Genomic DNA, 45,393 nt, shown 5'->3' on the forward strand with positions numbered 1-45,393 from the left:
CTGACACGCAACGATCACCTTGAGCCAGGGCCGCAACCCAGGCCGCCAACCGGCAGCCGGACATGTCAACCTTGCGGCCCTGGCTCAAGGTGATATGCACAAACCGGAAGGCGACGGGATGACCACCCAGCGACCCACTGCATGAGGTGGGACGAGGCACCCAACCCCTGGTCATCCCGGAGCCTGCCCGTCCGGCGAGGACTCTTTTGATCTTTTTCCTGCGCTTCGCGCAGGGGCGCCTCACGGCGCTCGGAAGGTCACCTTACGACCACCCCCGCCCCCGATGCCTGATTGTGTTTCAGCCGCCGAGCAGCCGTGTCAAGGCGGGAAAGAGTACCTTGACACGCCTGATCGGCGACTAAAAGCAGGCTGTGGATCGGGGGCGGGGGAGGTCTGGTTGGGGTAGTCGGTGGCGTTGCGTTGCCGGGTGGCGGTTTGTTAGTGCTGGGCGTGGTCCACTGGGAGGTCTTTGCCCCACGTGGTGTTCGGTGTTGCGCCGACCGTCACGGTGATCGAGCCGCCTCCGTTGATCACCTGCTCGGGTAGCCAGGACCTGTCGGTCGCCTTGCCGTTCACCGACACCGACTGCACGTAGATGTTCGTCGCCGACGCTCGTGGGGCGCTCACCGTGATCGTCGGACCGTCGTCGCGTTTGACCCACGCCTTTTCGAACATCGGGCTGGACAACAGCATCTCCGCGCGGCTCGGGGTCTGCGGGTACATGCCCAGCGCGGCGAACACGTACCAGGCCGACATGGTGCCCAGGTCATCGTTCCCGGGCAGGCCGCTCGGGCCCGTCCGGTACACCAACGATGCCATCGCCCGGACCGTCTCCTGCGTCTTCCACGGCTGCCCCAGCCCGTTGTACAACCACGGCGTGTGGATGCCGGGCTCGTTCGTCGGGTCGTAGCGGAAACCGTCGCCGCCCGTGGCCCATGAACCGTCGGGGCGGTGGAAGAACGCGTCGAGCCGTGTCGCGGCCACCGACGGGCCGCCCATCGCCGCCGCCAGGCCGGACACGTCGTGCTGCACCATCCACGTGTACGTCGCACTGGTGCCCTGCGCGAAACCCACATCGGACGTCGTCGAGAACGGCTGCACCCAGTTGCCGTTCGCGAGCCGGGCCTGCTGGTAACCGCCCTCGGGGGTGGCCGCCGGGTTGAACGTGTTGCGCCACCAGCTCGCCCGCGGCATCAGCTCGCGGTACTCGGCGCCGCGCCCCAGCCGCGACGCCCAGTCCGCCAACGCGAAATCAGCGGTCGCGTCCTCCAGGGTCTCCGCCGCGCCGCCCCAGCAGTGGCAGGTGTCCTGCGGCGCGTACCCGAGCCGCTCGTACTCCGCCAGGTTCGGCCGCTGCCCCTCGCACTGCCCGGGGCAACCCGCGTCCGACAAGCCGGACGGGTGCGGCACCGTCGCCTGGCGCACCAGCGAGTCGAACGCGCCACGCACGTCGAAGTTCCGCACACCCATCGCGTAGAACCCGGCCAGCGTCGGCGCCGACGGGTCACCGGTCATGACGTGCGTGGGACCGTTGACGTGCACCCACCGGTCCCACACGCCGCCGTTCTGCTGAGCCAGGTTGTACAGGGACTGCGCGAAATCCCCCGCCACCCCGGGTTCCAGCAGCGCGAGCAGCTGCGTGTGCGCCCGGTACTGGTCCCAGCCGGAGAAGTTGCCGTACTGCGCCCGCTGCCCGCGCGCGAGCCGGTGCACCGCGAAGTCGCTGCCCAGGTAGGTGCCGTCGACGTCGCTGGCGATGTTCGGCTGCAGGAACGAGTGGTAGAGCGCGGTGTAGAACGTGGTGCGCTGGTCCTCGGTGCCGCCGGCGATCTCGATCGAGCGCAGCTGCTTCGACCACGCCTCCCGCGCGTCCGCGGCCACCGACTCGACGTCGTCCTTCGGCTTGACCTCGGCGGACAGGTTCTTCCGCGCCGCGTCGAGGCTCGTGTACGAGATGCCGACCTTCATCGTGACGTTGGTGTCCGCGAAACTGACGTAACCACCCGATCCCCGGCCCGCGCGGTCGGCGCCGGTCGCGTAGCCCTCGCCGCCGCTCGCGGTCGTGGTGCCCGGCCGCAGCTGGTCGTTCACCCACGTGCCGGTGCCGGAAAACGCCTTGTCGAACGACGCCACGAAGTACAGGCGGTAGTAGCTCTTGCGGTTGTTGATCCCGCCGTTGGCGCGGCGGCCGCAGAACGCGCCGGTCAGCACGGAACCGGTGACCGTGCGGGTCGCCGGGTCGATGGTGATCTCGGCGTCCTCGCTGCCGTTGAGCGAGTTGGACACCCGGAACAGCAGGTTCGCGGTCTTGCCCGCGGGGAAGGTGAACTCCCCGACACCGGCCCGGGTGGTGACGGCCAGATCGGCGGTGGCGCCCGAGTCCAGGCCGACGCGGTAGTGCCCGGGTTCGGCGAGCTCGTTGTCGTGGCTGAAGTTGCTCGCGTAGATCTCGTCGCGGGTGTCGGCGGTCGGCGAGGACGTGACGTCACCGGCGAACGGCATGATCGGCACGTCACCGGCGGCGCCGGGGTGGCAGCCCGCGCCGTTGACGTGGGTCAGCGCGAAACCCCGCACGCGCGGCGTGTTGTAGGCGTAACCGTTGGCGCCCGCGGCGTTCGTCTGGTCGCCCGCCGTGGTGGTCGGGCTCCACGAGATCATCCCGAAGGGCCGCACCGCCCCGGGATAGGTGTTGCCGCCGCCCGCGGAACCGATGAGCGGGTCGACGTAGCGGGCGGGGTCGGTGACCTTGGCGGGCGCCGCGTCAGCGGGCGGCGCGACGAGGAGGGAGCCGGCCATCGCGGCGGCCAGGAGGGTGCGGATCACACGAGGATCTCACCCGCTGGTGCTGTCCAGGACGTGAACGATCTTCGTCCTAGGGGTGATCCCTTCGGTACGCGGCGGGGGTGGTGCCCAGCCGGCCGCGCATCACCCGGGTCAGGTGCTCCTGGTGGGAGAACCCGCACCGCACGGCGACTTCGGGGATCGGCAGCGTGCTGCCACGCAGCAGCCGGCAGGCGTGCTCGACGCGCAGGCGCATCAGGTACCGGTGCGGGGTTTCGCCGGTCGCGGCCTTGAACCGGCGGGTGAACTGGCTGACGCTCAGCGCCGCGACGGCCGCGAGCTCCGCCAGTGGCAGTGGTTCCGCGAGCCGCTGCTCCATGAGCTCCCGCACCGCGGCGAGCTGCGTCCGGGACAGCGCGGCCGACTCCGGCTCCACGGTCGTCCCGTAGCGGTACGCGAGGTGCGCGGCGAGCAGCCCGGCGAGGTGGTCGACGTAAGTCCGGGCCGTCGGCGTCCACTGCCGCAGCACGCCGTCCAGGCCCAGCATCACCTGCTCGGCCAGCGGATCGGCGACCACGACCTCCTCGCCGAGGCCGACCGGGCCACCGGCGGCGTCGCGCAGCACCGAGTCGGGCAGGTAGGCGTGCACGGTGCGCAGCTTCCCGCCGAGTTCCACGGTGAGATCGCGGCCGGCCGGGTGGAGGAACAGCCCGCCGGCGGGGATGTGCGCCACCTGGTGCCGCCCGCGGCGCACGGTCACCGGGCCGTCGAGGTGCAGGATCACCAGGTGGGTGCCCGCCGCGTCGAAGCTCGCGCGGTAGGGCGCTTCGGCCTGCGTCGAGACGTAGAGCCGGTCCCACCCGAGGCCCGCGCTGGAGCGGGCCGGGTGGATCCACGGCTGGCGCAGGATGCCGTTGGTGTCGGCCAGGCTCAGCTCGGGCACGCGTCCTCCTCGGCGTCGAGGTCGTGCCCAGTCTAGGTCGCCGTCAGGCGCGCGAAAGGTGGTGACGAGTCCGCGGAGCCGGAGCGGTCCGGATCTCCGGACGCGCGGCCTCCAGCCGGCGGGCGGCCACCTCGCCACGGATCCGGAGCGCGTCGCGGTCCTCGATGTCGAAGCTGCCGGACATCCGGGACGGCGCCTGGCGGCGGTGGTTGCGGTTGAGGCCCCACACGATCAGGGCGATGAGCAGGAGGAACATCAGCAATTCGGTCATGGCAGAAATTATTCGCTCCGCCAGAACCTGCCACGAGTGGCAGAACGGTCCTTGTCCGGCAAAATTCTGCCAGTTACTCTGACGGCATGCTCCGCACCGTGGCCGCCGTGCTGGTCGATCGTGCCGCCGTCTTCGAGTTCGGCGTCGTCTGCGAGGTCTTCGGCATCGACCGGACCGAGGACGGCGTGCCGCCCATCGAGTTCCGCGTGTGCGGCGAACGGCCAGGCGAACCCCTGCGGTCCGGCGTCGGCGTGCAGTTCATCCCCGAGCACGGCCTCGACGGGCTGGACGGCGCCGACCTGGTCGCCATCCCGGCGGCCGCCGTTCGCGACGATTACCCGCCCGCGGTGCTCGACGCCATCCGGCGGGCCCACGCGAACGGCGCCACACTCCTGACCGTCTGCAGCGGCGCGTTCCTGCTCGCCGCCACCGGCCTGCTCAACGGCCGCCCGTGCACCACGCACTGGAAGCACATCGACGAGTTCAAGCAGCGGTTCCCCGAGGCGATCCTCGATCCGGACGTGCTGTTCGTCGACGACGGCGACATCATCACCAGCGCGGGCACCGCGGCCGGGATCGACGCGAGCCTGCACTTCGTGCGCCGCGAACTGGGCTCGGCGGTGGCCACCGCGATCGCTCGCCGGATGGTCGTGCCCCCGCAGCGCGACGGCGGCCAGCGGCAGTTCGTCGAACTGCCCATGCCGGAGTCCACTGCGGACAGTCTGGAACCGGTGCTGACGTGGATGGTCGAGAACCTCGCCGAGGAGCACACGGTCCCGGCGCTGGCCCGGCGCGCCCAGATGTCGGAGCGGACCTTCGCCCGCCGGTTCGCCGCGGAAACCGGCACCACGCCGGTGAAGTGGCTGACCACGCAACGCGTCCTGCACGCCCGCACGCTGCTGGAGACCACCCGGCTGAGCGTCGAGGAGATCGCGCGCGAGTGCGGGTTCAGCACGGGCGCCCTGCTCCGGCACCACTTCCACCGGGTGATCGGGGTGTCCCCGCACGACTACCGGCGCACGTTCGCCGGTTCGTGAGGCATGCTGGGCCGCGTGGCCTATGACGTAACCGCAGTACGCAAGCACTTCCCGGCGCTCGACGAGGGCGCCGCGCACTTCGACGGCCCCGGCGGCTCGCAGGTGCCGGACGTGGTCGGCGAGGCCGTCGCCAGGACGTTGTGCGCCGCGATCGCCAACCGCGGCTCGGTCACCGCGGCCGAGCGTCGCGCCGACGCGATCGTCGCCGAGGCGCGCCAGGCCGCCGCCGACCTGCTCGGCGCCCAGCCCGGCGGTGTCGTGTTCGGGCGCAGCATGACCCAGCTGACCTACGACTTCTCCCGCGCGCTGGCCAAGACCTGGCAGCCTGGCGACGAGGTCGTGGTGACCCGCCTCGACCACGACGCCAACATCCGGCCGTGGGTGCAGGCGGCGGAGGCGCGCGGGGTTGCGGTGCGGTGGGCGGACTTCGACCCGGCGACCGGTGAGCTGCCGGTCGAGGCCGTGACCGGGTTGCTGTCGGACCGCACCCGGCTGGTCGCGGTGACCGCGGCGTCCAACCTGCTCGGCACGCGCCCGGACATCCCGGCGATCGCCGCGGCGGTGCACGAAACCCCGGCGCTGCTCTACGTCGACGGTGTGCACCTCACGCCACACGCGCCGGTCGACGTCACGGCGCTGGGCGCTGACTTCTACGGCTGCTCGCCGTACAAGTTCCTCGGCCCGCACCTCGGGCTGGTCGCGGCAGCGCCCGAGCTGCTGGAGACCCTGCACCCGGACAAGCTGGCGCCGTCCACGAACGCGGTGCCGGAGCGGTTCGAGCTGGGCACGCTGCCGTACGAGCTGCTCGCCGGGACCACCGCGGCGATCGACTTCCTGGCGGACCTGGTGCCCGGCGACGGCACCCGGCGGCAGCGGCTGCTGCGGTCGCTGACCGAGCTGGAGGAGCACGAGCAGGCCCTGCTCGACCGGCTCGACGCGGGCCTCGCCGACATCCCCGGCGTGACCCGGTACGGCTCCCCCACCCGGCGCCGCACGCCCACCGTCCTGTTCTCGGTCGAGGGTGTGCCGTCGCAGGTGGCCTACGAGCGGCTCGGCGCGCAGGGCGTGAACGCGCCCGCGGGCAGCTTCTACGCGCTGGAATGCTCCCGCCACCTGGGGCTCGGCGACACCGGAGCGGTCCGGGCCGGCATCGCGCCCTACACGACGGCCGCCGAGGTCGACCGGCTTCTCGACGGGGTCCGGAGCCTCTGACCGGGCGAGGTGCACAGGCGTGACGGCGAGCCTGTGCACCTCGCACAGTGACCGGGGCGTTGGCGCTGTTTACGGTGCTGGGAACCGTTTCCTCTCCGGATAAGGAGGTCGGCATGGCCTCGTCAGTCGGTGTCGACGACTACGCCCTCACCAGAGTCCCGGACAGCGCCCGTTACTCGTGGTGGTCCGTCGCGATCCAACGGTTCGGCCAGGTGTCCGCGCTGTCGCAGTTCCTGCTCGGCGCTACCGTCGGCTTCGGGATGGGCTTCTGGCAGGCGTTCCTCGCGTTCACCCTGGGCTCGGTCATCCTCGAGCTCATCACGATCCTCGTCGGCGTGATCGGCATGCGCGAAGGCCTGTCGACCTCGATGATCGCCCGCTGGACCGGCTTCGGCCGCGGCGGGTCGGCGCTGATCGGGCTCGCGATCGGGATCAGCCTCATCGGCTGGTTCGGCATCCAGTCCGCGGTGTCGGCTCAGGGTCTCGTCTCGCTCATCGGCGGCCTGCCGGAGTGGGCGTGGGCGCTGGTGTTCGGCCTGGTCGTGACCGCGATCGTGGTGCGCGGCTTCCACTCGATGGCGTGGACGGCGTACCTGACCGTGCCCGCGTTCCTGATCCTGGTCGGCTGGTCGATCATCTCCGAGCTGTCCAGCCACGACGTCGGCGCGCTGGTGTCGTCGGCGCCGCCAGGTCCGCAGCTCAGCCTGTTGGAGGGCACGACGCTCGTCGCAGGCGGGTTCATCGTCGGGGCGGTGATCACGCCGGACATGACGCGGTTCAACCGCACCACCGGCGACGTCGTCAAGCAGACCCTGGTCGGCATCACGCTCGGCGAGTACGTGATCGGCATGGCCGGTGTGCTCCTGGCGCACGCGGTGAAGTCGGCCGAGATCACCACCATCGTCACGTCGTCGGTCGGCTGGGTCGGCCTGCTGATCGTGATCGCCGGGACCATCAAGATCAACGACTGGAACCTGTACTCGTCCGGGCTCGGCGTCGTGAACTTCATCGGCACCGTGTCCGGCCGCAAGGCCCACCGCGGCCTGATCACCGCGGTGCTCGGCATCGTCGGCAGCGTCCTCGCGGCGGCCGGGATCCTCGGGGCGTTCAGCGACTTCCTCACCCTGCTCGGCGTCGCGTTCCCGCCGATCGCCGGGATCATGGTGGCCGAGTACTTCGTGGTCAAGAAGTGGCGCGGCGAGCTGGAAGCCGCGCGCGCCAAGGGAACCGTGCCCGAGGACGCCCCCGTGTGGGTGCCGGCCACCATCGTGGTCTGGGTCGCCTCCGCGTTGATCGGCAAGTTCGTCGAGTGGGGCCTGCCCAGCATCAACTCGCTCGTCGTGGCGTTCGTGCTCTACGTGATCGCCGGGAAGCTCGGCCTGGTGCGCGGTATCGGCCGCAGCCGCACCGCCGACGCCGACCCGGTTCCCGCCGTCTAAGAAAGGAAATCCCAGTGCGCATCGGCATCGACGTCGGCGGCACCAACACCGACGCGGTCCTGCTGGACGGGCGGCAGGTGCTCGCCTCGATCAAGACCAGCACCACCGAGGACGTCACCTCCGGCATCGTCGCCGCGATCAACGGCCTGCAGCAGCAGCGCGCGTTCGACCCGGCCGCGGTGCAGGCGGTGATGATCGGCACCACGCACTTCATCAACGCGCTCGTCGAGGCGCACCGGCTCGCGCCGACCGCCGCGGTGCGGCTCAGCCTGCCCGCCGGCGCGTCGCTGCCGCCGATGGTGGACTGGCCGCAGCGGCTGGTCGACGCCGTGTCCGGGCGCAGCTACCTGGTGCACGGCGGGCACGAGTTCGACGGCCGCCACATCGCCGAGCTCGACGAGTCCGAGCTGCGCAAGGCGGCCGAGGACATGGGCGCCAACGGGGTGCGCAGCGTCGCGATCACCTCGGTCTTCTCCCCCGTGAACGCCGAGTTCGAGGCGCGCGCGGCGGAGATCATCGCCGCCCAGCTGCCGGACGTGGCGATCTCGCTGTCCCACGAGATCGGCCGCATCGGGCTGCTGGAGCGGGAGAACGCGACCGTCATCAACGCCGCGCTGCGGGAACTCGCCGCGCACATCGTGGACGGCCTGGCCGCGTCGGTGTCCGGCGCGGGCATCACCGCGCCGCTGTACCTGAGCCAGAACGACGGCACGCTGATGGACGTCGACTTCGCCCGCCGCTACCCGGTGGCGACGTTCGCGTCCGGCCCGACCAACTCGATGCGCGGCGCCGCCGTGCTGTCCGGTTTGGACACCTGCGCGGTGGTCGACGTCGGCGGCACGACCAGCGATGTCGGCGTGTTGCGGCAGGGCTTCCCGCGCGAGGCGACCACGGACGTCAGCGTTGCCGGGATCCGCACCAACTTCCGCATGCCGGACGTGCTGTCGATCGGCATCGGCGGCGGCAGCCGGGTCCGCGGCGGCGCGGGTGACGTCACGGTCGGGCCGGACTCGGTGGGCTACGAGCTGACCTCGAAGGCCCTGGTCTTCGGCGGGGACACGCTCACCGCGACCGACATCGCGGTGGCCGCGGGCCGCGCCGAGATCGGCGACCCGAGCCTGGTCGCCCACCTCGACCGCGACCTGGTGCGGGCCGCGCTGGAGAAGATCGCGGCGGACGTCTCCGACGTCGTCGAGCGGATGCGCACCTCGGCCGAGCCGCTGCCGGTGGTCGCGGTCGGCGGTGGGTCGGTGCTGCTGCCGGACGAGCTTGCCGATGCGGGCAAGGTGCACCGGCCGGAGAACTACGCGGTCGCGAACGCGATCGGCGCGGCCATCGCGCAGATCGGCGGCGAGGTCGACCGGGTGTACGCGATCGAGCCCGGCCGCCGCGAAGCCGTGGTGGAGGAGGCGAAGCAGGAAGCCGTGGACCGCGCCATCGCCGCGGGGGCCAGCCCGGCCTCGGTCGGGATCGTCGACTTCGACGAGGTGCCCATCCCCTACCTGCCCGGCAACGCCACCCGCATCCGGGTCAAGGCCGTCGGCGACCTGCAGCTGGGAGCGTGACGATGCGCGAGATCACGATCGACCACCTCGACGACATCGCCCGCGGCGCCGCGATCCTCGGCACCGGCGGCGGTGGCGACCCCTACATCGGGCGCCTGCTGGCGTCCTCCGCGGTCCGCGACCACGGCCCGGTCGAGCTGGTGCCGCTGGAGGAGGTCGGCGACGACGCCGTGGTCCTGCCCGTCGCGATGATGGGCGCGCCCACGGTGATGGTCGAGAAGCTGCCCTCGGCCGAGCAGGTCGGGCTGGCCGCCCGCACCCTGGCCACCTACCTGGGCAAGGAGCTGACGCACATCGCGTGCGCCGAGGCCGGCGGGGTCAACTCGCTGATCCCGGTGGTCGCGGCGGCGCAGCTGGGCCTACCCCTGGTGGACGCCGACGGCATGGGCCGGGCGTTCCCCGAGCTGCAGATGGTGCTGCCCACGCTGTACGGCATCCGCGCGACGCCGATGTCGATCGCCGACGAGAAGGGCAACCGCGGCGTCCTGGACACGGTGGACAACCACTGGGCGGAGCGGCTGGCGCGGTCGGCGACGATCGACATGGGCTGCTCGGCGATGATCAGCAACTACGCGATGTCCGGTGCGCAGGCCCGCGAATCGCTGGTGCCCGGCACCCTCAGCCTGTGCGCCGAGCTGGGCGTCGCGGTGCGGCAGGCGCGAGCCGAGCACGCCGATCCCGTCGCCCGTGTGGTCGAGCGGCTGGGCGGCCGGAAGTTGTTCACCGGCAAGGTCGTCGACGTCGCCCGGCGGACCGTCACCGGCTTCGCCCGCGGCGAGGCGAGGCTGTCCGGAATGGACGGTGACGCGGGCAGCGAGATGGTGCTGAAGTTCCAGAACGAGCACCTGGTCGCCGAGCGGGACGGCGTCGCGCAGGCGTCCGTGCCGGACCTGATCTGCTGCCTCGACCGCGAATCGGGCGAGGCCGTGACGACCGAGGGCCTGCGGTACGGCCAGCGGGTCACGGTCATCGCCGCGCCCGCGGACCCGCGCTGGCACACGCCAGAGGGCATCGAGCTGGCGGGGCCGCGGTACTTCGGCTACGACCTCGACCCGGTCGGGGTGCCCGCGTGAGCTGGACACTGACCGAGGACCACCTCGAAGATCTCGCGCGCGGCGCGGCCGTGCTCGGCACCGGGGGCGGTGGCGACCCGTACGTGGGCAGGCTGCTGGTGCGGCAGGCCATCCGCGAGCACGGGCCGATCACGATCCTCGACCCGTCCGAGGTCGGCGACCACGAACTGGTCGTGCCGACCGCGCAGATGGGCGCCCCGACCGTCGTGCACGAGAAGCTGCCCAGCGGCGCGGAACCCGTGCTGGCACTGCGCACGCTGGAGAAGCACCTGGGCAAGCGGGCGAGCGCGACGATGCCGATCGAGTGCGGCGGCATCAACTCGATGATCCCGCTGGTCGTCGGCGCACGGCTGGGCCTGCCGGTGGTGGACGCGGACGGGATGGGCCGCGCGTTCCCCGAGCTGCAGATGGAGACCTTCGGCGTCTACGGCGTGCCCGGGTCGCCGATGGCGATCGGCGGTGAGCGCGGCGAGACGACGGTGATCGACACCGGGACCGACAACAAGCGGATGGAGTGGCTGGCGCGCGGCGTCACGATCCGGCTCGGCGGGGTCGCGCACATCGCCGAGTACGCGATGAGCGGCGCGGAGGTCAAGCGCACCGCGGTGCCGCGCACGTTGTCGCTGGCGCTGACGGTGGGCCGCATGATCCGCGAGGCGCGGGAACGCAACCTGGACCCGATCGCGGCCCTGTCCGAGGCGTTGCGCGACACGCTGTACCGGAACCTGCGGGTGCTGTTCCGCGGCAAGGTGTCCGATGTGGAGCGCCGCACCGAGGCGGGGTTCGCGCGCGGGCGGGCGCAGGCGGTGTCGTTCGACGGCGAGCACAAACTGGAGCTGCTGTTCCAGAACGAGCACCTGCTGGCGCTGGTCGACGACGAGGTGCGGTGCCTGGTACCGGACCTGATCTGCGTGCTGGAGTCCGAGTCGGCCGAGCCGATCACGACCGAGACGCTGCGCTACGGCCAGCGGGTCGTGGTGGTCGGCATCTCGACGCCGGACCTGATGCGCACGCCGGAGGCGCTGGCCACGTTCGGGCCGGCCGCGTTCGGGTTGTCCTACGAGTTCACGCCGGTGGAGGAGTTGGTATGAGCTTGGCGGACCGGGTCGTGGTGATCATCGGCGGCGGTTCGGGCATCGGGTTCGAGGTGGGGCGGCGGGCGGCCGACGCGGGAGCTCAGGTGTTCCTGGGCGGCCGCACCGCGTCCACGCTGGAGGCAGCAGCGGCGAAGATCGGCGCGCAGTGGCACGTCGTGGACAACACGGACTCCGACTCGCTGGCCGAGTTCTTCGGCGCCGTGCCACGCGTGGACCACCTGTTCACGCCCGGCGCGTCGTACCGGACCGGGCCGATGCGCGAGTTGTCCGACGAGGACGCGGCGAGCCCGTTCGTGACGAAGTTCTGGGGCCAGTACCACGCGGTCAAGCACGCGGCGCCGAAGCTGTCGCGCGACGGTTCGGTGGTGCTGATGTCCGGGGCGGCGAGCGTGCGGCCACCCGGACCCGCGCCCGCCTACGTCGCGTGCAACGCCGCGATCGAGGGGCTCGGCCGCGGGCTGGCGGTGGAGCTGGCGCCGGTGCGGGTCAACGTGGTCGCGCCCGGCACGATCGACGGGAACCTGTGGTCGCAGCGGCCCGCCGACGTGCGTGAGGCGAGCTTCGCGCAGTACCGCTCGGACACGGTGCTGCACCGCGTCGGCAACGAGTCCGAAGTGGCCGACGCGGTGCTTTACCTGTTCGGCGCCACCTTCACGACGGGCTCGACGCTCTACCCGGACGGCGGCTACTCGTTCCGGTAGGGCCATTGGTCGGGTGATTTTCGGCCGCCCGTGAGGTTGACTCTCCCGGATGAAAGCAGCACTCGCATCGGCCGCCGCCGTCGCCGCGATCCTGGTGACGGCGGCCCCGGCCTCGGCCATCAACTCCTACAACGCGACCCCGGCGCCCGAGCGCACCGAGGTCGGCGCGCTCGTCGCGACCTGGGACAACGACGCGAACCCGGCCACACCGGACCGGGTGGACTGGGTGTGCTCGGGCACCATGGTCGACCGCGACACCTTCCTCACCGCGGCGCACTGCACCAGCGACTGGCCCGCCGGCGTGCGGTTCTACGTCTCGCTCGACCAGGACGTGCAGTCCGGTCTCGACGCCGCCGCCCAGCAGCACCCTGGCGATCCCGCGGCGGTGGCACGCGCGGTCGCGGTGGAAGGCGTGGCGCACACCGACCCGGCCTACCCGGGCAACTCGGCGGACGCGCACGACATCGCGGTCATCCAGCTGCCCGCGCAGCAGGTCGCCGCCCGGTGGTCGTTCACCCCGGCGCGGTTGCCCACCGCCGGGCAGCTGGACCAGCTCGGTCCGCGCGGCCTGAACAGCACGCCGTTCGTCGTCGCCGGCTACGGGACGCAGGAGGCGGTCAACGGCCCCGGCGGGCAGACCCACCCGGGCGGCGGCGTCCGGATGAAGGCGCCGGTCACCTTCGACGCGCTCAACAAGACCTGGGTGCGCCTGGCGATGACCGCGCCGCAGGGCAACGGCGGCGCCTGCTACGGCGACTCCGGCGGGCCGAACTTCGCCACGATCGGCGGCACCCGGACCCTGGTGTCCACCACGATCACCGGTGACGCGCCCTGCTACGCCACCAACGTGACCTACCGCCTGGACACCCCGTCCGCGCGCACGTTCCTGGCGCCGTTCACCGCGCTGCCGTAGGCACCCGGTATTCGCTGTCCCTGCGGTCGGTGATGAACATGTGCCCCGGCGAGTGGGTGATCGCGAACGGCGGCTTCGACGCCATCAGCGCCGCCTGCGGGGTGACCCCGCACGCCCAGAACACCGGCACGTCACCGGGTTCCGCCTCGACCGGGTCGCCGAAGTCGGGGCGGGCCAGGTCGGCGATCCCGAGCCCGGCGGGGTCGCCGACGTGCACCGGCGCGCCGTGCACCGCGGGCATCGCACCGCTGATCGCGATCGCCTCGTCGACCCGGCCGGCCGGGATCGGGCGCATCGACACGACCATCGGGCCGTGCAGCCGCCCGGCAGGCCGGCATTCGCGGTTCGTCACGTACATCGACACGTTGCGGCCCTGCTCCAGGTGCCGCAGCGGGATCCCGGCCGCGAGCAGCCCGGTCTCGAACGTGAAGCTGCACCCGATCGAGAACGCGACCAGGTTCTCCTGCCACAGGCCGCTGACGTCGTCGACCTCCTCGGCCAGCTCGCCGTGCCGCCACACCCGGTACCGCGGCAGGTCGCGGCTCAGATCGGCGCCGGGGGCGAGCGTGGTCGCGGTGCTGCCCGGGTCGGTGACGTCGAGCACCGGGCACGGCTGCGGGTTGCGCTGGCAGAACAACAGCACGTCGTAGGCCCAGTCGCGCGGCACCGCGATCAGGTTGGTCTGCGTGAAGCCGGTCGCCCACCCGGACGTCGGCGCCACGGTTCCGGCGCGGAACGCCGCGCGCGCCTGTTCCGGGGTCATGGTGGCTGGATCGTCTACCCTGGTCATACCTCCAGCTCAGCACATGAAGGCAAGCATGCGCATCACCGCGGCGGACGTGCCCGCACTCGAACGGGGAGCCGCGTTGCTCGGGTCGGGCGGTGGCGGCGACACGATGACGGCCGCGGCGCTGCTGCGCCAGCTCGTCACCCACGGGCGTGAACCCGACATCTCCGGCGCGCTGGATCCGTCCACGCTGGTGATGCCGGTGGGAATCGTCGGCGCGACCGCCGCCTTCACCGAGAAACTGCCCAGCGGGGCGGAGTTCGCGACCGCGGTGTCGGCGATCGAACGCTGGACCGGCGCCCGCGCCGACGCGCTGGTGTCGATCGAGATCGGCGGGCTCAACGGGCTGATGCCGCTGGTGGCCGCCGTCGAGCTTGGCCTGCCGTGCGCCGACGCCGACCTGTCCGGACGCGGGCTGCCCCGGCTGGACCAGCTCTCCATCGCGGCGACCGGCCGCGGGCTGGCGCCTGCCGCGCTCGCCGAGCCGGGCGGTCAGGTGCTGGTGCTGGCCGCCGGTTCGGACGAGTCGGTCGAGCGCGGCGCCCGCGCGTTCGTGGCCGGTTCCGGTGGCTGGGCGGCGATGGCGTTCGCCCCGGTTCCCGCGGGCGAACTACCGCAGTGCGCGGTGCTGGGCAGCGTCACCGGCGCGCTGGAACTGGGCAGGCGGATGCTCGGGGCCGGGGAGAGCCCGGAGCCGGACCGGCTCGCCGAGGCCTCCGGCGGGCGGGTGCTCGCGATGGGCCGCGTGCTGGAGGTGTCCCGGCACCCCGGTCCCGGGCAGCACGGTCGCGCGGGCTTCGGCCGCGGCAGCGCGACGCTGACCGACCACCGCACCGGCGCGCTGCTCCGGCTGGAGATGGAGAACGAGTACCTGCTGGCGTTGCGGGACGGTCATCCCGTGGCGTCCACCCCGGACGTGCTGGCCGTGGTCGACCACCGCACCGGCGTTCCGGTGCCGTGCGACGGGATCCGCGCCGGGATCGAGGTCGACGTGCTGCAGCTCGCCGCGGCGCCGTTCTGGACCGACCCGCGACGGCTGCCGGTGCTGCAGCCACGCGCGTACGGCATCGACTCGGACCCGGTGCTCGCATGATCCTGCGCCGCCTGCTGGCCCTGCCGTCGTGGGCCGGTGTCCGGGTCGCCGCGGGCGAATCCGGGTTGGACCGTCCACTGGAGACCGTGCGGGCCACCCTCGACGCCGGGGACAGCCCCGGTCCGGGCGAGCTTCTGGTGCTGGCCCGGGAGCTGCGTGGCACGGACTGGCAGATCGACGCCCTGCTGCGGCGCGGGGCGGACAGCGGCGCGGCGGGCCTGCTCCTGCCGGAGGTCGAACCGCTGACCGCGACCCGCCTGCTGGCCGACCGGCTCGCGATGCCGCTGCTGGTGACGGCGGCCCGGCCGCTGGACCTGCTCGTCGACGCCCGCCTGATGCTCGCCGCGCCGGAACTGGACCGCGCGAACCTCGTGCTGGCGACGCACCGGGCGCTCGGCGAACGGCTGCGCTCGCCGGAGGAGGTGGTCACCGCGCTGCGCGGGCTGCTGCGGTCGCCGGTCGCGTTGCTCGACGACCGGGGCGAGCCGGTGGCCGGGGAACTGGCGTCGGCCGGGCGGATCCGCGTCGGCGAGCCGGTGCCGCAGCGGGTGGACCTCGACGACGGCGTGCTGCTGGCGCACCCCGCGCTGCTGGCCGGCCCGGTGCTGTGGGTGGCGGCCGAGCTGACCGGCGCGGAGGCGGCGCGGGCGGACGTGGTGCCGCCTGCGCTGGCGGTCGCGGCCGGCGCGGTGCAGCGGTGGCTGCTGGCGAACCGGCTGGAGCTGGAACGGGACGCCCGGTCGCGCACCGCGCTGCTCGGCGACCTGCTGCGGCTGGACGCCGAGCCCGGCGCGGACCTGCGCCGCCGGGCGGCCGACGCCGGGTGGCGGCTGGGCGGCTGGCACGTCGGGCTGCGCATCGGCGTCGCGTCCAGTGTGGACACTGTGGCGCGGACGACCGAGGTGGTGCGCGCGCTGCGGGCCGAGCAGATCGCCGCGGTGGTGGTCGAGCACGGCGACGGCTGGACCGGGTGGGTGACGTTCGACCAGGAGCCGACGGCCGAGCGGGTCCGCACGCTGGCCGCCGGGCTGCGGAAGGCGCACAAGGCGCTGCGGCGGACGCTCGGCGCGCACCTCGGGGTCGGCCGCCCGCACCCGCGCCCGGACGGCCTGGCCGCGACGATCGCCGAGGCCACTGACGCCGCGCGCCTGGCCGCGACCCGCCCGGAGTCGGGGCACTTCCTGCACGTCGACCAGCTGGGCATGGCGCAACTGCTGCTGGAGTGGACGCGGACGGACACCTTCGAGCCGGCGGCCCGCGCGCTGGTCGCCCCGCTGCGCAACGCGCCCGGTGACCTGGTGCGCACGCTGGCGGTGTACCTGGACGCGGAGTCCTCGATCGCGGAAACCGCGGCGGTGCTCGGCGTGCACCGCAACACGGTCACCGCGCGCGTCGCCCGGATCGAACAGCTGCTGGGGGTGGACCTGTCCCGCCCGGACGACCGGCTGGCCCTGCACCTGGCCTCCCGGGCCATCACCCTGGCCGACTGAGCGGGACCGGTCAGCCGTCCGCGTCGAGTTTGGCCAGCAGGCGGTCCAGCTGCGCCAGTTCGTCGGCGTCGAGCGCGGCGAAGAACGGGGGCGGCTCGCTCAGGATGCGGTTCGCCGCGGCCGCCATCTCGGCGCCCGCGGCCGTCACCGTCACCAGCTTGCGGCGGCGGTCCTCCGGGTGCACCGTCCGCGACACCAGCCCGCGCTGCTCCAGGTCGTCCACCACGACCGTCGTGTAGGGACGGTCGGTGTCCAGGAGCTCGGCGAGCTCACCCAGGGTCAGCGGGCCGGGCACGAGCCGCCGCAGGGCCTTGGCCTTGAAGAAGCTCAGCCCGAGCGTGTCGGCGACCAGCCTGCGCCGGTCGTGCCGGTGCAGCACCAGGTCCTGCATCCGTTCCCAGACCCGCTCCGCGGCGGTCACGTCCGCGCCCCGGCCGGCTCGTCGAACAGCACCGTCGCCCGCCGGGCCGTCCCCATCGCCCACGGGGACGTCGTCAGCACGCCCAGTGCCATCACCACCACGCCGCATCCGGCCATGATCCACCACGCGATGTGGCTCGCCGCGGGAAAGCCCGTCGTGAACCCGCCGGTGATGTGCGTCGTGACCACCGCGCCGAGCACCGCGACCCCGAGTGACGCCCCGACCTGCCTGCTCGTCGACGCCACCGCCGCGGCCACCCCGGCCTGCGCGCGCGGCATGCCGGACACCGCGGTGTTGGTGATCGGCGGGTTGAGCATCCCGAACCCGGCGCCGAACACGACGTAGGCCGCCACCAGCCACCCGATCCCGGTCTCTGCGTCCAGCCGGGTCAGCAGCACGCCGCTCACCGCGAGCCCCAGTCCCCCGGCCACCAGCGGGATCCGCGAGCCGCGCGCGGCGACCAGCCGCCCGGACAGCGGCGCGAGCGCGAAGATCGCCAGCGCGCTGGGCAGCGTCAGCAACCCGGCGTGCAGCGGCGTGAACCCGCGGACGCTCTGCAGGTACAGCGCGTTGAGGAACAGGAACCCGCTCAGCCCGGCGAACCCGCACACCGCGATCACCGTCGCCCCGGAGAACGGCGCGCTCGCGAAGAACCGCGGGTCCAGCAACGGCTCCGCCCGCCGCCGCTCGTAGACGACGAGCCCGGCCGCGGCGGCGGCCGCCACCACGAAGCACGCCACGGTCAGCCCGGACAGCCAGCCGTGGTGCGGCGCTTCGATGATCCCGTACGTCAAGCTCGCCAGCGCCACCACGACCAGCAGCTGCCCGACCGGGTCCAGCCGCCGCGCCCGTGGCGCCTTCGACTCCGGCACGAACAACGCGGTCAGCACGAGCGCGGCGACCCCGACCGGGATGTTGATCCAGAAGATCGACCGCCACCCGACGGCGTCCACCAGCAGCCCGCCGACCACCGGGCCCAGCGCCATGCTCAGCCCGACGACCGCGCCCCAGATCCCGATCGCACGCGCTCGTTCCCGCGCGTCGGTGAAGGTGTTGGTGATGATCGACATCGCGACCGGGTTCAGCATGCTGCCGCCGACCGCCTGCACCATCCGGAAGGCGATGAGCAGCCCGATGTTCGGCGCGACGCTGCACAGCAGGGAGCCGAGCGTGAACAGCACCAGCCCGGCCTGGAACGTGCGCCGTCGCCCGATCCGGTCGGCGGTCGAGCCGGACAGCATCAGCAGGCTGGCCAGCACCAGCGTGTAGGCGTCGATCGTCCACTGCAGACTCGACACGCCGGCGGAGAAGTCGCGCTCGATCGACGGCAGCGCGAGGTTGACGATCGTGGTGTCCATCGAGACGACGAACAGGCTCAGGCAGCAGATCGCCAGCACCAGGAGCCGACGTCGCTGGGACAGTTCCGGCACACGCACCCCAAACGTTGTACTTCTATAACAGTTTTGACTGTACAACTTTCTGGCCAGCGGAACCACTGTGACTTCCGACGCCCCTGGACTTGAATCATCGAATGATTTAACGTTCGGAGCGCACGTACTCGACGGAGAGGAACAGGCTCGTGACGGGGCAGAGGCGCAGCGCGGCGTGGTTCGGGGCGACCGGCCGCGCGGGGATGATCTACCGGTCCTGGATGCGCAACCAGGGCTTCGGGGCCGAGGTGTTCGACGGCAGGCCGGTCATCGGCATCGCGACCAGCGCGTCGGAACTGGCGCCGTGCAACGCGCACCTGACCCGCGTGGCGGAGGCGGTCAAGCGCGGGGTGTGGCAGGCGGGCGGGTTCCCGCTGGAGTTCCCGACGATGGCCACCGGCGAGACGCTGATGCGCCCGACCGCGATGCTCTACCGCAACCTGATGGCGATGGAGGTCGAGGAGCTGATCCGCGCCAACCCGCTCGACGGCGTGGTGCTGCTCTCCGGCTGCGACAAGACGACCCCGGCGATGCTGATGGCCGCCGCGAGCGTCGACCTGCCCGCCGTGATGGTCACCGGCGGCCCGATGCTCAACGGCAAGTACCGCGGCGCGGACGTCGGCTCCGGCACGCACGTCTGGAAGTTCGAGGAGGAGCTCAAGGCCGGGCGCATGACCCAGGAGGAGTGCTTCTTCGCCGAGGGCTGCATGGCGCGCTCGAACGGGCACTGCATGACGATGGGCACCGCGTCGACGATGGCGTGCATGGCCGAGGCGCTGGGCATGCAGTTGCCCGGCTCGGCGACCTGGCCCGCGGTCGACGCGCGGCGGTTCGAGATCGGGCAGGCCGCCGGGCAGCGGATCGTGGATATGGTCGAGGAGGACCTGCGCCCGTCGCACATCCTCACGCGCGAGGCGTTCGAGAACGCGATCCGGGTCAACGCCGCGATCGGCGGGTCGACGAACGCGATCATCCACCTGCTCGCGATCGCCGGGCGCGCCGAGGTGGACCTCACGCTCGACGACTTCGACACGCTCATCCGCGAGGTCCCGACGCTGGTGAACCTGATGCCGTCGGGCAAGTACCTGATGGAGGACTTCTGCTACGCCGGCGGCCTGCCGGTGGTGATGCGGCAGCTCGCCGAAGCCGGTCTGCTGCACACCGGCAGCGTTTCGGTGACCGGCAAGCCGGTCGGTGAGAACGTGGCCGGGGCGGAGAACTTCAACACCGACGTGATCACGACCGTCGAGGAGCCGTTCCAGCCGGCCGGCAACGGCACCGCGGTCCTGCGCGGCAACCTGTGCCCGGGTGGCGCGGTGATCAAGCAGTCGGCCGCGTCCCCGCACCTGCTCAAGCACCAGGGGCGGGCACTGGTGTTCGACACGGTCGAGGACTACCACGCCGTCGCCGACGACCCTGACCTCGACGTGGACGAGACGAGCATCCTGGTGATCCGCGGCGCCGGGCCGAAGGGCTACCCGGGCATGCCGGAGGTCTCGAACGTCGCGCTGCCCGCCAAGCTGCTGAAGGCGGGCGTGACGGACATGATCCGGATCTGCGACGGGCGGATGAGCGGCACCGGGTACGGCACGGTCGTGCTGCACGTGACACCGGAGTCCGCGGCGGGCGGGCCGCTCGCGCTGGTGCGCACCGGTGATCTGATCACGCTGGATGTGGCGGCGCGGACGCTGAACGTCGAGGTGTCCGACGAGGAGCTGGCCGCGCGGCGGGCGTCCTGGCAGGCGCCGGAATCGCCCTACACCAGCGGGTACACGTGGCTCTACACGGAGCACGTGCTGCAGGCCGACCAGGGCGCGGACTTCGACTTCCTGCGCGGATCCCGGGGCCACTCGGTCCCGCGCGATTCGCACTAGGTGGCGTCGAGGCAACAGGCGACGAAGTCGGCGACGACCGGGTTGTCGTCGTCGGCCGGGTGCCAGGCGATGCCGACGCGGGTGGGGCTGAGGCCGCGCACCGGGCGGTAGACGATGCCCGGCCGGGCGTAAAAGCGGGCGGCCGATTCGGGGGCGAGCGCGATGCCGTAGCCGTTGGCGATCGCGCTCAGCCACTCGTCCGGCTGGTCGGTCACCGCGCCGATGCGCGGCCCGCCCTCGCGTTCGTCCGCGCCGAGCCAGTGGTCGCGCCACCAGCCGGTCTCGGCCGGGGCGGCGACGTACGGCTCGTCCCACAGCTCGCGAAAGTCGATCTCGTCGCGGCGGGCGAGCGGGTGGGAGGCGGGCAGCGCGACCCAGCGGGGTTCGCTGAGCAGCTCCCGCACGCGGAGTTCGTCCTGGCCGGGGAACGGGAGGCGCAGCAGCGCGACGTCGACGTCGGCCGCGGCCAGCCCGGCGGTCGGGTCCGACCAGGCGGCCTGCCGCATGTCGACCCGCCACCCCGGACGGCGGCGGCCGAACGCGGCGATGATGGCCGGCGTCGCCTCGTTGGCGGCGCTGGCCAGGAAGCCGACGCGCAGCACGCGCTTGCCGGCCGCGCGGGTCTCGCGGCAGGCGCGGTCCCACCCGTCGAGCAGGGCGGGCACCCGGTCCGCCAGCACGCGGCCGGCGTCGGTGAGGGCCATCCCGTGGCGGGAGCGGGTGAACAGCGTCGTGCCGAGCTGCGCTTCGAGCTGTTTGATCTGCTTGGTGAGCGCGGGCTGGGACACGAAGAGCCGCTCCGCCGCGCGCGTGAGGTGCCCCTCCTCGGCGACGGCGGCGAAGTAGCGGAGCAGGCGCGTGTCCACGTCCATGCCTTCAGGTTATGAGAGCAGGTATTGGACGCGCCGCGGCCGCCGCGGCGAACCTGGTGGTCATGTACGTGACGGTGACTGTGCTGACGATCGTGCTGAACGCGGCGATCGCGATCGCGGACTTCGCCAGGGCGCGGTTCGTGCTGGCGAACTCCGCGGCGGTGGACGTGCCGGAGTCGTGGCTGCCGCTGCTGGGGGCGCTGAAGGCCGCCGGCGCCGCGGGGCTGCTGATCGGGCTGCTGGGGGTGCGGTGGATAGGGATCGCCGCGGCGGCCGGGCTGGTGTTGTTCTTCACGGGCGCGCTGGTCGCGCATGTGCGTGCCAGGGTGTTCGGCAACATCGCGGTGCCGGGACTGTTCCTGACCCTCGCCGCGACAAGCCTCGCGCTCAGCCCGTGAGCCACAGCGGTGGGGTCGGGGCGGCCCGCACTGAAAGCCGCCGTTGGCCCGGGACCGCTGATCGGACTGCGCTGGATCAGACTCGCCATCATCGCGCGCGTGCGCGCCCGGGGTTTGGCAACATCACCGTGCCGGGGTTGTTCCTCGCCCGCGCCCAGCTGAGGGACCCGGGCGTCAGCAGACCGCCGGGGTCGGCAGGACGCCCGGCGGTCCGCCCACCCCTCAGCCCTTGAGCTGAGGCAGCACCTTCGACGACCAGGCGTCGAAGAACTTGTCCTGCTCCGGGCCGATCTGCGACACGTACACCTCGTCGAACCCGGCGTCGGCGAACTGGCGCACCGCCTGCGCGTGCGCGTCGGCGTCCGGGCCGCACGGGATCTGGCCCGCGACCTGCTCCTCGGTCACCACCGGCACGGCCTGTTCGAAGTCCCGCGGCGTCGGCAGGATCCGGCCGAGGCTGCCGGGCAGCAGGTCGCTCGCCCACAGCCGGTGCGCGGTCTCCCGCGCCTCCTCCGCCGAATCGGCCCAGCACACCTTGAACCCGCCCTGGATCGGCCCCCGCCCGCCGGCCTCGCGGTAGGAGTGGACCAGCTCGCCGTCGGGCATCACCGTGGCGAAACCGTCCGCGATCTTCGCGATCCGGCGCGCCGTCTTCGGCCCGAACGCCGACACGTAGATCGGCACCGGCTGCTCCGGCAGCGTGTAGATGCGCGCCTGCTCGACCGTGTAGTGCTTGCCGTAGTGGGTGACCTGCTCGCCGGTGTGCAGCTTGCGGATCACCTCGACGGCCTCCTCCAGCATCTCCAGCCGCCGCGAGCCCGGCGGCCACGGATCGCCGAAGATGTGCTCGTTGAGCGCCTCACCCGAGCCGACCCCGAGCACGAACCGGCCCTCGCACTGCACGGCCGCCGTCGCCGCGGCCTGCGCGATGATCGCCGGGTGGATGCGCACCGTCGGGCAGGTCACCGCCGTCGTGATCGGCAACGAGACCGCCTGGGACAGCGCGCCGATCACCGACCACACGAACGGGCTGTTGCCCTGCTCACCGGTCCACGGGTGGAAGTGGTCGGAGATCCACAACCGCTCGAACCCGGCCTGTTCCGCCTTCTTCGCCTGTTCCACCAGCTCGCGAGGCCCGTGCTCTTCGCTGGACAGGAAGTATCCGACGCTCACCATGTGCCGGGGCTACCCGCGGAAATCAACCCTCACGCACCGCGGCGAGCGGTTCGAACCCGGACATCTCCAGCACCCGCCGCACGGGTGACACGGGCGCGACGACCAGGTCCAGCTCCATCTGCAGCACCTTGAGCCGCCCGGCGAGGGTGAACAGCACACGCAGGCCCGAACTGTCCAAATAGGTTACGTCCGTGAGGTCGATCGAGACGCGCATGGCGTCGTTGTCGATCGCGGTGAAGATCTGGTCCTGGACGGTGGACGCGTTCGCGAGGTCGATCTCGCCGCTGACCCGCAGCAGGACGTGACCGCCGTCGTTTTCGGCGTCGACGGTGGCCGACGTCATTCCGCGGGCCCGATCGTGCGGCGGATCATGACTTCCGTCCCGTGCGCGTGGTGGTCGATGCGGACCTCGTCCCCGCAGCGGTGCATCAGCAGCGTTCCCCGGCCACGGTTCTCGCCACGCGGCGGTCGCCAGCGGCCCTCGTCACACACGGTCGCGATCACGTCCTGCCCCCGCAGTTCAATCCGCACCTTGATCACGCCGCCGGCGGGCCCGTAGGCGTGCTCCACGGCGTTCGAGGTGGCCTCGCCGACCGCGACCAGCAGGTCGGCCGTGGCGTCCGCGCTCGCGCCGACGACGGTCAGCCACCGCCGCATCGCGGACCGGACCTCCTTCAACGACTCCGGCACCGCCGGCACGGTCATCTCCAGCGGGCCGACGTCCGCGCCGTTCTGGCGGCGCACGGTCAGCAGCGCCACATCGTCGTCCGGGGTGTCCTCGCCGATCAGCTCGGCCATCACGTCGGCGCAGACGGTCTGGGCCTGACCCGGGTGCACGGCGGCGCGCAGGCGGTCGAGCCCGTCGTCGAGGGCGACGCCACGCCGCTCGACCAGGCCGTCGGTGTAGAAGCAGACCACCGAGCCCGGCGGCATCTCCGTCACCGTGACACGGCGGCGCACGTCTCGCAGGGCGCCGATCGGCGGGTCGACGGCGACGTCGAGCAGCCTGGCCCGTTCGCCCTCGCGGCCCTGCACGGGCACCAGGTGCCCGGCCGAGGACACGTGCAGGCGCTCGAAGTTCGGCTCGATCAGCGCGTACAGCACGGTGGCCATCATCCCCGGCTCGAAGTGCTGCATCTTGCGGTCAAGGTTGGCGAGCACTTCGGCGGGGTCGCCGCCCTCCAGCGCGAAGGCCCGCAACGCACTGCGCATCCGGCCCATGACGATCGCCGCGGGCAGGCCGTGCCCGACCACGTCGCCGATCACCACGCCGAGCCAGCCGTTGGGCAGGAGGAACACGTCGTACCAGTCGCCGGCGATGGCGCCCTCGTCACCGGGCACGTACCGCGCGGCGAGTTCGAGACCGGGCACGGCGGGCAGCTGGGTCGGCAGGAGGCTGCGCTGCAGCTCGGCGGCCGCCGCGCGCTCGGCCTTGGAGCGCTGGGCGTGGGCGGCGAGCGCTATCCGGTCGGCGGCCAGCTGGAGCAGCTCGACGTCCTCCGGCGTGAACTCCCGCGGCGAGAGCGACCCGACGTGCAGCACGCCCAGGGCCTCGCCGCCGACCAGCAACGGGACGCCCAGCAGGGTCTGCAGGCCCTTCTCCCAGAGCAGCCGGTTGACCACCGTCGTCGAGTCGACCCGCTGCAGCTGCACCGGCTCGCGGCGGGCGACGACCTGCCCGGCGAAGCCCTTGCCGACCGGCACGCGGACGCCCTGCGCCACCTCGGTCTCGATGCCGCGCGCGGCGACCGCCACCAGCTCCCGACCGCCCGGTTCGAGCAGCAGGACAGCGGCGGTGTCGGAATGCAGGACCTGGCGGACGCGGTCCAGGAGCTCGGGAAGCAGGTCCTCGGTGGTGAGGTGGGCGAGCGCGCTGTCGCTGACGAGACCGATGCGCTGGAGCTTGTGTTCAGCTTCCAGTCGCGCGCTGGCCGATGTGGACATGATGCGAGACTAGCCCCTGCCCAGGTCGTAGAAACCTGTGGTTTCCGAGGATTCGGGTCATTCCCGCCACGGTTCCGCCTGAGTTGCCGGGGCGAGCAGGGTCGACGATACCGCAGGCCAGGCGGTGCTGTCCGGGTCGATCAACGCGAAATGGCCCGCATTGGGGAGGACGATCAGACGCGCACCGGGGTTGACCTCCCGGTAGGCGCGGGAGAGCTCCGGGGGAACCACCTCGTCCGCGTCGCCGTGCACGAGCACGACGAGCCCGGCCGGCGACGACAACCGCGCCGGGTCGAGTCCGTCCGGCGGGACGTCGCCGAGGAACGCGCGGACGGCGCCGTCGCCGAGGCCGAGCCGCGTGGCCAGGGCGAGGTCGGCGACCGGCGCCAGCGCGACGGTGGCGGTGAGGCCTGGTGGGGGCGCGGTCGCCGCGGCCAGCAGGGCGAGGTGGCCGCCCGCGGAATGCCCGGTCAGGACCACGCGCCCGTCGAACTGCCCGGCGAGTTTCACCGGCAGGTCACGCAGCGCGGCGGCGACGTCGGCGGCGGCGAGGCGGGGCTCGCCGGGGACGCGGCGGTACTCGATCGAGAGGACGTTCGCGCCCGTCCGTGCCAGGGCCGACGCCATCGGCCGGGTGTGCAGCCGGTCGTAGGCGGGCCGCCAGAAGCCCCCGTGGACGACGACGATCAAGGGCGCGTCCGGGCGGCCCAGCCAGTGGTCGGCGACGTGGTCGGGCTCCGGGCCGTAGCGGAGCTGCCCGTCCGGCTCCGGCGCCGGGCGGGTGAGGACCGAACGATCTTCCGTCATCGGCCGGCCGCCTCCACAAAATCACTCGTTCGGGTGGCGCGGGGGCGTCCAGCGCCACGGGCTCGGTTTGCCGGGCTCGGTTTTGCCGGGCCGGTGTTGGACCTCGGCGGGCCCGCGTTGCCGGGCCGGCGCCACGGGGTTTGGTGTTTCGACCCGGACCCGCGGCCACGTCCGGCCTTGCGGCCGATGACGCGACCAGTGGTGCGACCCAGTCTCACTACCTGGCGTCGCGGCCCGGCTTCGCAGCCGGGCCGGTCTTGCGCCCGGTGTTGCGGCCGACCCTGCGGCCCGAGCCTGCGGCCCCGCGCCCGGAAGCGCGGGCCCGCACCGGAATCACCCTCGCTCGATGAGGTGTCCGATGACGTCCGGGCCGGGGTGGGGGGCTCCCGAGGCGTCGCGGCGGACGGTGGGCTCCGGGAGCTCCACCGGGTCGCCGTTCTTCGACGCTCCGGCGGGCCGGGGGCCCACCCAGCCGACCGTCAGGCGCGTCTCCCCCTTCAGGAAGCGCTGCGCCCGCACCCCGCCGGTCGCGCGGCCCTTCGCCGGGTACTCGGCGAACGGCGTCATCTTCACGCTCGCCCCCGTGGCCGTCACCACCATCGGCTCGCCGTGCTCTGCGTCGTCCGTGCGGATCGCCCCGAAGAACACCACGTCGGCGTCCGCGGCGAGCTTGATGCCCGCCATGCCGCCGCCCTTGAGGCCCTGCGGCCGCACCAGCGAAGCCGGGAACCGCAGCAGCGAGGCGTCCGACGTGACGAACGCGAACGTCTCCTCACCATCGGCCAGCCACGCCGCGCCGACGACCTCGTCGCCGTCCTTCAACCCGATGATCTCGAACTCGTCGGACCGCACCGGCCAGTCCGGCGCCACCACCTTCACCACGCCCTGCCGGGTGCCCAGCGCGAGACCGGGCGACCCGGCCGCCTGCTCGCCCAGCGGCGCGATGCCGATGACCTTCTCGCCCTTGTCCAGCGGCACCAGCTCCCGCGCGGCCATCCCGCCGCGCAGCGACACCGTCCCGGACTGCTCCGGCAGCACGGGCAGCGGCAGCACGTCCGTCTTGAACGCCCGCCCGCGGCTGGTCACCAGCAGCACCTGGCCGCGCGCGGTCGAGTGCACCATCGCCGCGACCGCGTCGTGCTTCACCCGGCCGTTGCGGCGGCGACCCTCCGGCGCCTCCTCCGACTCGGCCGCCGTGCGGGCGACCAGGCCGGTGGCGGACAGGATCACCTGGCACGGGTCGTCGGCGACCTCCAGCGGCCCGGCCGGCTTCGACGCGGCCAGCACCTCCTTGAGGTCGCCGTCGATCAGCGCGGTGCGCCGCTCGGTCTTGAAGTCCTTGGCGATCTTGGCCAGCTCGTTGGAGACGACCTTCTTCAGCTCGCGGTCGTCGTCGAGGATCTTGGTCAGCTCGGCGATCTCGGCGCGCAGCTTCTCCTGCTCGTCCTCGAGTTCGAGCTTGTCGTACTTGGTGAGCCGGCGCAGCGGCGTGTCCAGGATGTAGGTGGCCTGGATCTCGGACAGCTTGAACCGCTTCATCAGGCCGTCCTTGGCCTGCGCGGCGTCGTCGCTGTTGCGGATCAGCCGGATCACCTTGTCGATGTCCAGCAACGCGATCAGCAGGCCCTCGACCAGGTGCAGCCGCTCCTCGCGCTTGCGGCGCCGGTACTTCGTGCGCCGCGTGACCACGTCGTAGCGGTGCTCCAGGAACACCTCGAGCAGCTGCTTGAGCCCCAGCGTCTGCGGCTGTCCGTCGACCAGCACCAGGTTGTTGATGCCGAACGACTGCTCCAGCGGCGTGAGCCGGTAGAGGTCGGCCAGCAGCGGGTTCGGGTTGACGCCCACCTTGCACTCGATGACCAGGCGCGTGCCGTTCTCGCGGTCGGTGAGGTCCTTGACGTCGGCGATCCCGGTCAGCCGCTTGGACTTGTTGACCTCCTCGGTGATCTTCTCGATCACCTTCTCCGGCCCGACGCCGTAGGGCAGCTCGGTGACCGTGATCGCCTGGCGGCCGCGGCTGCCGGGCAGCGGGCCGATCTCGACCTTCGCCCGCATCCGGACCACGCCGCGGCCGGTCTCGTACGCCTTGCGCACCTCGTCCAGGCCCAGCAGCATCCCGCCGGTCGGCAGGTCGGGGCCCGGCACGAACTCCATCAGCTTGTCCAGGGTGGCGCCGGGGTGGTTGATCAGCCACCGCGCGGCCGCGATGACCTCGCCCATGTTGTGCGGGATCATGTTGGTCGCCATGCCGACCGCGATGCCGGACGTGCCGTTGACCAGCAGGTTCGGGTACGCGGCGGGCAGCACCGACGGCTCCATCAGGGAACCGTCGTAGTTCGGCCGGAAGTCGACGGTCTCCTCGCCCAGCTCGCCGACGAGCAGCATCGCCTCCGGCGACATGCGCGCCTCGGTGTACCGGGACGCGGCCGGGCCGTCGTCCGGGCTGCCGAAGTTGCCGTGGCCGTCGATGAGCGGCGCGTTCATCGAGAAGTCCTGCGCCAGGCGGACCATCGCGTCGTAGATCGCCGTGTCACCGTGCGGGTGGTAGCGGCCCATCACGTCGCCGACCACGCGCGAGGACTTCACGTACGCGTGGTTGGGCCGGTAGCCTGCCTCGTTCATCGAGAACAGGATCCGGCGGTGCACCGGCTTGAGGCCGTCGCGCGCGTCGGGCAGCGCGCGGGAGTGGATGACCGAGTAGGCGTACTCCAGGTAGGAGTCCTCGATCTCGGTCTTGACCGGGTTCTCGAAGACCTGCGCGCCGGCCTGGTCGAACGCTGCCGGATCGACCCGGGTGACGGCTGTCTTGGATCGGCGTGCCATTGCTGTTGTCTCCTAGGGGGAACTCAGACGTCGATCGCTTCGCGGTCCACGCGGGCGGCGGATTCGACGAGCCAGTTGCGCCGGGGTTCGACCTTCTCCCCCATCAGCAGCTCCAGCGCGGCCTCCGCGGCCTCCGCGTCGTCCAGCGTGATGCGGCGGACCGAGCGCGTCGCCGGGTTCATCGTGGTCTCCCACAGCTCGTCGGCGTCCATCTCGCCGAGGCCCTTGAACCGCGGGACCGGCTTGACGATCTGCTTGCCTGCGGCCTCCAGCTCGGCGACCTTCTGCTCCATCTCGCGCTGCGTGAAGGTGAAGATGGTCTCGGGGTTGCGGCCCTTCGTGACGATCTTGTGCAGCGGCGGCATCGCGGCGAACAGCCTGCCGTCCTCGATCACCGGCCGCATGTACTTCGCGAACAGGGTGATCAGCAGCGTCCGGATGTGCGAGCCGTCGACGTCGGCGTCGGCCATCAGGATGACGCGGCCGTAGCGCATCGCGGACAGGTCGAAGGTGCGGCCAGTGCCCGCGCCGAGCACCTGCACGATCGAGGCGATCTCGGCGTTCTTCAGCGTGTCGCCGAGCGAGGCCTTCTGCACGTTCAGGATCTTGCCGCGCAACGGCAGCAGCGCCTGGTACTCCGACACGCGCGCCATGCGGGCCGACCCGAGCGCGCTGTCGCCCTCGACGAGGAACAGCTCGCTGCGCGAGATGCCGGTGGTGCGGCAGTCGACGAGCTTCGGCGGCATCGCCGCGCCCTCCAGCGCGGTCTTGCGGCGCGCCGCGTCCTTCTGCTGCTTCTGCGTCAGCCGCACGCGCGCGGCGTCCACGATCTTCTGCAGCACGACCTTGGCCTCGGCCTTGGTCTTGCGGTTCTCCGTCCACTCCTTGAGGTGCCGCTCCACGATGCCCTGCACCACGCGGGTTATGCCGGAGGTGGACAGCTCGTCCTTGGTCTGCGAGGTGAACTGCGGCTCCGGGATGCGCACGTGGACGACCGCCGTCATGCCCTCGAGCACATCGTCGAGCGTCGGCAGGTCCTCCTTGGCCTTCAGCAGGCCGCGGGTGCGGGAAATGGCTTCCTGCAACGCCTTCGTCGCCCCGCGGTCGAAGCCGCGGCGGTGGGTGCCGCCGTGCACGTTGCGGATGGTGTTGGTGAAGCACTCGACCGTGCGCTCGTACCCGGTGCCCCAGCGCAGCGCGATCTCGACCTCGGCGTGACGCTCCACATTGGACCGCATGACGCCGTTGGCGTCGGCCGCGTTCTCCTTGTACGAGCCCTCGCCGCGGATGATCAGCGTGCCGGACACCGGCTTCTCGTCCGACGGCGCGAGGTACTCCACCATGTCCGCGAGGCCGTTGGGGAAGTGGAAGGTCTCCTCGCTGATCGACCCCTCGGTGGCGGTGCGCAGCACGTACGTGACGCCCGGCACGAGGAACGCGGTGTTGCGCAGCTTGGTGCGCACCTGCTCGACGTCGAGCTCCGCGCCCTTCTCGAAGTACCGCGAGTCGTGCCAGTAGCGGATGGACGTGCCGGTGCGCTCGCCGCGCTTCATCTTGCCCCGGACGCGCAGCCCGGGCTGCGGCGTGAACTTCGCCTTCGGGCCGGGGCCGTCGAACACGCCCGGCGTGCCGTGCGCGAAGGACATCTCGTGCACCTTGCCGCCGTTGCGGACGGTGACGTCGAAACGGTGCGACAACGCGTTGACCGCGGAAGCGCCGACGCCGTGCAGGCCACCCGAGGTCTTGTAGCCGGAGCCGCCGAACTTGCCGCCCGCGTGCAGCCGGGTGAGCACCAGCTCGACGCCGGACAGACCGGACTTGGCGTGCACACCGGTCGGGATGCCGCGGCCGTCGTCGTCGACCTGGACGCTGCCGTCCGCGTGCAACGTGACGACCACCTTCGTGGCGTGACCTGCGACACCCTCGTCCGTCGAGTTGTCGACGATCTCGGTGAACAGGTGGTTCACGCCGCGGCTGTCGGTCGACCCGATGTACATGCCGGGGCGCTTCCGGACCGCTTCCAGGCCTTCCAGGTGGGTAAGGTCGTCGGCCCCGTAGAGAGGCTCAGCAGAAGCAGTCACAGGATCTTCTCTCCCAGTAGCGATTGGGGTGGTGCGGCACCAGGGCGCCGCGCGTATGCAGGGTAACGGAGGGCACCGACAACCCCGGGGATTGCGGCCTACTGCCGCCGTGCGGCGTGGATCGCGCCGACGAGCATGTCGAGCTCCGCGTCGAAGATCTCGTCGGCGGTGGCGGCGCGCAGGTGCGGTACCAGTGCTTTCAGTGTAGGCGCTGCCGAGCTCGCCCGTGCGGCTTCGAAGATCCCGGCGTTGCGTTCCGGCGTGGTGGGGTCGCCGTGCACCTCGCGGTGGGCGCGGCCCAGCACGACGTCCAGGAAGACCAGGAGGCGGCTGCTCGGGGCAGCGAGTTGGCCGGCGGGGGGGTGGCGGATCGGTCACTCCCCGCAGCGTGGCGGCGCGCAGGCGACCGTGCCCACCGCGACAGCCCGAGGCAGGCCAGCAGCACCCGCCGGTGCCCGAACAGGTCGCGGAGCCTGCCCCGGTTCGCGCTGCTGGCCTGCGTGCACGGTCTGTGTACGCCGCGAACGCGCTGGTCGGCGCGGGCTACGGGCTGCGCTTCGCGACGCTGCGCAACCTGGTGATGGACGCGGTGGAGCCGCGGCGCTGGCCCACTCGGCGGGGTTCGTGCTGTTCGCGCTGGTCGCGGCGGTGGCGGTGGTCGCGGCGGGCGCGGTGGCCCCTCGCTACAGTGCTGACCGATGAGACGCAAGCCGCCCCCGTCCCCGCTGCCGCCGCGTGACGGGGTCAACGCGGCGCGCATCCGGACCCCGCCGGACGGCCCGTGGGACACCATCCGCGACTACCTGGTGCGCAAGCTGACCAAGCTAGACCCGGCGGTGATCGACGCGATGCTGGCCGAGGGCGCGATCGTCGGGGTGGACGGGCCGATCGACGCCACGACGCCGTTCACGCCCAGCACTTTCCTGTGGTTCCACCGGGACCGCTGCGACGAGGTGCCGGTGCCGTTCGAGCTGACCGTGCTGCACGAGGACGACGTCCTGCTGGTGGTCGACAAGCCGCACTTCCTGGCCACCACGCCGCGTGGCGGGCACGTCCGGGAGACCGCGCTGGTGCGGCTGCGGCACACGCGGGGCCTGCCGGAACTCTCCCCCGCGCACCGCCTCGACCGGCTGACGGCGGGTGTGCTGATGTTCGTCAAGACCGCGGCGCACCGCAGCGCGTACCAGAACCTGTTCCGGGATCGCCTGGTGCACAAGGAGTACGAGGCGATCGCGCCCTACTCGCCGGAGCTGGCGCTGCCGCGTGTGGTGGAGAGCCGGATCGTGAAGAAGCGCGGCGTGCTCACCGCGCGGGAGCTGCCGGGGCCGGTGAACGCGCGGACGCACGTGGAGCTGATCGAGCACCGCGACGGGCTGGGCCGCTACCGGCTGGTGCCCGAAACCGGCCGCACGCACCAGCTGCGGGTGCACCTGAACTCGCTGGGAATCCCGATCCTGGGCGATCCGCTGTACCCGGAGGTGCGGGAGGTGCCGCCCGGTGAGTTCCGCCGTCCGCTGCAGCTGCTGGCGAAGGTGCTCGCGTTCACCGACCCGCTGACCGGCGCGGAGCACCGCTTCGAGAGCCGACTTCGCTTGGGCGCGTGGGATTCGGCGGACTGGTAGGACCGTCCACACCGGATCGCGGTCGCACTCCCGGCTACCGCCGAACATCCGCCGAGCACCCGGTCCCGGCCGGTGCGCGAACCGCCCTGCGGCGCCTCCGCCGCCGCGGATCCGACACCGTGGCAAACCTCAGGCAGCACGACGTCCTCACCGGCGGCGCAGACCGCCGCGCGCCGTCAGGAGCGGTCGCTCGGCGGGGCCAGCTCGATCTGCCGCTGCAGCGTCGTCCGGAACACGTCGTGCGCCGCGTCGCCGTGGCCGGCCGTTTCGACCACCACCACGCGGTCGTAGAGCACGTACGCCGCAGCGAAGCGGGCCAGCGGGGCGCCCACCGGGGTGCCGTACACGATCACACCCTCCAGCGACAGGTCCCGGTCCGCGGCCAGCCCCTGCAGCTCCACCCCCGCACCGTACGCCCGCACCGCCCCGCGCGGGTCGCCCGTCGCCAGCGCGTACAGGCCGATCGTCACCCCGGCCCGCACCGCGGTCTTGCGCACCCCGTCGCTCATCCCGGCCGTGGTCAGCACGTCGACCATCGGCTGCGGCAGCGACACCGTGCTGCGCAGCGCGGCGAGGGTGAACGGCCCGCTCGGGCCGGGCGCGCCGGGCGGTTCGACGAGGGCCAGCGCGCTGTGCTCGGGCGCCGGCTTCGCGTCCGGCGGATCGGCGAGGCCGGCGTTGCGGGTGAGCAGGTACCCAGTCGCGGACACGGCGAGACCCAGCGCCAGCACCACGATGATCGCGATCCCGACGGTCAGTTCCCGGCGCTGCCGGCGGACGTCACTGGACACCGTCAGTAATTCCCTCCCCGCCGCAGATTACCGGGCATCAGTATCACCCGCGGCCCCAGTACCGGTAGCCTTCCGGCTCATGGTGGGACCTCGGGGGATCGACTGGACGGGCGAACGCTGCGTGCCCTGGACGGACGACATCCAGGTGATCTACGAGCACTACCACCGCTACGCGCTCGCCGCCCGCTACGCCTTCGGCCGCCGCGTCCTCGACCTCGCCAGCGGCGAGGGCTACGGCAGCGCGCTGCTGGCCGCCCACGCGTCGGAGGTGATCGGCGTCGACATCGACGAGGCCAGCGTCGAGCACTCCCGCGCGCGCTACGGCGGGCAGCCGAACCTGCGGTTCACCACCGGTTCCATGACCGACCCGGGCCTGCTCGCCGACGCCGGGAAGTTCGACGTCATCACCTGTTTCGAGGCGCTCGAGCACGTCGCCGAGCAGGACGAGCTGATGGCGCTGGTGCGCGCCCGCCTCGCGCCCGGCGGCGTCTTCTTCACCAGCACGCCGGACGTCCTCGTCTACACGCACGAGCACGGCAACGAAAACCCCTTCCACGTCAAGGAGTTGACCGAGCCGCAGTTCCGCGCGCTGCTCGGCGCGTCGTTCCGGCACGTGACGGTGCTGCGGCAGAACGTGGCGATCGGCTCGGTGCTCACCAGCGACCGCGAGCACGGCCCGGTGCTGTCGCAGCAGCTGCGCCGCACGGGCGAGGACAGCTGGTCGGTCGGCACCGGCGCGCCGCACACCTACCTCGTCGGCGTCGCCTCCGACAACCCGGTGGAGGTGCCCGCCGCGGCGACGATGCTGGACCCGCAGCTCACGTTGCTCGGCTCGGCCGCCGAACGCGCCGCCGCGCCCCTGCGCGCCGAGATCGAACGGCTCACCAGCGACGACGGCGGCCCGAAGTACCGCAAGGTCATCGAGCGCTACCGGCCGCGGCGCCGCGCCACCGAGGGCCCGGTCACGGTCTCGACCAGCGTCGACCCGCTCGTCAGCATCATCGTCCCGGTGCACGGGCAGTGGAGCTACACGCGCCGCTGCCTGCAGGCGATCGAGGAGAGCGGCACGCGCGTGCCGTTCGAGGTCGTGGTGGTCGACGACGCCTCGCCGGACGATTCGGCCGAGCAGCTCGCCGCGTGCCCCGGTGTCCGGCTCGTGCGTGCCCCGGAGAACCTGGGGTTCCTGCGCGCCGTGAACCTCGGCGCCGCGCAGGCCCGCGGTGAGCTGCTGGTGCTGCTGAACAACGACACCGAGGTCCGGCCCGGCTGGCTGGACGAGCTCACCGAAGTCGTCCGCGGCGACGAGAGCATCGGCCTGGCCGGGGCGAAGCTGGTCTACCCGGACGGCAGGCTGCAGGAGTGCGGCGGCATCGTGTTCGCCGACGGCAGCGCCGCCAACTACGGCCACGGCGACAACCCGGAGGACCCGCGCTACCAGGCCGTTCGCGACGTCGACTACTGCTCGGGCGCGGCGATCCTCGTGCGCCGGGACCTGTGGGAGCGGCTGGGCGGGTTCGACGAGCGCTACTCCCCCGCCTACTACGAGGACACCGATCTGGCGTTCGCGGTCCGCGCCGCGGGCAGGCGCGTCGTGGTGGTCCCGGACGCGGTCGTCGTCCACCACGAGGGCGTCTCGCACGGCACCGACGTCACGCAGGGCGTCAAGCGGTACCAGGAGGTCAACCGCGAGGTCTTCACCGAGAAGTGGGCGGGTGCCCTCGCGGAGCAGGCCGACCCGGGCGCGCCGCTGTGGATCGCCCGCCAGCGCGTGCCCGGCCGGACCCAGCGCGACGGCGATCTGGTGCTGGTCGCCGACGTCACCGTGCCCACCCCGGACCGCGACTCCGGATCGGTGCGGTTGCGGTGCCTGCTGGACGAGCTGGTCGCGCTCGGTCACCGCGTGGTGTTCTGCCCGATGGGGCCGCCCGCCGACCCGGCGTACCTGGACCAGCTGCACCGCGCCGGGATCACCGTGCTCACCGACAACGGCCTGCGCGAGCAGTTCCTGCACGAGGCGGGCAAGCACATCCGGCTGGCGCTGCTGTCCCGGCCGACCGTGGCCTGGCACCTCGCCGACCGCCTGCGGATCTGCGCGCCACAGGCGCGGATCGTGTTCGACACCGTCGACCTGCACTTCGTGCGCCTGTCCCGGGAGGCCGAGCTGGTGGAGCGGCTGGGCGGCGCGCCGGAGACGTCGACGATGCTGCACCAGCGCGCGAAGCTCTACCGCGAGCTGGAGCTGGCGCTGGTGCGCGCCTGCGACCGCACGCTGGTGGTGTCCGACGCCGAACGCGACCTGCTGGCCGACCTCGCGCCGGGCGCGCCGGTCAGCGTGCTGTCCAATGTGCACACTCCGGGGCCGGAGGCGAGCCCGGACGGGCGGCCCGGCGTGTTGTTCGTGGGCAGTTTCGAGCACCCGCCCAACCGCGACGCGGCGTACTGGCTGGCCGGGGAGATCTGGCCGCTGGTGCGCAGGCAGGTGCCGGACGCGGTGCTCGACCTGGTCGGCCACGACCCGACGAACGAGCTGCGCACGCTCGACGGTCACGGCGTGAAGTTCCGCGGCTGGGTGCCCGCCCTCGACGCGCTCTACGAGACGGCCAGGTTGTCGGTCGCGCCGCTGCGGTTCGGCGCCGGCGTCAAGGGCAAGGTCGGCGAGAGCCTGGCGGCGGGTGTCCCGGTGGTCGGCACGACGCTGGCGTTCGAAGGCATGCGGTTGCGGCACGGCGCGGAGGTGCTCGCCGGGGACAAGGCCGAGGAGATCGCCGCCGGAATCGTGTCGCTGCTGACCGACGACGCGCTCTGGCTCCGGCTCTCCAGGGCCGGTCAGGCCGCGGTGGCCGCGCAGTTCGGGCCGGACGTCGCGCGCGCCGCGCTGACCGAACTGCTGGGCTGAGCGGTGCCGGTGGACAACTCGGCGGAGCGCACGCAGGAGATCCGCCCCGTCAAGTACGCCAAGGCCGAGACCGGGTTCGCGTGGCTGCGGCTCATCGGCGCGAGCATGGTCGTCGTCGAGCACTCGTTCCCGCTCGTCGACCCGCAGCGGCTGACGATCCTGCCGGCGAGCTGGGACCTGTCCCCCGGTTACTTCGCGCTCATGGGTTTCTTCGCGATGAGCGGCTTCCAGATCACCGACAGCTGGGCGCGTGACGCGTCCTGGTGGCGGTACGCCGCCAAACGGGTGCTGCGCATCTGGCCGCCGCTGCTCGTCGTCGTCATGTTCACCGCGTTCGTGATCGGTCCACTGGTCACCGTGCTCGACGCGTCCGAGTACTGGACGGACACGGCGACCTGGGGTTACGTGGTGCACAACGCGGCGCTGTACCCGTTGCAGCACCTGCTTCCCGGCGTGTTCGCGGAGAACCCGTACCCATGGTCGGCGAATGGCTCGCTGTGGACGCTGCCGATGGAGACCACCGGGTACGCGCTGGTTCTCGTCGCGGGACTGACCGGTCTGCTCGGCCGCGCCCGGGCCGGGTTGTTCGCGCTGCTGGCCGGGATCGTCGTGCTCGACGGTTTCCTCGGCGCCACCTACACCTTCCAGGGCCGCGGCGGGTCGTTGCTGTCCGTGCCCGTCGGCGCGATGGTCGCGTTCGGTGTCGCGTTCGTCATCGGCATGGTGATGCACCGTTACCACGGAACGATTCCGCTGTCGCGAGCCGCCGCGTACGCGGGCGTAGCCGTGTACCTGGTGGTCAACTTCGTGCCTGTCCTGCAGCCCTGCGCGCGGATCGTGCTGCCGTTCGCCGCCGGGTACGGCGCGATCGTGTGGGCGCACCACTGGCCGCGGCGGCTGGCGCGCTACGACAAGTGGGTCTACGGCAGTTACGGCATGTACATCTGGGCGATGCCGGTGCAGCAACTCATCGTGTTCGCCGGGGTGCGCAACTCGTATCTGCTGATGGCGCTGGCGTTGCCGCTGGCCTACGCGTGCGGGCTGCTGTCCTGGCAGCTGGTGGAAATCCCGACGCAACGGCTGCGTGTTTACTTGCGCCCTCAACCGAAATCTCCTCGTAACGTTCGTCCGCGCGATTCCGTCTCCGGAAGGGGGGCACATCGTCGTGAAAGGACGGGCGTATGAAAACATCCCGAATCCTGCTGACGGCCGCCACCGCGCTCGCGGTGACGCTGGTTCCGCTGAGCGCGGAGGCCGGCGGCAAGGTGTCCACAGTGGCCGGCGGCCTGCACAGCCCGCGCGGGCTGTCGTTCTCGCCTGACGGGGCCCTGTACGTCGCGGAGTCCGGACGCGGGGGCGCCGGCCCGTGCATGGCGGGTCCCGAGGGCGAAGTTTGCTACGGCGAATCCGGCGGCGTCACGCGGATCGACCGCGGGCAGCAGAAACGCGTGCTGAGCGGCGTGCCGTCGCTCGCCGCGCGCGACGGTTCCGGCGCGATCGGCCCGTCGGACGTTTCGTTCCTCGGCAAGGGCAACATGTACGTCACCGTCGGCCTGGGGGCGAACCCCGCGGTGCGCACGAACCTGCCGCCGAAGGGGCAGCAGTTCATGGGGTGGTTGCTGCGCAACGGAAAACCGGTCGCCGACATCGCCGGTTACGAGGCAACGGCCAACCCCGACGGTGGCGAGCCGGACAGCAACCCCAACTCGGTCCTCGCCCTGCCCGGCGGCCGCGTCGTGGTCGACGCGGGCGGCAACTCGCTGCTGTGGGTCCCGGACAAGGGCCGCATCCACACGATCGCCACGTTCCCGACCAGGATGGCGACCGCGCCGGACGGCTCGCAGATCCCGATGCAGTCGGTTCCGACCTCGGTCGCGCTCGGCCCGGACGGCGCGCTGTACGTCGGTGAACTGACCGGCTTCCCGTTCCCGAAGGGCGCGGCGCGGGTGTACCGGGTGGTGCCGGGCAAGGCGCCGCAGGTGTACGCGCAGGGCTTCACCAACATCATCGACATCGGCTTCGCGCACGGGAAGCTGTACGTGCTGGAAATCGCGCACAACGGCCTGCTCAGCGGCGACCCGTCGGGCGCGTTGATCCAGGTCGGCAAGAACGGCGCGCAGCACATCGTGACGCAGCAGCTCACCATGCCCGGCGGGCTGGCGCTGCGTGACGGCAAGGCGTACGTGTCGAACTGCGGCGCGTGCCCGAACCCGCCCGGCGCGCCGGGCAGCGGCAGCGTGGTGCGGGTCGGTCTGTGACGCGGAACCGGCCGCCCGCCTCGCGGCGGGCGGCCGGATTCCGGGGCGTCAGCGCTTGAGCACGCTCCGGATGGCGTCGCGGGCTCGGTCCATCAAGGCGGCCGGCGGGCCGAGCAGCATGTTCTTCGCGGCGCCTTCCGTTCCCGGGTGCGGGCGCGTCGGGGCCACGGCCTCGGCCGCCCGCACCGTGTCGGCCATCGCCTCCAGCCGCTTGCTGTCGTAGGCCTGGCGCAGCAGCGGGAACTCCGACCGCTCCTCGTGCTCGGCGTGGGCGAGCACGTCGTCCCGCAGCTGGATCAGCAGGGTGTCGAAGCCCTCCGCGTCCGGGCCCATGTCGTCCAATGTGGACAGCAGTTCCTTGGCGCGGTGCTCCTCGCCGATGCGGGCCTCGACGATCGGCTCGCCGCCCTCCTGGCGCCGCACCTCGGGGTGGACCAGTTCCTCCTCCGCGGTCTCGTGGACCGACAGCAGCCGCACGAGGTCGCGGAAGGCGTCCTTGCGCTCATCCCCCTTCGCGCGTTCGACCACGCCGAACAGGCGGCGGATCTCCTGGTGCTGGTCCTCCAGCAACGCGATGACGTCCTTCTTGTCCGTCGACACGGTGACCTCCTTCGCTTCGCCGAGAGGGCTACCCGCGCCGGCGGGGGTTCACTCGCTCAGTGACGAACGCGGACCACGACCTTGCCCACCTGGGCGTTCGACTCCAGGTGCGCGTGCGCCTCGACGATGTCGGCCAGGTCGTCGAACACGCGGTCCACCGCCGGGCGCAGAGTGCCGATGCGCAGGCCGGCGTTGATGAAGTGCTCCGACCGGCGCCGGCGCTCCGGGTTCCGCGCGACGTAGCTGCCGTTGCCGTAGCCGAACAGCGTGACCTGACGATCCCAGTTCATCGGCAGCGGGGTGGGTTCACCGGCCATCCAGCCGTAGAGGACGAGCAGCCCGCCGACGGCGGTGGCCTCGACCAGGTCCACCACGCCGGGGCCGCCGACCGGGTCGAACGTCATCGTGGCGCCGTCGCCGCCGGTCAGCGCGCGGACCTCCTTGACCAGGTCCTGCGAGTCGAGCGTGACGACGTGCGCGGCGCCGGCCGCGAGCAGCTGGTCCCGCTTCGCGGCGGTGCGGGTCACCGCGATCGGCACCGCGCCCAGGTGGTTGGCGATCTGGATCGCGGCGATGCCGACCCCGCTCGAGGCGGCGGTGATCAGCACGGTGTCGCCCGGCCGCAGGCCGCCGCGCTCGACCAGCGCGCCGTACGCGGTCTGGTGCGTCAGCCAGACCGACGCGCCGGTGACCTCGTCGACCGTGCGGCGGACCAGGCTCGACACCGGCACCACGACCCGGTCGCCGTACACCCCGTAGTCCCGCATCGAGAACGAGGCGAGGGTGCTGATCTCGGTGCCCTCGGGGAAGCCCTCGGCACCGGTTTCGACCACCCCGGCCGCCTCGTAGCCGATCCGGGACCCCGGCAGGACCGGCTGCTCGTAGTAGGTGCCCGCGCGGAACAGCGCCTCCGCCCTGTTGAGTCCGATCGCGTCCACCCGGATCCGGACCTCGCCGGGGCCGGGCTCGGGCACCGGCCGGTCCTCGACCCGCAGCACCTCGGGCCCGCCGAGCCGGTCGAACAGGACTGCTCTCGCCATCACGTCTCCTCAACGGCGTTCGTTTACTACACGGCGTGTAGTAGCAACACGGCGAATAGTAGACCAACGCCGTACAGTGTCAAGGTGGGTGAAGGGACGACGAGCCGCCGGGAACGGCTGCGGGCGGAGACGGCACGCGAGATCAAGACGATCGCGCTGGAGCTGATGGCCAAGGGCGGGCCGGACGCGATCTCGCTGCGGGCGATCGCGCGTGAGATGGGCATGACGGCCGGCGCGATCTACGGCTACTACCCCACCCGCGACGACCTGATCACCACGCTGATCTCGGACGTCTACACCTCGCTCGTCGACACCGTCGAAGCCGCGCGGGACGCCGTGCCCACGGAGGACCCGGCCGGGCGGATCCTGGCGTGGGGCCGCGCGTTGCGGGCGTGGTCGCTCGCCAACCCGGAGGGCTTCCGGCTCATCTACGGCGATCCGGTGCCCGGCTACCGCGCCCCCGAAGGCGGTGCCGCGGCGGACGCCGAGCGCCGGGCGTGCGCCCTGCTGACCGAGCTGATCGCCGGGGCCTGGGCGACGGTCCAGGCCCCGGACGAGTTCACCTGGGAGGACTTCGGCCCCTCCCTGGTCCAGCACATGCGCGAGGAGTTCCCCGGGCTGCCGCCCGCCGTGCTGGCCCTGTCGCTGCGCACGTGGGGCCGGATGCACGGCCTGATCTCGCTGGAGGTCTACGGGCACCTCGGCCCGCAGGTCACCGACCCGGCGAAGCTGTACGAGTCGGAGTTGCGGGCGCTGCTGCGGTCACTGGGCCTGTGACCCGCCGTCCGCCCTTCACCCACCGCAGGGAGCCGGGCTTGCGGGCCTCGCGGCGGATCTTCAGCACACCGAGCTTGCAGGTCAGCTCCTTGTAGGCCGCGCCGAGGCGGCCGCCGACGTGGAAGTTCTGCGCGGTGTCGTCCTTGCGGGCGAACTGCCGCACGGCGGCGTGCCTGCCGAGGCTGACGCACGACCCGGCCAGACCCACGTCGAGCACCGGCGGTTCGGTCCCGGCGATGCGGCTCAACACGGTGTCGGCGGCCTGTGCGCCGAGCGGGCCGGCGACCTGACAGCTCATCCGCAGCGGCAGGCCCGACGGCGCGGCGGAGTCGCCCGCCGCGACGATCCGGTGGTCGTCGATGCTGGTCAGCGTCTCGTCGGTGAGCAGACGGCCGAGGTCGCCGGTGCGCAGCCCACTCGCGGCCGCGACCTCCGGCGCGGCGAAGCCCGCGCTCCAGATCGTCAGCGCGCTCGGCCGCGTCGTGCCGTCGGCGAAGACGACCGCGTCCGGCCGGACTTCGGCGACCTTGACGGTCTCGGCCACCGCGACCCTGTGCCGGGACAGCCACTTGGCGATGTACCGGCGGCCGCCCGCTCAACGAAGGCGCCAGCGTCCCGCCGCACACCAGGGTGACCCGGCGTCCCCGTTCGGCCAGCTCGGCGGCGGTCTCGATGCCGGTCAGCCCGCCGCCGAGCACCGTGACCGGCGCTTCCGGTGGCAGCGCCGCCAGCTCGTCACGCAGCCGCCGCGCGGACTCCAGTTCGGCGATCGGGACGGCGAATTCGGCCGCCCCGGGCACCGCGGGCGCCGCCGCGGTGCTGCCGACCGCGTAGACCAGGTAGTCGTAGCCCAGCTCGCGGCCAGCCGCACGGCGCGGGCGGCGGTGTCGATGCGCGTGGCGGTGTCGACGACCAGGTGGACGCCGTCGTCGAGCAACGTGCCGTAGTCCCCTGTGGCCTCTCCGGCGCCCGCGACGAACTGGTGCAGCCGGACGCGGTCGACGAACGCCGGACGGGGGTTGACTAGCGTGACGTCCAGGTCGTCGCGCATCCGCAGGCGATTGGCCGCGAGGGCGCCGGCGTACCGGCTGCTCGGTTCGCTGGCCGAGGACGTGGTCCAGGAGACCTACGCCCGCTGGTACGCCATGTCCCGCGACGAGCAGGACGCCATCGCCGCACCCGGCGCCTGGCTGACGAAGGTCGCCGGCCGCCTGTGCCTCAACGTGCTGTCCTCGGCCCATGCGCGGCGGGAAACCTATGTGGGGGAATGGATTCCCGAGCCGGTGCCGGACAGTCGGGAGTGGTGCCCGGCCGACCCGGCCGACCGGGTGACGCTCGACGAGTCGGTCAGCATGGCGGCGCGCCGACGAGGCCAGCTGGCGGCACGCCGCCGGGGTGCGGCCGACGATCTCGGCGATTTCGGCGAACGGATACCGGAAGACGTCGTGCAGGATGAACGCGACGCGCTCGGCCGGCGTCATCGAGTCGGGTCGTCCGGGACTTCAAACGGGCCTGGGAAGCACGTGACATCGAGGCCCTCCTCGGCCTGCTCACCCCCGACGCCACGGCGATCAGCGACGGCGGCGGCCTGGTGAGCACGGTGCTCCACCCGGTCGAGGGCGCCGAACGGATCCTGAGCGCGCTGGGCCGCCTCGAGCACCGGTTCCGCGGGCACACGCTCCTGGAGCGCACCGTCAACGGACAGCCGTGCCTGATCGCGCAGCAGGACGGTGTCACCGTTTCGGTGTACGCGTTCGAGATCGCAGGCGGGAGGATCCGGCGCATTTGGGCGGTGCGCAACCCGGAGAAGCTGCGCGCGTGGAGCGCCGGTGCCATCGACCTGCCGCAGCGGTCACCGCACCCGCGCGCCCGCCAGCCACACCCCCACCGGACGCGCCAACGCCGTGACGTCCCTCAACGGATCGCCATCCACCAACAGCAGATCCGCGTCAAAACCCGGCCGGATACGGCCCTTGCGATCCAAACCCGCCACCTCCGCGGCCACCGACGTCGCCGAAGCGAGCGCCGCTTCCGCCGGGATTCCGCCGTCCACCAGCCACTCCACCGATGTCGCCAGCATGCCGTGCGGCTTGCCCGGCGAAATACCCGAGTCGCCGCCGGAGACGATTCGCACTCCGGCGTCCGCCATCCGCACGACTTGGCCGATCCGGTCGCGGATCGTGGAACCCGTCCGTTCCAGGAACTCGCGCAACGCGGGCGGCGGCGTCATCTCGCCGACCGCCCCGAGCGTGGGGCACACGGTGATCCCGCGCGCGGCGATCGCGGCGGCCAGCTCGTCGCTCATCCGGATGCCCTCGGGCGTGAAGCAGCTGCAGTGCTCGATCCCGTCCACGCCCGCTGCCACCGCCTGCTCCACCGACGGCGTGCCGTGCGCGTGCGCGGTCACCGGCAGCCCGGCCGCGTGGGCCTCCTCGACGATCAGCCGCAGCTCGTCGAGGGTGAACTGGCAGGCCATGATGTCGGTGCCCGGCGTCATGCCGCCACCGCTGGCCATCACCTTGACGACGTCCACGCCACGCTCGGCCCGCTCGGCGACGGCCGCGCGCAGGCCGTCGGCGCCGCTCGCCTCGCCGCCCATGTTCCAGCAGTGCCCGCGGGGACTGGTGATCGGCGGCCCCGCGGCGAGGATCGACGGCAGGCCGGGACGGCCGCGCCAGCGCAGCGTGGCGTACCGGCGATCGCCGAGGTCGCGCACGCTGGTGACCCCGGCGGCCAGCTGCGTGCGCAACGCCCGCTCGATCACGTCGTCCAGCTCGTCCTCGGAGTAGTCCGCGAGCCGGTCCAGCGCGCCGAACCCGCCGTCGCCGCAGAGGTGGGTGTGCATGTCGATCAGGCCGGGCAGCAACGTGCCCGGCGAGTCGACGACCGGCCAGTCCGGCACCGGGCCACCGAGCCGCGCGATGGCGCCGTCCTGGACGAGAACCGGCAGGTCGCGGTGGGTGCGTTCGCCGTCGAAGACCTGGGCGGCGCGGATCACGAAGGCGTTCACCACCGTGAAGTCGCTTCCCCGGCCGCCGGCGTGACAAGATCCCCTCGGTCCACACGACGGAGTGTGCCGGAAGGACGGTCATGAAGCGATCGCTGCTCGCCCTGCTGGTCCTCGTGGGCGCGGTGCTGGCGCCCGCGTCCGCCACCGCCGCGGACGGCCCCGCGCTGCGGGTCCCCGAGTCCGCGCTCGACGCGGCGCTGGTGTGTTCTGGGGACGTCCGCGGGTCCGGGCACAACCCGATCCTGCTGATCGCCGGGACGACGCTGACGCCGGAGGTCTTCGCCTGGAACTACGGGCCCGCCCTGACCGCGCTGGGCCGTCCGTTCTGCACGGTCGCCCTGCCGGACAACGGCATGGCCGACATCCAGGTCGCCGCCGAGTACGTCGTGCACGCGATCCGCGCGGTCAGCACCGCGGCCGGGCGCGACGTGGACATCGTCGGGCACAGCCAGGGCGGCATGGTCCCGCGCTGGGCGCTCAAGTACTGGCCGGACACTCGCTCGCGGGTGAGCGACGTGGTCGGGCTGGCGCCGTCGAACCACGGCACGGTCGTCGCTTCGGCCGTCTGCCTGCCGGGCTGCGCGCCCGCGTTCTGGCAGCAGCGCACCGGATCGGCGTTCCTGACCGCGCTGAACAGCGGCGCGGAAACCTGGGCGGGCATCGACTACACGAACGTCTACACGGTGCTGGACGAGGTGGTCGCGCCCAACCTGAACGACTACGGCAGCAGCTCGCTGCACACCGGGCAGGGGCGGATCAGCAACGTCGGCCTGCAGGAGGTGTGTCCCGCGCACGTGGCCGACCACCTGACCACCGGCACCACCGACGGGGTCGCGTTCGCGCTGGTGGTGGACGCCCTCACGCACGACGGCCCGGCCGACCCCGCGCGGCTGCCCGCGGACGTCTGCACGCGCCTGCTGATGCCCGGCGTGGACCCGCTGCACCTCGCCGTGGACGAGGTGCAGATGGCCACGGTGGTGGCGACGCAGGTCGCGCTGTACCCTCACGCGCCGGCGGAACCCGAACTGGCCGGCTACGCCCGCTGAGCCGGCTCATCGCCCGTCGCATGTTCCAGCTCGTGGAGCGGATCTGGCTTCGCCCACGGGGAGGCCGCGCGGCACATCGCGAAGCGTCCGCGGCTGCGCGGGAACGGGGCAGCGCGGCCTCCCTGCGGCGAATCCTCGGCGACGAGCCGGCCGGCTCCCCGGGCCTGGTGCGCGCCGCCGACCTGACCACCAAGGCCGCGACGAGCGCGCCCACCGCGGGGCGGGTGATGTACGCCGGGCTGCGCGTGCGGTGCCGGGTGATCCGGTCGCCCGGCTGTGGCATTTCCCCCGCCGAGCTCGAGAGCTGATCCCCGAGCTCGAACCGATCACCGCGAGGCTGGTGGCCGCCGGATCGCGCTGACGAATTCTCGCCCGAGTCAGGCCGAGTCAAGCGCCGAGCGTGTCGATCTGGGTCGACAGGATCGCGGCCTGCTCATCCAGCTCACGGTCCTCCGGCTGCTCCCCCACCCGCTGCCGCAGCGTCTCGCGCTCGATGACCGTCATCGCGCCCTCGTGGCGGGGCAGCTCCTCGGCAGGCAGCACCGCGAGGCTGCCCTCCTGCAGGACCAGCTGCGCGCCGTTCCCGGCGTCCAGCAGCGCCTTCAGATCACCCGCGGTCACGTTCATCGGGCCTCCCTTCGTCGGCCCCCGGCTACCCGCTCCGCCGCCCCGTCAAGCGTTGCACCCGCAGCGCGAGCTGGATCTCCAGCGCCCGCCCCGGCTCCTGCCAGTCGTCGCCGAGCAGGGTCGCTATCCGGTCCAGCCGCTGCACCACCGTGTTGACATGCACGTGCAACGCCTCCTTCGCCCGCGTCAGGTTGCCGCCCACCGCGAAGTACGCGTGCAGCGTGCCGGTCAAGTCGGTGCCGCGCCGCTCGTCGTAGTCGAGCACCGGGCCGAGCGTGCGCCACACGAAACCGGTCAGATCGCCGCGCTCGCCGAGCAGCACCCCGAGGAACCCGAGCCCGCCCGCGGACGCCCCCTCGCCGGACCGGCCCAGCGCCAGCAACGCCCGCAGGCACCGGACCGCCTCCGCGTGCGCCGCGGCGATCGCCGCCGGGCCACGCGCCGGGCCGAGATCGGAAGAGCGGCGGGTAGGGAAAGAGTGTTAGAGGTGCTGTGTTG

Annotated in this window: 38 protein-coding genes and 5 pseudogenes; 20 read left to right on the forward strand and 23 right to left on the reverse strand. The window is 72.3% G+C overall.

Going from position 1 to position 45,393, the window contains the following annotated elements:
• Positions 1–438: 438 nt before the first annotated feature.
• The 3 genes from ABZ193_RS30035 to ABZ193_RS30045 are packed head-to-tail and all read right to left on the reverse strand — an operon-like array spanning position 439 to position 3,995.
• On the reverse strand, positions 439–2,823 hold the full coding sequence (locus ABZ193_RS30035; protein WP_354712359.1) for a GH92 family glycosyl hydrolase: 2,385 nt from the start codon (positions 2,821–2,823) through the stop codon (positions 439–441).
• A gap of 49 nt (positions 2,824–2,872) precedes the next feature.
• Entirely contained in the window at positions 2,873–3,724 is an 852-nt protein-coding gene (locus ABZ193_RS30040) for an AraC family transcriptional regulator (protein ID WP_354712360.1), read from the reverse strand.
• A gap of 43 nt (positions 3,725–3,767) precedes the next feature.
• The gene (locus ABZ193_RS30045) at positions 3,768–3,995 is read right to left on the reverse strand and encodes a hypothetical protein (RefSeq protein ID WP_354712361.1); all 228 of its coding nucleotides are present in this window, start codon (positions 3,993–3,995) and stop codon (positions 3,768–3,770) included.
• Positions 3,996–4,081: 86 nt separating this feature from the next.
• On the opposite strand from ABZ193_RS30045, the gene ABZ193_RS30050 reads away from it, so the two are divergent.
• From ABZ193_RS30050 to ABZ193_RS30085, 8 genes are all read left to right on the forward strand, one after another.
• Complete coding sequence (locus ABZ193_RS30050; protein WP_237337705.1) at positions 4,082–5,032, forward strand: helix-turn-helix domain-containing protein; 951 nt, start codon at positions 4,082–4,084, stop codon at positions 5,030–5,032.
• Between the two features lie 15 nt (positions 5,033–5,047).
• On the forward strand, positions 5,048–6,244 hold the full coding sequence (locus tag ABZ193_RS30055) for a cysteine desulfurase-like protein (protein ID WP_354712362.1): 1,197 nt from the start codon (positions 5,048–5,050) through the stop codon (positions 6,242–6,244).
• 113 nt (positions 6,245–6,357) lie between these two features.
• A complete protein-coding gene (locus tag ABZ193_RS30060) occupies positions 6,358–7,683 on the forward strand; it encodes a cytosine permease (RefSeq protein ID WP_354712363.1) in 1,326 nt (441 codons plus the stop codon).
• A 14-nt stretch (positions 7,684–7,697) separates the two neighbouring features.
• A complete protein-coding gene (locus ABZ193_RS30065; protein WP_237337708.1) occupies positions 7,698–9,248 on the forward strand; it encodes a hydantoinase/oxoprolinase family protein in 1,551 nt (516 codons plus the stop codon).
• The gene (locus tag ABZ193_RS30070; protein WP_020417719.1) at positions 9,245–10,321 is read left to right on the forward strand and encodes a DUF917 domain-containing protein; all 1,077 of its coding nucleotides are present in this window, start codon (positions 9,245–9,247) and stop codon (positions 10,319–10,321) included. Before ABZ193_RS30065 ends, ABZ193_RS30070 begins: the two co-directional genes overlap by 4 nt.
• A complete protein-coding gene (locus ABZ193_RS30075) occupies positions 10,318–11,412 on the forward strand; it encodes a DUF917 domain-containing protein (protein ID WP_354712364.1) in 1,095 nt (364 codons plus the stop codon). The genes ABZ193_RS30070 and ABZ193_RS30075 overlap by 4 nt, the downstream gene beginning before the upstream one ends.
• Positions 11,409–12,119: an SDR family oxidoreductase gene (locus ABZ193_RS30080; protein WP_354712365.1), complete on the forward strand. Its 711-nt coding sequence runs from the start codon at positions 11,409–11,411 to the stop codon at positions 12,117–12,119. The genes ABZ193_RS30075 and ABZ193_RS30080 overlap by 4 nt, the downstream gene beginning before the upstream one ends.
• A 49-nt stretch (positions 12,120–12,168) precedes the next feature.
• Positions 12,169–13,032: a trypsin-like serine protease gene (locus ABZ193_RS30085; protein ID WP_354712366.1), complete on the forward strand. Its 864-nt coding sequence runs from the start codon at positions 12,169–12,171 to the stop codon at positions 13,030–13,032.
• Here the strand turns inward: ABZ193_RS30085 and ABZ193_RS30090 are convergent.
• Positions 13,016–13,795, reverse strand: a complete 780-nt coding sequence (locus tag ABZ193_RS30090; protein WP_209440874.1) for a putative hydro-lyase — start codon at positions 13,793–13,795, stop codon at positions 13,016–13,018. The two genes, ABZ193_RS30085 and ABZ193_RS30090, sit on opposite strands and share 17 nt — an antisense overlap.
• A 55-nt stretch (positions 13,796–13,850) precedes the next feature.
• Between ABZ193_RS30090 and ABZ193_RS30095 the strand changes: the two genes are divergently transcribed.
• Entirely contained in the window at positions 13,851–14,912 is a 1,062-nt protein-coding gene (locus ABZ193_RS30095) for a DUF917 domain-containing protein (protein ID WP_354712367.1), read from the forward strand.
• The gene (locus tag ABZ193_RS30100; protein ID WP_237337713.1) at positions 14,909–16,402 is read left to right on the forward strand and encodes a helix-turn-helix domain-containing protein; all 1,494 of its coding nucleotides are present in this window, start codon (positions 14,909–14,911) and stop codon (positions 16,400–16,402) included. Before ABZ193_RS30095 ends, ABZ193_RS30100 begins: the two co-directional genes overlap by 4 nt.
• Positions 16,403–16,412: 10 nt before the next feature.
• Here ABZ193_RS30100 and ABZ193_RS30105 read toward each other — a convergent pair whose 3' ends face one another.
• Together ABZ193_RS30105 and ABZ193_RS30110 are read right to left on the reverse strand one after the other, a co-directional pair.
• Positions 16,413–16,823: a MarR family transcriptional regulator gene (locus ABZ193_RS30105; RefSeq protein ID WP_354712368.1), complete on the reverse strand. Its 411-nt coding sequence runs from the start codon at positions 16,821–16,823 to the stop codon at positions 16,413–16,415.
• Complete coding sequence (locus ABZ193_RS30110) at positions 16,820–18,253, reverse strand: MFS transporter (protein ID WP_354712383.1); 1,434 nt, start codon at positions 18,251–18,253, stop codon at positions 16,820–16,822. Before ABZ193_RS30110 ends, ABZ193_RS30105 begins: the two co-directional genes overlap by 4 nt.
• 149 nt (positions 18,254–18,402) lie before the next feature.
• Between ABZ193_RS30110 and ABZ193_RS30115 the strand changes: the two genes are divergently transcribed.
• Positions 18,403–20,127: an IlvD/Edd family dehydratase gene (locus tag ABZ193_RS30115; protein WP_354712369.1), complete on the forward strand. Its 1,725-nt coding sequence runs from the start codon at positions 18,403–18,405 to the stop codon at positions 20,125–20,127.
• Here the strand turns inward: ABZ193_RS30115 and ABZ193_RS30120 are convergent.
• The gene (locus ABZ193_RS30120; RefSeq protein ID WP_354712370.1) at positions 20,124–20,999 is read right to left on the reverse strand and encodes a LysR family transcriptional regulator; all 876 of its coding nucleotides are present in this window, start codon (positions 20,997–20,999) and stop codon (positions 20,124–20,126) included. The genes ABZ193_RS30115 and ABZ193_RS30120 overlap by 4 nt on opposite strands.
• Before the next feature lie 53 nt (positions 21,000–21,052).
• Between ABZ193_RS30120 and ABZ193_RS30125 the strand changes: the two genes are divergently transcribed.
• Entirely contained in the window at positions 21,053–21,397 is a 345-nt protein-coding gene (locus tag ABZ193_RS30125) for a DoxX family protein (RefSeq protein ID WP_202961415.1), read from the forward strand.
• 222 nt (positions 21,398–21,619) lie between these two features.
• Here ABZ193_RS30125 and ABZ193_RS30130 read toward each other — a convergent pair whose 3' ends face one another.
• From ABZ193_RS30130 to ABZ193_RS30160, 7 genes are all read right to left on the reverse strand, one after another.
• Positions 21,620–22,573: a TIGR03557 family F420-dependent LLM class oxidoreductase gene (locus tag ABZ193_RS30130; RefSeq protein WP_020417707.1), complete on the reverse strand. Its 954-nt coding sequence runs from the start codon at positions 22,571–22,573 to the stop codon at positions 21,620–21,622.
• A gap of 22 nt (positions 22,574–22,595) precedes the next feature.
• Positions 22,596–22,916, reverse strand: coding sequence for an STAS domain-containing protein (locus tag ABZ193_RS30135; RefSeq protein ID WP_020417706.1), 321 nt, complete (start codon positions 22,914–22,916; stop codon positions 22,596–22,598).
• Complete coding sequence (locus ABZ193_RS30140; protein WP_354712371.1) at positions 22,913–24,517, reverse strand: SpoIIE family protein phosphatase; 1,605 nt, start codon at positions 24,515–24,517, stop codon at positions 22,913–22,915. The genes ABZ193_RS30135 and ABZ193_RS30140 overlap by 4 nt, the downstream gene beginning before the upstream one ends.
• 57 nt (positions 24,518–24,574) lie before the next feature.
• Positions 24,575–25,324, reverse strand: a complete 750-nt coding sequence (locus ABZ193_RS30145; RefSeq protein ID WP_354712372.1) for an alpha/beta fold hydrolase — start codon at positions 25,322–25,324, stop codon at positions 24,575–24,577.
• A gap of 333 nt (positions 25,325–25,657) precedes the next feature.
• Positions 25,658–28,147 (reverse strand): DNA topoisomerase IV subunit A, encoded by a 2,490-nt coding sequence (locus ABZ193_RS30150; protein WP_354712373.1) that lies wholly within the window; start codon positions 28,145–28,147, stop codon positions 25,658–25,660.
• 23 nt (positions 28,148–28,170) lie between these two features.
• On the reverse strand, positions 28,171–30,228 hold the full coding sequence (locus tag ABZ193_RS30155; RefSeq protein ID WP_027935816.1) for a DNA topoisomerase IV subunit B: 2,058 nt from the start codon (positions 30,226–30,228) through the stop codon (positions 28,171–28,173).
• A 98-nt stretch (positions 30,229–30,326) separates the two neighbouring features.
• Entirely contained in the window at positions 30,327–30,533 is a 207-nt protein-coding gene (locus ABZ193_RS30160; protein WP_354712374.1) for a hypothetical protein, read from the reverse strand.
• Between the two features lie 393 nt (positions 30,534–30,926).
• Between ABZ193_RS30160 and ABZ193_RS30165 the strand changes: the two genes are divergently transcribed.
• Positions 30,927–31,850: a pseudouridine synthase gene (locus ABZ193_RS30165; RefSeq protein WP_354712375.1), complete on the forward strand. Its 924-nt coding sequence runs from the start codon at positions 30,927–30,929 to the stop codon at positions 31,848–31,850.
• A gap of 176 nt (positions 31,851–32,026) precedes the next feature.
• On the opposite strand, the gene ABZ193_RS30170 is transcribed toward ABZ193_RS30165, so the two are convergent.
• Positions 32,027–32,641: a hypothetical protein gene (locus tag ABZ193_RS30170; protein WP_020417699.1), complete on the reverse strand. Its 615-nt coding sequence runs from the start codon at positions 32,639–32,641 to the stop codon at positions 32,027–32,029.
• A 79-nt stretch (positions 32,642–32,720) separates the two neighbouring features.
• Between ABZ193_RS30170 and ABZ193_RS30175 the strand changes: the two genes are divergently transcribed.
• Genes ABZ193_RS30175 through ABZ193_RS30185 form a run of 3 tightly spaced genes read left to right on the forward strand, consistent with a single transcriptional unit; the run spans position 32,721 to position 37,795 of the window.
• Positions 32,721–35,537: a glycosyltransferase gene (locus ABZ193_RS30175; protein WP_354712376.1), complete on the forward strand. Its 2,817-nt coding sequence runs from the start codon at positions 32,721–32,723 to the stop codon at positions 35,535–35,537.
• Positions 35,538–35,546: 9 nt separating this feature from the next.
• Positions 35,547–36,722, forward strand: coding sequence for an acyltransferase (locus ABZ193_RS30180; RefSeq protein ID WP_235716103.1), 1,176 nt, complete (start codon positions 35,547–35,549; stop codon positions 36,720–36,722).
• Positions 36,719–37,795 (forward strand): ScyD/ScyE family protein, encoded by a 1,077-nt coding sequence (locus ABZ193_RS30185; RefSeq protein WP_354712377.1) that lies wholly within the window; start codon positions 36,719–36,721, stop codon positions 37,793–37,795. Before ABZ193_RS30180 ends, ABZ193_RS30185 begins: the two co-directional genes overlap by 4 nt.
• A 48-nt stretch (positions 37,796–37,843) precedes the next feature.
• Here ABZ193_RS30185 and ABZ193_RS30190 read toward each other — a convergent pair whose 3' ends face one another.
• Together ABZ193_RS30190 and ABZ193_RS30195 are read right to left on the reverse strand one after the other, a co-directional pair.
• Complete coding sequence (locus tag ABZ193_RS30190; RefSeq protein ID WP_354712378.1) at positions 37,844–38,395, reverse strand: hemerythrin domain-containing protein; 552 nt, start codon at positions 38,393–38,395, stop codon at positions 37,844–37,846.
• Positions 38,396–38,451: 56 nt separating this feature from the next.
• The gene (locus ABZ193_RS30195) at positions 38,452–39,435 is read right to left on the reverse strand and encodes a zinc-dependent alcohol dehydrogenase family protein (protein WP_020417694.1); all 984 of its coding nucleotides are present in this window, start codon (positions 39,433–39,435) and stop codon (positions 38,452–38,454) included.
• An 84-nt stretch (positions 39,436–39,519) separates the two neighbouring features.
• Between ABZ193_RS30195 and ABZ193_RS30200 the strand changes: the two genes are divergently transcribed.
• Positions 39,520–40,212, forward strand: a complete 693-nt coding sequence (locus ABZ193_RS30200) for a TetR/AcrR family transcriptional regulator (RefSeq protein ID WP_354712379.1) — start codon at positions 39,520–39,522, stop codon at positions 40,210–40,212.
• On the opposite strand, the gene ABZ193_RS30205 is transcribed toward ABZ193_RS30200, so the two are convergent.
• Together ABZ193_RS30205 and ABZ193_RS30210 are read right to left on the reverse strand one after the other, a co-directional pair.
• A complete protein-coding gene (locus ABZ193_RS30205; protein ID WP_354712380.1) occupies positions 40,148–40,756 on the reverse strand; it encodes a hypothetical protein in 609 nt (202 codons plus the stop codon). The genes ABZ193_RS30200 and ABZ193_RS30205 overlap by 65 nt on opposite strands.
• Positions 40,757–40,895: 139 nt before the next feature.
• A pseudogene (locus tag ABZ193_RS30210) lies at positions 40,896–41,333 on the reverse strand (FAD-dependent oxidoreductase); the annotation flags it as partial.
• On the opposite strand from ABZ193_RS30210, the pseudogene ABZ193_RS30215 reads away from it, so the two are divergent.
• Positions 41,325–41,387 (forward strand): annotated as a pseudogene (locus tag ABZ193_RS30215) (hypothetical protein); the annotation flags it as partial. The pseudogenes ABZ193_RS30210 and ABZ193_RS30215 overlap by 9 nt on opposite strands.
• A 180-nt stretch (positions 41,388–41,567) precedes the next feature.
• On the opposite strand, the pseudogene ABZ193_RS30220 reads toward ABZ193_RS30215, so the two are convergent.
• Positions 41,568–41,699: pseudogene (locus ABZ193_RS30220) on the reverse strand (sigma factor-like helix-turn-helix DNA-binding protein); the annotation flags it as partial.
• Between the two features lie 365 nt (positions 41,700–42,064).
• Complete coding sequence (locus ABZ193_RS30225; RefSeq protein ID WP_354712381.1) at positions 42,065–43,222, reverse strand: amidohydrolase family protein; 1,158 nt, start codon at positions 43,220–43,222, stop codon at positions 42,065–42,067.
• Between the two features lie 80 nt (positions 43,223–43,302).
• Between ABZ193_RS30225 and ABZ193_RS30230 the strand changes: the two genes are divergently transcribed.
• On the forward strand, positions 43,303–44,268 hold the full coding sequence (locus ABZ193_RS30230) for a lipase (protein ID WP_354712382.1): 966 nt from the start codon (positions 43,303–43,305) through the stop codon (positions 44,266–44,268).
• A gap of 80 nt (positions 44,269–44,348) precedes the next feature.
• Positions 44,349–44,551: pseudogene (locus ABZ193_RS30235) on the forward strand (MarR family transcriptional regulator); the annotation flags it as partial.
• Between the two features lie 104 nt (positions 44,552–44,655).
• Here the strand turns inward: ABZ193_RS30235 and ABZ193_RS30240 are convergent.
• Both ABZ193_RS30240 and ABZ193_RS30245 read right to left on the reverse strand, forming a co-directional pair.
• Positions 44,656–44,895: a hypothetical protein gene (locus ABZ193_RS30240; protein ID WP_020417689.1), complete on the reverse strand. Its 240-nt coding sequence runs from the start codon at positions 44,893–44,895 to the stop codon at positions 44,656–44,658.
• 25 nt (positions 44,896–44,920) lie between these two features.
• A pseudogene (locus ABZ193_RS30245) lies at positions 44,921–45,343 on the reverse strand (helix-turn-helix domain-containing protein); the annotation flags it as partial.
• Positions 45,344–45,393: the final 50 nt, after the last annotated feature.

This window comes from Amycolatopsis sp. NPDC006125 (assembly GCF_040614195.1).
Lineage (GTDB): Bacteria > Actinomycetota > Actinomycetes > Mycobacteriales > Pseudonocardiaceae > Amycolatopsis_E > Amycolatopsis_E tucumanensis.

Bases quoted from the DNA above. Each gene is read 5' to 3' on its own strand.
- ABZ193_RS30050 (WP_237337705.1), top strand. From the start codon at position 4,082: ATGCTCCGCACCGTGGCCGCCGTGCTGGTCGATCGTGCCGCCGTCTTC.
- ABZ193_RS30085 (WP_354712366.1), top strand. From the start codon at position 12,169: ATGAAAGCAGCACTCGCATCGGCCGCCGCCGTCGCCGCGATCCTGGTG.
- ABZ193_RS30100 (WP_237337713.1), top strand. From the start codon at position 14,909: ATGATCCTGCGCCGCCTGCTGGCCCTGCCGTCGTGGGCCGGTGTCCGG.
- ABZ193_RS30145 (WP_354712372.1), bottom strand. From the start codon at position 25,324: ATGACGGAAGATCGTTCGGTCCTCACCCGCCCGGCGCCGGAGCCGGAC.
- ABZ193_RS30130 (WP_020417707.1), bottom strand. From the start codon at position 22,573: ATGGTGAGCGTCGGATACTTCCTGTCCAGCGAAGAGCACGGGCCTCGC.
- ABZ193_RS30185 (WP_354712377.1), top strand. From the start codon at position 36,719: ATGAAAACATCCCGAATCCTGCTGACGGCCGCCACCGCGCTCGCGGTG.
- ABZ193_RS30140 (WP_354712371.1), bottom strand. From the start codon at position 24,517: ATGTCCACATCGGCCAGCGCGCGACTGGAAGCTGAACACAAGCTCCAG.
- ABZ193_RS30230 (WP_354712382.1), top strand. From the start codon at position 43,303: ATGAAGCGATCGCTGCTCGCCCTGCTGGTCCTCGTGGGCGCGGTGCTG.
- ABZ193_RS30080 (WP_354712365.1), top strand. From the start codon at position 11,409: ATGAGCTTGGCGGACCGGGTCGTGGTGATCATCGGCGGCGGTTCGGGC.
- ABZ193_RS30135 (WP_020417706.1), bottom strand. From the start codon at position 22,916: ATGACGTCGGCCACCGTCGACGCCGAAAACGACGGCGGTCACGTCCTG.
- ABZ193_RS30095 (WP_354712367.1), top strand. From the start codon at position 13,851: ATGCGCATCACCGCGGCGGACGTGCCCGCACTCGAACGGGGAGCCGCG.
- ABZ193_RS30150 (WP_354712373.1), bottom strand. From the start codon at position 28,147: ATGGCACGCCGATCCAAGACAGCCGTCACCCGGGTCGATCCGGCAGCG.
- ABZ193_RS30175 (WP_354712376.1), top strand. From the start codon at position 32,721: ATGGTGGGACCTCGGGGGATCGACTGGACGGGCGAACGCTGCGTGCCC.
- ABZ193_RS30090 (WP_209440874.1), bottom strand. From the start codon at position 13,795: ATGACCCCGGAACAGGCGCGCGCGGCGTTCCGCGCCGGAACCGTGGCG.
- ABZ193_RS30045 (WP_354712361.1), bottom strand. From the start codon at position 3,995: ATGACCGAATTGCTGATGTTCCTCCTGCTCATCGCCCTGATCGTGTGG.
- ABZ193_RS30240 (WP_020417689.1), bottom strand. From the start codon at position 44,895: ATGAACGTGACCGCGGGTGATCTGAAGGCGCTGCTGGACGCCGGGAAC.
- ABZ193_RS30120 (WP_354712370.1), bottom strand. From the start codon at position 20,999: ATGGACGTGGACACGCGCCTGCTCCGCTACTTCGCCGCCGTCGCCGAG.
- ABZ193_RS30195 (WP_020417694.1), bottom strand. From the start codon at position 39,435: ATGGCGAGAGCAGTCCTGTTCGACCGGCTCGGCGGGCCCGAGGTGCTG.
- ABZ193_RS30060 (WP_354712363.1), top strand. From the start codon at position 6,358: ATGGCCTCGTCAGTCGGTGTCGACGACTACGCCCTCACCAGAGTCCCG.
- ABZ193_RS30165 (WP_354712375.1), top strand. From the start codon at position 30,927: ATGAGACGCAAGCCGCCCCCGTCCCCGCTGCCGCCGCGTGACGGGGTC.